The sequence below is a fragment of the Massilia haematophila genome (genome assembly GCF_042647645.1).
GTDB classification, from domain to species: domain Bacteria; phylum Pseudomonadota; class Gammaproteobacteria; order Burkholderiales; family Burkholderiaceae_D; genus Telluria; species Telluria haematophila.
Map to the genome: position 1 here is coordinate 1,523,209 of NZ_JBHRVV010000001.1, position 55,382 is coordinate 1,578,590.

General features: G+C 67.8%; 53 protein-coding genes (2 of these 53 only partly in view). 28 read left to right on the forward strand and 25 right to left on the reverse strand.

Features of this window, described 5'->3' with window-relative positions; genetic code table 11:
- Positions 1-500 carry the 5' portion of an IclR family transcriptional regulator domain-containing protein gene (locus ACFOPH_RS06845; protein ID WP_312553157.1) on the reverse strand. It extends 274 nt beyond the left edge of the window, so only the first 500 of its 774 coding nucleotides appear in the window; the start codon lies at positions 498-500; the stop codon falls past the left edge of the window.
- 141 nt (positions 501-641) lie between these two features.
- Between ACFOPH_RS06845 and pcaH the strand changes: the two genes are divergently transcribed.
- The 5 genes from pcaH to ACFOPH_RS06870 all read left to right on the forward strand — a co-directional run bounded on the left by pcaH (position 642) and on the right by ACFOPH_RS06870 (position 5,087).
- Positions 642-1,334, forward strand: a complete 693-nt coding sequence (gene pcaH / locus ACFOPH_RS06850; RefSeq protein WP_312553159.1) for a protocatechuate 3,4-dioxygenase subunit beta — start codon at positions 642-644, stop codon at positions 1,332-1,334.
- Between the two features lie 10 nt (positions 1,335-1,344).
- Positions 1,345-1,866, forward strand: a complete 522-nt coding sequence (locus ACFOPH_RS06855; protein WP_379734350.1) for a protocatechuate 3,4-dioxygenase — start codon at positions 1,345-1,347, stop codon at positions 1,864-1,866.
- Between the two features lie 133 nt (positions 1,867-1,999).
- Positions 2,000-3,403 (forward strand): 3-carboxy-cis,cis-muconate cycloisomerase, encoded by a 1,404-nt coding sequence (gene pcaB / locus ACFOPH_RS06860; protein ID WP_312553163.1) that lies wholly within the window; start codon positions 2,000-2,002, stop codon positions 3,401-3,403.
- The gene (pcaCD, locus tag ACFOPH_RS06865; protein ID WP_379734352.1) at positions 3,400-4,662 is read left to right on the forward strand and encodes a bifunctional 4-carboxymuconolactone decarboxylase/3-oxoadipate enol-lactonase PcaCD; all 1,263 of its coding nucleotides are present in this window, start codon (positions 3,400-3,402) and stop codon (positions 4,660-4,662) included. The genes pcaB and pcaCD overlap by 4 nt, the downstream gene beginning before the upstream one ends.
- A gap of 47 nt (positions 4,663-4,709) precedes the next feature.
- Entirely contained in the window at positions 4,710-5,087 is a 378-nt protein-coding gene (locus ACFOPH_RS06870) for a cupin domain-containing protein (protein WP_312553167.1), read from the forward strand.
- Between the two features lie 101 nt (positions 5,088-5,188).
- Here the strand turns inward: ACFOPH_RS06870 and ACFOPH_RS06875 are convergent, their stop codons facing one another.
- The gene (locus ACFOPH_RS06875) at positions 5,189-6,157 is read right to left on the reverse strand and encodes a PDR/VanB family oxidoreductase (protein ID WP_379734354.1); all 969 of its coding nucleotides are present in this window, start codon (positions 6,155-6,157) and stop codon (positions 5,189-5,191) included.
- A complete protein-coding gene (locus tag ACFOPH_RS06880) occupies positions 6,154-7,197 on the reverse strand; it encodes an aromatic ring-hydroxylating dioxygenase subunit alpha (RefSeq protein WP_312549559.1) in 1,044 nt (347 codons plus the stop codon). The genes ACFOPH_RS06875 and ACFOPH_RS06880 overlap by 4 nt, the downstream gene beginning before the upstream one ends.
- Before the next feature lie 206 nt (positions 7,198-7,403).
- Here ACFOPH_RS06880 and ACFOPH_RS06885 point away from each other — a divergent pair, with 206 nt between their 5' ends.
- Positions 7,404-7,856: a MarR family winged helix-turn-helix transcriptional regulator gene (locus ACFOPH_RS06885; protein WP_312549561.1), complete on the forward strand. Its 453-nt coding sequence runs from the start codon at positions 7,404-7,406 to the stop codon at positions 7,854-7,856.
- A gap of 232 nt (positions 7,857-8,088) precedes the next feature.
- Here ACFOPH_RS06885 and ACFOPH_RS06890 read toward each other — a convergent pair whose 3' ends face one another.
- From ACFOPH_RS06890 to ACFOPH_RS06925, 8 genes are all read right to left on the reverse strand, one after another.
- A complete protein-coding gene (locus ACFOPH_RS06890; RefSeq protein WP_379737874.1) occupies positions 8,089-9,264 on the reverse strand; it encodes an ABC transporter substrate-binding protein in 1,176 nt (391 codons plus the stop codon).
- Between the two features lie 164 nt (positions 9,265-9,428).
- Positions 9,429-10,130, reverse strand: coding sequence for an ABC transporter ATP-binding protein (locus ACFOPH_RS06895; protein WP_312549565.1), 702 nt, complete (start codon positions 10,128-10,130; stop codon positions 9,429-9,431).
- A complete protein-coding gene (locus ACFOPH_RS06900; protein WP_312549566.1) occupies positions 10,123-10,875 on the reverse strand; it encodes an ABC transporter ATP-binding protein in 753 nt (250 codons plus the stop codon). Before ACFOPH_RS06900 ends, ACFOPH_RS06895 begins: the two co-directional genes overlap by 8 nt.
- On the reverse strand, positions 10,872-11,852 hold the full coding sequence (locus tag ACFOPH_RS06905) for a branched-chain amino acid ABC transporter permease (protein WP_379737876.1): 981 nt from the start codon (positions 11,850-11,852) through the stop codon (positions 10,872-10,874). Before ACFOPH_RS06905 ends, ACFOPH_RS06900 begins: the two co-directional genes overlap by 4 nt.
- A gap of 80 nt (positions 11,853-11,932) precedes the next feature.
- Positions 11,933-12,799: a branched-chain amino acid ABC transporter permease gene (locus tag ACFOPH_RS06910; RefSeq protein WP_312549567.1), complete on the reverse strand. Its 867-nt coding sequence runs from the start codon at positions 12,797-12,799 to the stop codon at positions 11,933-11,935.
- Positions 12,800-12,879: 80 nt separating this feature from the next.
- On the reverse strand, positions 12,880-14,082 hold the full coding sequence (gene pcaF, locus ACFOPH_RS06915; protein WP_312549569.1) for a 3-oxoadipyl-CoA thiolase: 1,203 nt from the start codon (positions 14,080-14,082) through the stop codon (positions 12,880-12,882).
- Entirely contained in the window at positions 14,079-14,744 is a 666-nt protein-coding gene (locus ACFOPH_RS06920) for a CoA transferase subunit B (protein ID WP_312549571.1), read from the reverse strand. Before ACFOPH_RS06920 ends, pcaF begins: the two co-directional genes overlap by 4 nt.
- Entirely contained in the window at positions 14,741-15,406 is a 666-nt protein-coding gene (locus ACFOPH_RS06925) for a 3-oxoacid CoA-transferase subunit A (RefSeq protein ID WP_379734358.1), read from the reverse strand. The genes ACFOPH_RS06920 and ACFOPH_RS06925 overlap by 4 nt, the downstream gene beginning before the upstream one ends.
- A gap of 171 nt (positions 15,407-15,577) precedes the next feature.
- Here ACFOPH_RS06925 and ACFOPH_RS06930 point away from each other — a divergent pair, with 171 nt between their 5' ends.
- The gene (locus ACFOPH_RS06930; RefSeq protein WP_312549573.1) at positions 15,578-16,441 is read left to right on the forward strand and encodes an IclR family transcriptional regulator domain-containing protein; all 864 of its coding nucleotides are present in this window, start codon (positions 15,578-15,580) and stop codon (positions 16,439-16,441) included.
- Between the two features lie 110 nt (positions 16,442-16,551).
- Here ACFOPH_RS06930 and ACFOPH_RS06935 read toward each other — a convergent pair whose 3' ends face one another.
- Positions 16,552-17,652 (reverse strand): porin, encoded by a 1,101-nt coding sequence (locus ACFOPH_RS06935; RefSeq protein ID WP_312549574.1) that lies wholly within the window; start codon positions 17,650-17,652, stop codon positions 16,552-16,554.
- A gap of 207 nt (positions 17,653-17,859) precedes the next feature.
- Between ACFOPH_RS06935 and ACFOPH_RS06940 the strand changes: the two genes are divergently transcribed.
- Positions 17,860-19,029: an ABC transporter substrate-binding protein gene (locus ACFOPH_RS06940; protein WP_379734361.1), complete on the forward strand. Its 1,170-nt coding sequence runs from the start codon at positions 17,860-17,862 to the stop codon at positions 19,027-19,029.
- Between the two features lie 134 nt (positions 19,030-19,163).
- On the opposite strand, the gene ACFOPH_RS06945 is transcribed toward ACFOPH_RS06940, so the two are convergent.
- Positions 19,164-20,258, reverse strand: coding sequence for a DUF1176 domain-containing protein (locus ACFOPH_RS06945; RefSeq protein ID WP_312549577.1), 1,095 nt, complete (start codon positions 20,256-20,258; stop codon positions 19,164-19,166).
- A 203-nt stretch (positions 20,259-20,461) separates the two neighbouring features.
- Here ACFOPH_RS06945 and ACFOPH_RS06950 point away from each other — a divergent pair, with 203 nt between their 5' ends.
- Both ACFOPH_RS06950 and ACFOPH_RS06955 read left to right on the forward strand, forming a co-directional pair.
- Positions 20,462-21,463: an aldo/keto reductase gene (locus ACFOPH_RS06950; RefSeq protein ID WP_379734363.1), complete on the forward strand. Its 1,002-nt coding sequence runs from the start codon at positions 20,462-20,464 to the stop codon at positions 21,461-21,463.
- A 116-nt stretch (positions 21,464-21,579) separates the two neighbouring features.
- Positions 21,580-23,259, forward strand: a complete 1,680-nt coding sequence (locus ACFOPH_RS06955) for an AMP-binding protein (protein ID WP_379734364.1) — start codon at positions 21,580-21,582, stop codon at positions 23,257-23,259.
- A 16-nt stretch (positions 23,260-23,275) separates the two neighbouring features.
- On the opposite strand, the gene ACFOPH_RS06960 is transcribed toward ACFOPH_RS06955, so the two are convergent.
- Positions 23,276-23,617: a hypothetical protein gene (locus ACFOPH_RS06960; RefSeq protein WP_379734366.1), complete on the reverse strand. Its 342-nt coding sequence runs from the start codon at positions 23,615-23,617 to the stop codon at positions 23,276-23,278.
- 227 nt (positions 23,618-23,844) lie between these two features.
- On the opposite strand from ACFOPH_RS06960, the gene ACFOPH_RS06965 reads away from it, so the two are divergent.
- Both ACFOPH_RS06965 and ACFOPH_RS06970 read left to right on the forward strand, forming a co-directional pair.
- Positions 23,845-24,354, forward strand: coding sequence for a hypothetical protein (locus tag ACFOPH_RS06965; RefSeq protein ID WP_312549581.1), 510 nt, complete (start codon positions 23,845-23,847; stop codon positions 24,352-24,354).
- Positions 24,355-24,574: 220 nt separating this feature from the next.
- The gene (locus tag ACFOPH_RS06970) at positions 24,575-24,988 is read left to right on the forward strand and encodes a hypothetical protein (RefSeq protein ID WP_379734368.1); all 414 of its coding nucleotides are present in this window, start codon (positions 24,575-24,577) and stop codon (positions 24,986-24,988) included.
- 32 nt (positions 24,989-25,020) lie between these two features.
- Here ACFOPH_RS06970 and ACFOPH_RS06975 read toward each other — a convergent pair whose 3' ends face one another.
- Positions 25,021-25,488: a MarR family winged helix-turn-helix transcriptional regulator gene (locus ACFOPH_RS06975; protein WP_312549583.1), complete on the reverse strand. Its 468-nt coding sequence runs from the start codon at positions 25,486-25,488 to the stop codon at positions 25,021-25,023.
- A 90-nt stretch (positions 25,489-25,578) separates the two neighbouring features.
- Between ACFOPH_RS06975 and ACFOPH_RS06980 the strand changes: the two genes are divergently transcribed.
- The 4 genes from ACFOPH_RS06980 to ACFOPH_RS06995 all read left to right on the forward strand — a co-directional run bounded on the left by ACFOPH_RS06980 (position 25,579) and on the right by ACFOPH_RS06995 (position 31,173).
- Positions 25,579-26,412, forward strand: a complete 834-nt coding sequence (locus ACFOPH_RS06980; RefSeq protein WP_379734370.1) for a p-hydroxycinnamoyl CoA hydratase/lyase — start codon at positions 25,579-25,581, stop codon at positions 26,410-26,412.
- Positions 26,413-26,629: 217 nt separating this feature from the next.
- Entirely contained in the window at positions 26,630-28,075 is a 1,446-nt protein-coding gene (locus tag ACFOPH_RS06985) for an aldehyde dehydrogenase (protein WP_379734372.1), read from the forward strand.
- Positions 28,076-28,087: 12 nt separating this feature from the next.
- Complete coding sequence (locus ACFOPH_RS06990; protein WP_379734374.1) at positions 28,088-29,971, forward strand: feruloyl-CoA synthase; 1,884 nt, start codon at positions 28,088-28,090, stop codon at positions 29,969-29,971.
- A gap of 29 nt (positions 29,972-30,000) precedes the next feature.
- Positions 30,001-31,173 carry an ABC transporter substrate-binding protein gene (locus tag ACFOPH_RS06995; protein ID WP_312549587.1) on the forward strand — a complete coding sequence of 391 codons (1,173 nt, stop codon included), beginning with the start codon at positions 30,001-30,003 and terminating at the stop codon, positions 31,171-31,173.
- A gap of 367 nt (positions 31,174-31,540) precedes the next feature.
- Here ACFOPH_RS06995 and ACFOPH_RS07000 read toward each other — a convergent pair whose 3' ends face one another.
- The 3 genes from ACFOPH_RS07000 to ACFOPH_RS07010 form a co-directional block, all read right to left on the reverse strand.
- Positions 31,541-33,616 carry a putative bifunctional diguanylate cyclase/phosphodiesterase gene (locus ACFOPH_RS07000; protein ID WP_312549588.1) on the reverse strand — a complete coding sequence of 692 codons (2,076 nt, stop codon included), beginning with the start codon at positions 33,614-33,616 and terminating at the stop codon, positions 31,541-31,543.
- Between the two features lie 145 nt (positions 33,617-33,761).
- Positions 33,762-34,889, reverse strand: a complete 1,128-nt coding sequence (locus ACFOPH_RS07005; RefSeq protein ID WP_379734377.1) for a branched-chain amino acid ABC transporter substrate-binding protein — start codon at positions 34,887-34,889, stop codon at positions 33,762-33,764.
- A gap of 94 nt (positions 34,890-34,983) precedes the next feature.
- A complete protein-coding gene (locus tag ACFOPH_RS07010) occupies positions 34,984-35,499 on the reverse strand; it encodes a GNAT family N-acetyltransferase (protein ID WP_379734379.1) in 516 nt (171 codons plus the stop codon).
- 227 nt (positions 35,500-35,726) lie between these two features.
- On the opposite strand from ACFOPH_RS07010, the gene ACFOPH_RS07015 reads away from it, so the two are divergent.
- The 5 genes from ACFOPH_RS07015 (at position 35,727) to ACFOPH_RS07035 (ending at position 39,988) form a co-directional block, all read left to right on the forward strand.
- Positions 35,727-36,092: a hypothetical protein gene (locus ACFOPH_RS07015; protein WP_312551023.1), complete on the forward strand. Its 366-nt coding sequence runs from the start codon at positions 35,727-35,729 to the stop codon at positions 36,090-36,092.
- A gap of 475 nt (positions 36,093-36,567) precedes the next feature.
- Entirely contained in the window at positions 36,568-38,253 is a 1,686-nt protein-coding gene (leuA, locus tag ACFOPH_RS07020) for a 2-isopropylmalate synthase (protein ID WP_312551021.1), read from the forward strand.
- Between the two features lie 177 nt (positions 38,254-38,430).
- Positions 38,431-38,865 carry a hypothetical protein gene (locus ACFOPH_RS07025; protein ID WP_379734381.1) on the forward strand — a complete coding sequence of 145 codons (435 nt, stop codon included), beginning with the start codon at positions 38,431-38,433 and terminating at the stop codon, positions 38,863-38,865.
- 104 nt (positions 38,866-38,969) lie between these two features.
- Positions 38,970-39,596 (forward strand): TetR/AcrR family transcriptional regulator, encoded by a 627-nt coding sequence (locus ACFOPH_RS07030; RefSeq protein WP_379734383.1) that lies wholly within the window; start codon positions 38,970-38,972, stop codon positions 39,594-39,596.
- A gap of 14 nt (positions 39,597-39,610) precedes the next feature.
- Positions 39,611-39,988, forward strand: coding sequence for a c-type cytochrome (locus ACFOPH_RS07035; protein WP_312551015.1), 378 nt, complete (start codon positions 39,611-39,613; stop codon positions 39,986-39,988).
- A 36-nt stretch (positions 39,989-40,024) separates the two neighbouring features.
- On the opposite strand, the gene ACFOPH_RS07040 is transcribed toward ACFOPH_RS07035, so the two are convergent.
- Together ACFOPH_RS07040 and ACFOPH_RS07045 are read right to left on the reverse strand one after the other, a co-directional pair.
- Complete coding sequence (locus tag ACFOPH_RS07040) at positions 40,025-40,609, reverse strand: GNAT family N-acetyltransferase (protein WP_379734385.1); 585 nt, start codon at positions 40,607-40,609, stop codon at positions 40,025-40,027.
- 207 nt (positions 40,610-40,816) lie between these two features.
- Entirely contained in the window at positions 40,817-41,242 is a 426-nt protein-coding gene (locus ACFOPH_RS07045; RefSeq protein ID WP_312551011.1) for a MarR family winged helix-turn-helix transcriptional regulator, read from the reverse strand.
- A gap of 111 nt (positions 41,243-41,353) precedes the next feature.
- Here ACFOPH_RS07045 and ACFOPH_RS07050 point away from each other — a divergent pair, with 111 nt between their 5' ends.
- Positions 41,354-42,085: a siderophore-interacting protein gene (locus ACFOPH_RS07050; RefSeq protein WP_312551009.1), complete on the forward strand. Its 732-nt coding sequence runs from the start codon at positions 41,354-41,356 to the stop codon at positions 42,083-42,085.
- Positions 42,086-42,171: 86 nt separating this feature from the next.
- On the opposite strand, the gene ACFOPH_RS07055 is transcribed toward ACFOPH_RS07050, so the two are convergent.
- The gene (locus ACFOPH_RS07055) at positions 42,172-42,648 is read right to left on the reverse strand and encodes an acyl-CoA thioesterase (RefSeq protein ID WP_312551007.1); all 477 of its coding nucleotides are present in this window, start codon (positions 42,646-42,648) and stop codon (positions 42,172-42,174) included.
- A 188-nt stretch (positions 42,649-42,836) separates the two neighbouring features.
- Between ACFOPH_RS07055 and ACFOPH_RS07060 the strand changes: the two genes are divergently transcribed.
- Entirely contained in the window at positions 42,837-43,934 is a 1,098-nt protein-coding gene (locus tag ACFOPH_RS07060) for a branched-chain amino acid aminotransferase (RefSeq protein ID WP_379734388.1), read from the forward strand.
- 103 nt (positions 43,935-44,037) lie between these two features.
- A complete protein-coding gene (locus ACFOPH_RS07065) occupies positions 44,038-44,949 on the forward strand; it encodes a LysR substrate-binding domain-containing protein (protein WP_379734390.1) in 912 nt (303 codons plus the stop codon).
- Positions 44,950-45,093: 144 nt separating this feature from the next.
- On the opposite strand, the gene ACFOPH_RS07070 is transcribed toward ACFOPH_RS07065, so the two are convergent.
- Positions 45,094-45,795, reverse strand: coding sequence for a pirin family protein (locus tag ACFOPH_RS07070; protein ID WP_312551005.1), 702 nt, complete (start codon positions 45,793-45,795; stop codon positions 45,094-45,096).
- A 186-nt stretch (positions 45,796-45,981) separates the two neighbouring features.
- The gene (locus ACFOPH_RS07075) at positions 45,982-46,563 is read right to left on the reverse strand and encodes a flavin reductase family protein (RefSeq protein WP_379734392.1); all 582 of its coding nucleotides are present in this window, start codon (positions 46,561-46,563) and stop codon (positions 45,982-45,984) included.
- Positions 46,564-46,669: 106 nt separating this feature from the next.
- Between ACFOPH_RS07075 and ACFOPH_RS07080 the strand changes: the two genes are divergently transcribed.
- Entirely contained in the window at positions 46,670-47,914 is a 1,245-nt protein-coding gene (locus ACFOPH_RS07080) for an MFS transporter (RefSeq protein WP_379734394.1), read from the forward strand.
- A gap of 12 nt (positions 47,915-47,926) precedes the next feature.
- Here ACFOPH_RS07080 and ACFOPH_RS07085 read toward each other — a convergent pair whose 3' ends face one another.
- Positions 47,927-48,727 carry a ferritin-like domain-containing protein gene (locus ACFOPH_RS07085; RefSeq protein ID WP_379734396.1) on the reverse strand — a complete coding sequence of 267 codons (801 nt, stop codon included), beginning with the start codon at positions 48,725-48,727 and terminating at the stop codon, positions 47,927-47,929.
- Between the two features lie 156 nt (positions 48,728-48,883).
- On the opposite strand from ACFOPH_RS07085, the gene ACFOPH_RS07090 reads away from it, so the two are divergent.
- Together ACFOPH_RS07090 and ACFOPH_RS07095 are read left to right on the forward strand one after the other, a co-directional pair.
- On the forward strand, positions 48,884-49,894 hold the full coding sequence (locus ACFOPH_RS07090; RefSeq protein ID WP_379734398.1) for a sulfate ABC transporter substrate-binding protein: 1,011 nt from the start codon (positions 48,884-48,886) through the stop codon (positions 49,892-49,894).
- 88 nt (positions 49,895-49,982) lie between these two features.
- On the forward strand, positions 49,983-50,636 hold the full coding sequence (locus ACFOPH_RS07095) for an FMN-binding negative transcriptional regulator (protein WP_379734400.1): 654 nt from the start codon (positions 49,983-49,985) through the stop codon (positions 50,634-50,636).
- Positions 50,637-50,823: 187 nt separating this feature from the next.
- On the opposite strand, the gene ACFOPH_RS07100 is transcribed toward ACFOPH_RS07095, so the two are convergent.
- Positions 50,824-51,786 carry a diguanylate cyclase domain-containing protein gene (locus ACFOPH_RS07100; protein WP_379734402.1) on the reverse strand — a complete coding sequence of 321 codons (963 nt, stop codon included), beginning with the start codon at positions 51,784-51,786 and terminating at the stop codon, positions 50,824-50,826.
- Positions 51,787-51,907: 121 nt separating this feature from the next.
- On the opposite strand from ACFOPH_RS07100, the gene ACFOPH_RS07105 reads away from it, so the two are divergent.
- On the forward strand, positions 51,908-55,382 hold the 5' portion of the coding sequence (locus ACFOPH_RS07105; protein ID WP_379734404.1) for an Lhr family helicase. The gene runs 890 nt beyond the window's last position; only the first 3,475 of its 4,365 coding nucleotides appear in the window; the start codon lies at positions 51,908-51,910; its stop codon lies beyond the right edge, outside the window.

A 55,382-nucleotide genomic window follows, 5' to 3' on the forward strand; every position in this document is an offset into this window, starting at 1 on the left:
GCGCGCTCGAGGAAGCGGGCGATGCTTTCCTGCGGCAGGCTGGCCAGCAGCATGCGCCCGTTGGCCGTGCAATAGGCCGGCACCCGGGTGCCCGGCTGCAGCGTCGCCGAGACCAGCTGGCCGGCGCTGACCGCGGCCACGCAGACCAGCTGGTCGTCGTCGAGCACGCCGACCGAGGCCGCCTCGCCCAGCGAATAGGCCAGCCGGTACAAGAGCGGCTGGGCGATGCGCGGCAGGCGCGCCGAATGCAGGTAGGACTGGCCGAGGCGCAGGACGGCCGGCGTCAGCGAGAACAGCTTGTTCTCGTGGCGCATGTAGCCGAGGTGGGTCAGCGTGATCAGGTAGCGGCGCGCGGCGGCGCGGGTCAGGCCGGTTGCTTCGGCCACCTCGGCGATCGTCAGGCGCGAGCGCTCCTGGTCGAAGGCTTCGATCACCTTCAGACCTTTTTCGAGTCCGGCGACGAGGTCGCGCTCTAAAGGCAAGTCGGTTTCCACGCTCATCAGCAAATATTCAAGGAGTTGTGCGAGTATCGCACAAAGCGTGCGCATTGCGGACGCCGCGCGACCTCGGCCGCTTGTGAGTGCGTGGCACATTGCCTACCATTTTCCGGCACCGACAAGTCCAACCGAAGGAGACACGCCGTGAAATTCGAGAGCATCGAGCCGGGCACCTGGCCGGAACTGATCTACCCCGCCTACAAATCCACCGTCAAACGCGGCCCGCTGCAGCCGAACCTGCGCATCGAGGCGCCGGTGCCGGTGACGCGGAACGTCGTCACCGAGCCGCGCATCCTGCTGCCGCACGACGCCGACCTGACCGCGGTCGGCGCCAGCGAGCCGCTGGGCGAGAAGATCGTCGTCACCGGGCGCGTCGTCGACGAGGACGGCAAGCCGGTGCGCAATTCGCTGGTCGAGGTCTGGCAGGCCAACTCGGCCGGCCGCTACTGGCACAGCAAGGACCAGCACGCCGCGCCGCTCGACCCGAACTTCTACGGCCTGGGCAAGATGCTGACCGACGACGAGGGCCGCTACCGCTTCGTCACCATCAAGCCCGGCCCCTACCCCTGGGGCAACCACGACAAGGCCTGGCGTCCGGCCCACATCCACTTCTCGCTGTTCGGCAACGTCCATGCCCAGCGCCTGGTGACCCAGATGTACTTCCCGAACGACCCGCTGTTCGACTACGACCCGATCTTCCAGAGCGTGCCCGACGAGGCGGCGCGCCAGCGCCTGATCTCGCGCTTCAGCCTGGAGCACACGGTCGGCAGCGAAATGCTGGGCTACGAATTCGATATCGTCCTGCGCGGACGCAACGCCACGCCGATGGGCCTGTAAGGAGAACAGCATGACGAACATCACCACCTCGCAAACCATCGGCCCGTTCTCGCACGAAGCCTGGAAATGGGCGTCCGACGCCTCGCTGCCCGGCAACCTGAAGATCGACGGCCCGAGCGTCCTGGTCAGCGGCGTCATCCATGACGGCGATGGCAATCCGATCAACGACGCCCAGATCGAAGCCTGGACGCCGGAATGCGCCGCGCTCGAACCCGACCACCTGGTGCCGGGCTTTCGCCGCGCGCCCAGCGGCGCCGACGGCGAATTCAGTTTCCGCCTGCCGCTGCCCCAGCCGGCCACCCGCGGCGAGCCGGTCGCCTACGTGACCGTGTTTGCGCGCGGCCTGGTCAAGCACCAGTTCACCGCCGTCTTCCTCGAGGACGACAGCGGCCTGGCACAGTCGGCGATCCTGAACCAGGTGCCGGAAGCACGCCGCGCGACCCTGCTGGCGCGCAAGAACGGCGACGGACAGTATCATTGGGACATCTGGATGCAGACCGAGAAAGAGACCGTCTTCTTCGACTACGCCTAAGTGCGCATAACAATTCCCCCTATGGCTGCGTTGCACCGTCTCGCCGTACTAGCGTACTGTCTTCGCCGGTGCGCCTTGCCCTAGGGGTTTTGTTACACGCCCCACGTATTATTCAAGCCCCACAGGAGCCGCAGTGAGCGTTTCGATTTTCGACAGTTTCCTGACCACCTCCGACATGATCGCCGCTTTCGACGACGCGGCGGTCGTCCAGGCCATGTTCCGCTTCGAAGCAAGCCTGGCGCGGGCCCAGGCCGCCGAGGGGCTGGTCCCGCAAGAAGCGGCGAGCGCGATCGCCGGCGTGTGCAAGGCCGAGCTGTACGACATCCCGGCCCTGATCCTGGCCGGCCGCCGCGCCGGCAGCCTGGCGATCCCCCTGGTCAAGGAGCTCACGCGCACGGTCGCCCTCTACGACGAAGCGGCGGCGCGCCACGTGCACCGGGGCAGCACCAGCCAGGACGTGATCGACAGCGCGCTGGTGCTGGTCACGCGCGACGCCCTGCGCCTGCTCGACGACGGGCTGCACGCGCTGTGCGGCCGGCTGCTGCGGCTGGCCGAGGGCCACCTGTCCACCCCGGTGCTGGCGCGCACGCTGATGCAGCCGGCCCAGGTGACGAGCTTCGGCTTCAAGGCCGCCGGCTGGCTGGCGCCGCTGGTGCGCGCCCGCGCCCGCATCCGCGAGGCGGCCGCACGCGCCTTGCAACTGCAACTGGGCGGCGCGGTCGGCACCCTGTCGGCCATGGGCGAGCGCGGGACCCTGGTCGCCGAACGCATGGCGCAAGACCTTGGCCTGAAGCTGGCCGACAGCGCCTGGCACACCCAGCGCGACGAGTGGGTCCGCCTCGGCATGGAGGTCGCGGTCCTGGCCGGCAGCCTGGGCAAGCTGGCGACCGACCTGAGCCTGATGGCCCAGGGCGAAGTCGCCGAACTGGCCGAGCCTTCCGGCGGTGGCCGGGGCGGCTCTTCGGCCATGCCGCACAAGCGCAACCCGGTGTCGTCGATGATCGCGCTGGCTGCCGCCCGTCGCACGCCCCAGCACGCCGCCGCCCTGCTGGCCTGCATGAACCAGGAACACGAGCGCGGTCTCGGCAACTGGCAGGCCGAGCTGGCCGAATGGCCGAACCTGTTCCTCTCTGCCCACGGCGCCCTGCACGCCCTGGACGAGGCCTTTGCCGGCCTGCAGGTCGACGGGGGGCGCATGCGGAGCAACATCGAATCCCTGCATGGCCTGGTGTTCGCCGAAGCCGCCTCGAGCTACCTGGCCGGCGCCATCGGCCGTCCGGCAGCGCACGCGCTGCTGGAAGACCTGTCGCGGCAGGCCAATGGCGAGCGCGGATTGGAAGACCTGCTGCGCGCCGCCGTGCGGGCCGATCCCGCACTGTCCGCCCAGGTCGACCTCGACGGCCTGGCGCGGGTGTTCGACCCGGTCGCCGCCGCCGAGCCGGCCCGCCGCCTGGCCGAACGCCAGCTGCAGTCCCTGCGCGCCGACATGGCCGCTTTCGAGGCCACCCACCCATTTCACGAGCAGATCACAGCATGAGTTTCGACCCCCTAGACCATGATTTCGAACGCGGCCTGCAGAACCGTCGCAATGTCCTCGGCAACGCCTGGGTCGACCGTTCCCTCGACAAGGCCACCGGCTTCAACGCCGACTTCCAGAACTTCATCACGCGCTACGCCTGGAACGAGATCTGGGGCCGGCCTGGCCTGGACCACAAGACCCGCCGCGCCATCGTCCTCTCGATCACCATCGCCCTCGGGCGCTGGGAAGAATTCGAGCTGCACGTGCGCGCCGCCCTGCTGGGCGACGAGGGCAGCCGCCTCACGCCCGACGAGATCAAGGAAATCCTGATGCAGTCGGCGATCTACGCCGGCGTGCCGGCCGCGAACACGGCATTCGCGCATGCCCAGGCGATCCTGCGCGAGGTGGGCCCGCAGATCGGCTACGAACTGGAACCGGCTGCGCCGGCCGCCGCCGTCCACGCCGGCAACGGCCGCGCGGGCCGCACCGCCTCGGCGCCGATCCTGCACTACAGCGTGCGCGAACCGAGGAGCGGCAAGGCGCCGCGCCATACCGTGGTGCTCAGCCACGCCCTCGGCTGCGACCTGACCATGTGGGATGACCTGGCGAACGCGCTGGCCCTGGAACACCGCGTGATCGCCTACGACCACCGCGGTCACGGCAGCTCGGATGCACCGGACGCGCCCTATGCGATGGCTGACCTGGCCGACGACGCGGCGCGCCTGCTGCGCGAACTCGATACCGGGCCGGTGGTCTGGGTCAGCCTGTCGATGGGCGGCATGGTGGGCCAGGAACTGGCGCTGCGCCATCCGTCGCTGGTGCGGGCCCTGGTGCTGGCGAATACCACCAGCGGCTACCCGGAAGCGGCGCGCGCCGTCTGGGAGCAACGCATCGCCACCGTGCGCGAACAGGGCATCGAGGCCATCGCCGACGCCGTCATGGGCCGCTACTTCCACGACGCCTTCCGCGCCGGGAAAGCCGGGACCGTGGCGCGCTACCGCCGCCGCCTGACCAGCACCGACCCGATTGGCTACGTCGGCTGCTGCAACGCCGTCGGCCAGGTCGACACTACGGCCCGCCTGGCCCAGATCGCGGCGCCGGCCCTGGTGATCGCGGGCGAACTGGACCAGGGAACGCCGGTGGCGATGGCCCAGGCGCTGGCCGACGGCATCCCCGACGCCAGGCTGGTGGTCCTGCCCGAGGCCTCGCACCTGAGCGCGGTCGAGCAGCCGGCGGCATTCCGGCAGGCGGTGGCCGGGTTCATCGACGGGCTGTGATCGTGATGATAGGATGCGGGACGACCCGCGTAGCGACAGGAGCGCACATGTCCCTTCATCCCGAGCACACCTACGTCCACCTTGCCCCGGACGGCACCGCGCAGGAACTCGACGGCGCCGGCTTCTGGCGCCTGCCGCCCGAGGAATTCGCGCGTTATGGCAAGGGCTGGGTGATCAGCGAGTACGCCTATACCAGCGACTGGCCGAATTGGGAGATGCACCCGGAGGGCGACGAGTTCGTCTACCTGCTCTCTGGGGCCGTCGAACTGCTGTGTGAACAGGGCGGCGAGATCGTCACGACCACGCTGGAAGGCGCCGGCGCCGTGCTGGTGCCGCGGGGCGTCTGGCATACGGCGAAGGTGCGCCAGCCCAGCCGCGTGCTGCATGTCACGCGCGGCGCCGGGACGCAGACGCGACCGGCGTAGGGTGGGCGCGGCCGGCGTAGGCACGCCGTGCGCACGCGGGGATACGCGCCGCGTGCCGTGCTCTCACCCGTAGGGTGGGCACAGGGTGCCCACCCTACGTCCTACAGGTCCAGCACCAGCACCGGCGTCTTCGAGCGCGAGCAGCACGGCGTGAACTGGTCGTTCGCCGCCTGCTCCTCCTCGGTCAAATACATGTCGCGGTGGTCGGGCACGCCTTCGAGCACGCGGGTCAGGCAGGTGCCGCAGACGCCCTCCTCGCAGGAATAGGGAACCACGATCCCCTGCTCTTCCAGCACCTTGATCACGGTTTTCCCGGCCGGGATGGTGACCACCTTGCCGCTCGACGCCAGCTTGACGTCGAAAGCCCCGTCGCCCGAGGTGTCGACCGCCGCGGCGCTGAAGTACTCGACGTGCAGCTGCGCCGCCGGCCAACCTTGGGCCTTGGCGCTGTCCAGCACGTAGTCGATGAAGCCCTGCGGACCGCAGACGTAGACGTGGGTGCCGGCATCCGGCTGCGCCAGCAGCGCCGGCAGGTCGAGCTTCTGCGCGGCGTCGCCGCTGTCGTAGTGGAACTGGACCCGCGCCGCGAAGCCGCAGCCGGCCAGGCGCTCCTTGAACGCCGCCTTTTCCGGCGAACGCGCGCAGTAGTGCATCTCGAAGGCGGCGCCTCGTGCCGCCAGGGCTTCCGCCATGGCCAGGATCGGCGTGACGCCGATGCCGCCGGCCAGCAGCACCGTGCGCTGCGCGTCGACCAGCGGGAAGTGGTTTTTCGGCTCGCTGATCCGCAGGACCGAGCCGGTGTCGACGTGGTCGTGCATGGCTTGCGAGCCGCCGCGCGAGTCGGCGTCGCGCAGCACGCCGATCAGGTAGCGGTGGGTCTCGCCCGGCGCATTGCAGAGCGAGTACTGGCGCACCAGGTTGTCCTGCAGGTGGACGTCGACGTGGGCCCCGGCTTCGAAAGGCGGCAGGGCCTGGCCGTCGGTGCGCACCAGCTCATAGCTGCAGATGCCGTCGGCCTCGCAGGTCCGGCTCGCGACCCTGACTTCGATCGCGCCTTGAACGGTATTCATGCTGCCTCCACCTTCTGCTGCTCGCGCGCGATCCACCCGTCGATGATGCGGCGCGACTGCACGCCGCCGGCATCGATGTTCAGCATCAGCAGTTTGCGCTCCGGATGGCGCAGGATGTTCTGCTGCTGCAGTTCCAGCATCTCGCGGTCCTCGCTGAAGATCTTGCCCTGGCCTTCGCGGATGGTCTTCGTCAGCTCGGCGTCCTCGGGCTTGAAATGGCGCGCCATGCCCCAGAAGTACCAGTGCGAGGTCTCGGTCTCGGGCGTGATGAAGTCGACCACGATCGACGAGGCCTTGTGTTCGGAGGCGGCGTGGTAGCCGCCCTTGCCGGCGTGCGCGACGCCGACCTCGATCATCACGTGGCTGGGCGCATTGAAGCGGCAGATCTGCCAGCGGTCGACGGGGACGTCGTCGGCCAGGCCGTTGCCGCGCAGGGCCGCCTGCCAGAACGGCGGCGGCATGATGTTCTCCATGAAGCGGCTGGTCACGACCTGCTCGCCTTCGAGCTTGGTCGTGACCGGCGCCTCGTCGATCTCCTTCTGGCCGATGCTCGAGGCGTGGACGTAGGTCTCGTGGGTCAGGTCCATCAGGTTGTCGACCATCAGGCGGTAGTCGCAGTTGATGTGGTACAGGCCGCCGCCGTAGGCCCACTCCGGATTGTCGGCCCACTCGAGGTGGTGGATGGTCGCCGGGTCGGCCAAGGCCTTGTCGCCCGGCCAGACCCAGATGAAGCCGTAGCGTTCCTCGACGGCATAGCTGCGGATGCAGGGGAAGCCGCGCACGCGCTGGCCGGGCATCGCGATGGCCTTGCCTTCGCAGCCCATTTCCAGGCCGTGATAGCCGCAGACCAGGTTGCCGTCGCGGACAAAACCCAGCGAAAGCGGCGCGCCGCGGTGCGGGCAGAAATCCTCGACCGCGGCAACCTTGCCGCCCTGGCCGCGGTAGAACACGATCTTCTCGCCGCAGACCTGGCGGCCCAGCGGCTTGCCGTCGATTTCGTCGGGGGTGCAGGCGACGTACCACGCGTTTTTAGGGAACATCCTTGTCTCCATTAATGTTGTGCTAGTACTCAGCTGGATATTCAGCTGGCTACTCAGCTGGATATTCAGTACACTGAATGTTTAAAAAAGTATCACGCGTTTGCCGGACAAAGTAAACTGTGTTTTCACACTTTTTTGATGGTGCGGCGCACCACGTTTCGAACAGCACTATGCCGACAGAACAAGCACACGACAGCGAAGCCAGGATGCGCAATTTGTACGAACACCCGGGCCACCTGCTGCGGCGCGCGCAGCAGATCTCGGTGTCCCTGTTCTACGACGAGATGGGCGACGAACTGACGCCCGTGCAGTACGCGATCCTGAGCCGGCTGGCCGAGCATCCGGGAATCGACCAGGTGTCGCTGGCGGGGCTGGCGGCGATCGATACCTCGACCGGGGCCACAGTCTGTGCGCGGCTCGAGGAAAAAGGCCTGCTGGAGCGCAAGGTGCTGCCGCATAACCGGCGCCAGCGGGCGCTGAACATCACGCCCGCGGGTACGCGCCTGCTGGGCGAACTGGTGCCGGGGGCGCAGCGCCTGCGCGACCGGCTGCTGGCGCCGCTAAGCGAGGCGGAGCAGGCGCAGTTCATGGACTTGCTGGCCAAGCTGGTCAGGGAGAACAACGAGCGGAGCCGGGCGCCGCTGGCGTTGAAGGCATGATTTCGTAGGGTGGGCACTTGTGCCCACGCGGTGTCGCCTTGCGATCGACGGTGCAGTCACCGATGACCGATCCGCATCCCTTTCGGGGCTGTTGCCTGTTCTGTTCGTGGTGTGTTGAATCCGCGTGGGCACGAGTGCCCACCCTACGGATCACGCCGCGGACTTCCGCAGGAAAAACCCGACGAACCAACCTGGCTGCCGGAGACGACACCGCCTCCGGCAGCCCTGCCTTTTACTCCACGCCCGGGTCCTTGAACTTCTCGACCTTGTCGAACTCGACGTTGTAGATCCCGCCGTCGACCTGCTCGGCCTTGCGGATGTACACGGTCTGCACGATGTCGCGCGTGGCGGGGTCGATCGAGACCGGGCCGCGCACGCTGTTCCAGGCCATGCCCTTCATCGCTTCGACCAGTTTCGGCCCGGTGCTGTCGCCGTTGGTCTTTTTCAGCGCGGCGTACAGCATCTGCATGCCGTCGTAGGCGCCGACCGCGTGGAAGTTCGGGCGCATGCCCTTGTTGGCCTTGGTGAAGGCAGCGACAAACGCCTTGTTCTCGGGCGACGGGTGGGCCGCCGAGTAGTGGTGGCTGCTGACCACGCCCAGGGCGGCGTTGCCGATGCTCGGCATCAGGTCGTCGTCGAGCACGTCGCCGGTGGCGATCAGCCTGACGCCGGCGGCGGCCAGGCCGCGGTCGGTGAACTGCTTGAGCACGGCGGCGCCCTCGCCCGACGGTACGAAGACGAACACGGCATCCGGCTTGGCGTCCTTTACGCGCGCCAGGAAGGGTGCGTAATCGGGGTTGCGCAGCGGCGCGCGCAGGGTGGCGAGGATCTTGCCGCCGGCCTTGGTGAAGTCCTTGACGAACACCTTTTCGGCGTCGATGCCGGGGCCGTAGTCGGAGACGAAGGTCACCACCGACTTGATGTTGTTCTTCGCCGCCCACTGCGCCATCGGCGCCGTCACCTGGGCCAGGGTGAAGCCGCTCCTCACGATGTAGGGCGAGCGCTGCGGGATCACCGAGGTGGCCGCGTTCATGACGATCATCGGCACCTTGGCCTGGGTCGCCACCGGCGCCGCGGCAAAGGCCAGCGGGGTCAGGCCGAAGCCGGCCAGCACCTGCACCTTGTCGCGCGCGACCAGTTCCTGCGCGATGCGCTTGGTGACGTCGGGCGAGACGCCGCCGTCGTCCTTCAGGATGATCTGCACCTGGCGGCCGGCGACCGTGCTGCCGTTCTGCTGCATGAACAGCTTGACGGCGGCGTCGACCTGGCGGCCGGTCGAGGCGAAGGGGCCGGACATCGGGACGATCAGGCCGACCTTCAGGGGCTCGGCGGCGTGGACGCTGCCGGCGGCCAGGCCGGCGGACAGCGCGGCGGCGCCGAGCAGGATGGTGCGGCGGGTAGTGTTCAGTTTTGACACGTTGTCTCCTTGGTTTTTATGGATGTATCGGATTCGTAGGGTGGGCGCCCCGTGCCCACGCGTGACGCATGAACATTGTTGACGGTGTAAACGAACCCAAACCACGCCAACAATGATCGACGTTCACGCGTGGGCACCGGGGCGCCCACCCTACGTTACGCAACGGCCACGAGCCGGTCGAGCTTCTCGCCATCGGCCAGCAGGCTGGCCGAATCCGAGTCGTGCACGATGCGCCCGCGGTCCAGCACGATCGCGCGCGCGGTCAGCGACAGCGCCAGGCGCGCGTGCTGCTCGACCACGATCACCGACATGCCCGACTCAAGCACCAGGCGGCGGATCACGCGCACCAGTTCCTGCACGATGATCGGCGCCAGGCCCTCCATCGGCTCGTCCAGCAGCAGGATGCGCGGGTTGGTCATCAGGGCGCGGGCGATGGCCAACATTTGTTGCTCGCCACCCGACAATTGATTGCCCATGTTCGCGCGGCGCTCGTGCAGGCGCGGGAAGATCTCGTAGATCTTGGCCAGGTTCCAGGGACCGGGCCGCTCCACCACCGTCAGGTGTTCCTCGACGGTGAGCGAAGGGAACATGTGGCGCTCCTGCGGCACCCAGCCCAGGCCCGCGCGCGAGCGCTTCCAGGTCGGCACGCGCGCGATGTCGCCGCCGGCCCAGCGGATCGACCCCTTGTGCAGCCGCGTCAGGCCCATCAGCGTCACCAGCAGGCTGGTCTTGCCGACGCCGTTGCGGCCCAGGAGGGCCAGGCTGTCGCCCTCGTTCATCGTGAACGACACGTCTTCGAGCACGATCGACTCGCCGTAGCCGGCCGTCACCTTGTCCAACGCCAGCAGTTCAGGCATGTTCGGCCTCCCCCAGGTAAACTTCCTTCACGCGCGGATCGGCCGCGATTTCCTCGGGCGTCCCTTCGGTCAGCACCTTGCCGCCCACCAGCACCGTAATGCGGTCGGCGAAGCGGAACACCAGGCCCATGTCGTGCTCGATGAAGAGCACGGTCACGTCGCGCGGCAGGCCGGCGATGACCTCGAACAGCTCGCGGGACTCAAGCGAGGGAATGCCGGCGGCCGGCTCGTCCAGCAGCAGGATCTTCGGTTTCGTCGCCAGCGCCAGCGCGATCTCGACCAGGCGCTGCTTGCCGTAGGCCATGCTGCGCGTGATGCTGTTCGCCTCGTTCGTCAGCTTCAGCGTGGCCAGCAGGGCCATCGCCTCCTCGACCACGTCGGCGTGTTTCGCCACCGTCTTCCACCACACCTTCTGCAGGCCGCGGCGCTCGCAGATCGCCAGCATCACCGACTCGAGCACGGTCATGCCCGCGAACAGGGTGTTGATCTGGAAGGTGCGGGTCATGCCGCGCTTGACGCGCTCGTGCTGCGCCAGTTTCGTGATGTCCTCGCCGCCCAGGAACACCTTGCCGCTGCTGGGCGGGAAGCCGCCCGTCAGCAGGTTGATGAAGGTGGTCTTGCCGGCGCCGTTCGGGCCGATCAGCGCATGGCGCGCGCCCGGCTCGAAGGTCAGCGAGATGTCGGTGTTCGCCTTGAAGCCGCCCCACTGCTTGGACAGGCCCTCGGTACGCAGGGTATCGGTCATGCTGCCTCCTTGCGCTTGAAAATCCGCGCATAGATCTTTTCCAGGCCGCCGAGGATGCCGCCGCGTGCGAACAGCACGATCAGCACCAGCAGCAGGCCGATGTAGAACTGCCAGTAGGTCGGATCGAAGCCCGAGATCTTGTCCTGGGCCACCATGAACACGGCCGCGCCGATCAGCGCGCCGTACAGGCGGCCGGTACCGCCCAGCACCAGCATGATCAGCAGTTCCGCCGAACGCGGAAAGCCCAGCACGTCCAGGCCCACGAACTGGGTGGTCTGGGCCAGCAGCGCACCGGCCACGCCGGCGATCGCGGCGCCCAGGGTGAACACGGCCACCAGGCGGCGGTCGACGTTGGCGCCGATCGCCGGCATGCGCCGTCCGCCCTCGCGGATGCCGCGCAGCGACAACCCGAACGGCGAGTTCACTACGCGGCGCATCGCCACGAACAGGAGGAACAGCACGGCGAAGCTGTACCAGAAGGCGGTCTTGCCGTACAGGTCGAACTCGAAGGTGCCGAACAGCGGCGCCATCGCCATGCCCGACAGGCCGTCGACGCCGCCGGTGATGAAGGCGGCCTTGTTGGCGGCTTCGAACAGCATCAGGCCAATGCCGAGGGTGACCATCAGGCGCGCCAGGTCCTGGCCGCGCACCACCAGGAAGCTGACCAGGAAGCCCGCCACCGCCGCCACCGCCGCGGCCGCGAACAGGCCGGACACCGGCTCGCCCCAGCCATGCACCGACAGCAGGCCGGCGGTGTAGGCGCCCAGGCCGAAGAAGGCCGCGTGGCCGAGCGAGACGATGCCGGCGTAGCCCAGGATCAGGTCGAGCGACATTGCGAACAGGCCGATGATCATGATCTGGCTGACCAGCACCAGGTAGTCCGGGAAAAGGAAGTAGGACGCGACCGGCAGCAGCCAGAACGCGATCTCGAACGCCTTCCAGCGGTCGTTCGGCAGGCGCAGCGCGGCGTGGTCCATGGCCGGCCTGGCGCTATCGCCTGGGGCCTGCGGCGCCCCGGCGCCAGCCTTGGCCTTGATGGCGGATGTGGTATAGGCGTTCATGCTTTCCTCCGTACGAGGCCGAACGGGAACAGGATCAGGAGCACGACCATCAGCGTATAGATGACGAAGGCGCCCACTTCCGGCACATAGTATTTGCCGGCGACGTCGAACACGCCGAGGATCAGGGCCGCGATCAGCGGACCCTTGATGGAACCGGCGCCGCCCACGGCCACCACCAGCAGGAAGTAGACCATGTACTTGATCGGGAAGCTCGGATCGAGGCCCAGCACGTCGATGCCCAGGCCGCCGCCGAGGCCCGCCAGGCCCGAGCCCAGCGCGAAGGTCAGCGAGAACACGCGGCTGACGTTGATGCCCAGGCCTTCGGCCGCGGTCTGGTTGTCGACCGAGGCGCGGATCTGGGCGCCGAAGCGGGTGCGTTCGATCAGCAGGTAGAGGCCGAGCGTCACCAGGACCACGACCGCGATCAGGAACAGGCGGTAGGCGCCGAGGTCGAGGCCCAGCACGTGCACCTGGCCGCGCAGCCAGTCCGGCAGGTGCACCGGCTGCTGGGTCGGCCCGAACAGGAAGGTGGCGCCGGCGACCGCCATGAAGGTCAGGCCGATCGAGAACAGCACCTGGTCCAGGTGGGTGGCTTTATACAGCTGGCGGTACAGGCTGCGCTCGAGCACCAGGCCGACCACGGCCGCCGCGATAAAGGCGAGCGGCAGCGTGGCGAGGAAAGGCAGCCCGAGCCTGGACAGCAGGCTGACGCAGACGTAGCCGCCGACCATGGCGAAGGCGCCGTGGGCCAGGTTCACGAAGTTCATCATGCCCATCGTGACCGACAGGCCGACGCTGATGAGGAATAAAAGGGCACCGTAGGCGATGCCGTCGAACAGCACACCGATGAAGTTACCGATCATGGCAACCACCGGCGCGCGAATGCGAGGTCAATCATGTTTGTCTCCTGCTTCTCTTCTTGTAGTCGTATGGTCGGCGGGTTTCAGACCCGCTCGATGACCATCGCGATGCCCTGCCCCACCCCGATGCACATGGTGCACAGCGCGTAGCGCCCGCCCGTGCGGTGCAGCTGGTACATGGCGGTGGTGACCAGGCGCGCGCCGCTCATGCCCAGCGGGTGGCCGAGGGCGATGCCGCCGCCGTAGGGGTTCACCCGCGGATCGTCGTCGGCCACGCCGAGTTCGCGCAGCACCGCCAGGGCTTGCGATGCGAAGGCTTCGTTGAGCTCGATGATGTCCATCTGGTCGATGCTCATGCCGAGTTGCGCGAGCAGCTTCTTCGACGCCGGCGCCGGACCGATGCCCATCACGCGCGGCGGCACGCCGGCGGTCGCCATGCCGACAATGCGGGCTTTCGGGGTCAGGCCGTATTGTTTTGCCGCTTCGCCGCTGGCGATCAGCAGCGCGCAGGCGCCGTCGTTCACGCCCGAGGCGTTGCCGGCGGTGACGCTGCCCTGCGGATGCACGACGCCCTTCAGCTTGGCGAGGGCCTCGATGCTGGTCTCGCGCGGATGCTCGTCGCGCTCGAAGCGGATGTGATCGCCTTTCTTCTGCGGAATCAGCACCGGAACGATCTCGTCCGCGAACAGCCCTTCCGCCTGGGCGCGCGCCACTTTCTGCTGGCTGGCCAGCGCGAAGCGGTCCTGGTCCTCGCGCGAGACCTGGTAGTCGACCGCCACGTTCTCGGCCGTCTCCGGCATCGAGTCGGTGCCGTACAGGTGCTTCATCTGCTTGTTCGGGAAGCGCCAGCCGATGGTGGTGTCGTAGATCTCGGCCTGGCGCGAGAACGCGGTCTCGGCCTTGCCCATCACAAAGGGCGCGCGCGTCATCGACTCGACGCCGCCGGCGATCATCAGCTGCGTTTCGCCGGCCTTGATGGCGCGCGCGGCGATGCCGATCGCATCCATGCCCGAGCCGCACAGGCGGTTCACGGTGGTGCCCGGCACGTCGGCCGGCAGGCCGGCCAGCAGCGAGGCCATGTGGGCCACGTTGCGGTTGTCCTCGCCGGCCTGGTTGGCGCAGCCGAAGATCACGTCGTCGACCTGGGTCCAGTCCACGCCGGGGTTGCGCTGCATGAGTTCGCGCAGCGGGATGGCGCCGAGGTCGTCGGCACGCACGTCTTTCAGGGCGCCGCCGTAGCGGCCGATCGGGGTGCGGATGGCATCCACAATGTATGCGTCGGTCATGCTCTTTCTCCTTCTTCCAATGCCAGCAGGGGCGCGCTCGTCACCGCCTGCAATTCGTCGAACGTCAGCCCCGGCGCCATTTCCAGCACGCGCAGGCCCTCGGGCGTGATGTCGATCACGGCCAGGTCGGTATAGATTCGATTTACGCAAGCGACGCCGGTCAGCGGATAGCTGCACGCGCGCACGATCTTGCTCTCGCCCGTCTTGGTCTGGTGGTCCATCATCACGAACACCTGCTTGGCGCCGATGGCGAGATCCATGGCGCCGCCCACCGCCGGAATCGCGTCCGGGGCGCCGGTGTGCCAGTTGGCGAGGTCGCCTTTTTCGGAGACCTGGAATGCGCCCAGCACGCAGATGTCGAGGTGGCCGCCGCGCATCATGGCAAACGAGTCGCCGTGATGGAAATAGCTGCCGCCGGTGAGCAGGGTCACCGGCTGCTTGCCGGCGTTGATCAGGTCCTCGTCTTCCTCGCCAGGGCTTGGTGCCGGGCCCATGCCGAGCAGGCCGTTCTCGCTGTGCAGGAAGACTTCGCGGTCGCTCGGCAGGTAGTTGGCGACCTTGGTCGGCAGGCCGATGCCGAGGTTCACGTAGGCGCCTTCATGGATGTCCTGGGCCACGCGCGCGGCGATCTGGTCGCGGGTGAAGCGGTGTTCGATGGTCATACGGCCTCCTTCACGACGCGCTGGACGAAGATGCCCGGGGTGACGATCGCCTCGGGGTCGAGTTCGCCCAGGGGCACGATCTCGGATACCTGGGCGATGGTGACCTTGGCGGCCATTGCCATGATCGGGCCGAAGTTGCGCGCGGTCTTGCGGTACACGAGGTTGCCCCAGCGGTCGCCCTTGTGCGCCTTGATGAGCGCGAAGTCGGCGTGGATCGGGGACTCGAGCACGTAGTGGCGGCCGTCGATCACGCGGGTTTCCTTGCCTTCGGCCAGCAGGGTTCCGTAGCCGGTCGGGGTGAAGAAGCCGCCGATGCCGGCGCCGGCGGCGCGGATGCGCTCGGCCAGGTTGCCCTGCGGGGTCAGTTCGAGTTCGATCTCGCCGGCGCGGTACAGCGCGTCGAAGTGGTGCGAGTCGGCCTGGCGCGGGAAGGAGCAGATGATCTTGCGTACGCGCTTGGCGGCCAGCAGCGCAGCCAGCCCGGTGTCGCCGTTGCCGGCGTTGTTGTTGACGATCGTGAGCTCGCGCGCGCCTTGCGCGATGAGGGCATCGATCAGTGCCGAGGGCATGCCCGCGTTGCCGAAGCCCCCGATCATGACGGTCGCGCCGTCGTGCACGTCGGCGACGGCACGCTCCAGCGATTCATAGGTTTTGTCGATCATGTCTTCGCCTTGTCGTGCGCCGATCATGCCGACGCACTTGAAATGATGTCTGCGATGTTCGATAATCGCACTGATGTTTGATTACCGCCCAAAGCAGTGTAGTAGCACCCTGGCCGAAAGGTCAAGAAAAAAGACCAATCGAAGCGCCCTTCGCTGCATTACAATCCCGCCATGACAAATACCGCCACGACCAACCGCGCCACCAACGACGCCGACGGCGTCGATTCCCCGGAGACGGTGGAAGAGCGCGAGCTCACCATCGCCGAGCAGATCGACGCCCTCACCGACCCGAGCTTCATGACCTCGCTCGCGCGCGGCCTGGCCGTGGTGCGCGCCTTCAGCGATTCGCGCAAGCCGCAAACCATCGCCCAGATCAGCCAGAAGACCGGCATCCCGCGCGCGGCCGTGCGGCGCTGCCTGTACACGCTGCAGCAGCTCGGTTACGTCGAGGCCGAGCACAACAACTTCTCGCTGCGCCCGAAGGTGCTCACGCTCGGCTACTCCTACCTGTCGTCGACGCCGCTGACGGTGTCGAGCCAGCCCTACCTGAACAACATCAGCCGCGAGCTGGGCGAATCGAGTTCGCTCGCCGTGCTCGACGACGGCGAAGTGCTGTACGTGGCGCGCGCCGCCGCCACCCGCGTGATGTCGGTGGCCCTCAACACCGGCAGCCGCCTGCCGGCCTACTGCACCTCGCTGGGCCGGGTGATGCTGGCCCACCTTTCCCCGGACGAGCTGAACGCCTATTTCGCGAAAACCAAGCTGCGCCCGATGACCGACAGGACCGTGACCTCGCAGAAGCGCCTGCGCGAGATCCTGCTGGCGGTGCGCCAGGACGGCTACGCCATCAACGACGAGGAACTGGAACTGGGCCTGCGCTCGATCTCGGTGCCGGTGCGCGGCGCCTCGGGCCAGGTGCTGGCGGCGCTGAACGTCGGCGCCCAGGCCGGCCGCGTCAGCGTCGAGCGGATGAAGCAGGAATTCCTGCCCGTGCTGCTGCGCGGGGCCCAGGAGCTGTCGGTGCTCCTGCCTTAGAAATCAAGAGCGTCGCACAAACCTTCCAGGCCAAGGCGCCCGGTCGAAGACAGTACGCGAGTACGCCGAGACCGGGCAACGCCGCCATGGGAGGTTTTTGCGGCGCTCCGTCAGAAGTGGTGGCGCAGGCCCAGCATGACACCATTCTGCGCCTTGCCCACACCCACCGTGCCGCCCGCATCCAGCGCCACCGCCGATGCGCCGTCGTTGTCCATGCGGCCAACCGCCGTGTAGACCACGGTGCGCTTGGACAGCGCGTAGTTCAGGCGCGCGACCAGCATCGTCACGTCCGAATCGGAATTCTTCGTGTTGCGCGCCGCGGCCTGGAGATCGAACACGAAGTTGTTGATCGGGTGGCTCACGCCCAGGTACCACAGCAGCGACTCGGTCGTGCCGGTGGCGGCGTTCGTTTCGCGGTCGATGACGCCGCCGCCGATCTTGGTCGGGCCGATCATCAGGTAGCCGTTGACGGTGGTGCGGATGTCGGTGTTGTCGCTGCTGGTCAGGCCGCCGGCGGCGCCGGTGTTGCCGTACAGGCGGTCGTAGGACGCGTTCAGGCCCCAGGCCTTGGTCTCGTAGCCGAGCAGGCCGGTGTACTGGCGGCAGGCCTTCGAGTTGCCCGCGACTTCGCCGCCGCAGTTGGTGGCGGCGGGGCCGCCCGCGGCGGACCCGTCACGGCCGAAGCTCCAGGTCGCGCCCACCACGAAGCCGCCGAAGTTGCCCATGTAGCCGATCGCGTTGTCGCTGCGCGCGTTCGGCAGATAGGGGTCGATGCTGCCGATGGCGAACAGGTTCGGGCCCAGCACGTCGGTCTTCAGGCCCGAGATGTAGGTCATGTTGTTCTGGCGGCCGAGGGTGAGCTGGCCCCACTCGCCTTTCAGGCCCACCTGGGCCGCGCGGCCGAACAGGCGGCCGCCCTGCTGCTGGGTGCCGGTGTCCATCGCCAGCCCGTTCTCCAGCACGAAGAAGGCCTGCAGCCCGCCGCCGAGGTCCTCGGTGCCCTTGAAGCCGATCCGCGAGGGAAAGGAGCTGGTCAGCGAGGGGACCTTGGTGTTCGAGTCGCCCGCGTTGTTCACGTTGGTCAGGTGGGCGATGCCGCTGTCGACGATACCGTAGACCTGGACCGAGGTTTGGGCGTGGGCGGAAGTGACGCTCGTGGCCGCGGCGAGGCCGCAGGCCAGCGCGGCTGCGCTGGACAGGATGCTCTTCATGTTGTCTCCTTGGGTTTATTATGGTGCGTTCGATTACCGAACAAGAAGTTGTTAATCGAACGCAAATCCGATACTATTGTTGTCACGGAACCTTGTCAACACTATGCTTGAGCCTGTGTTGGCCCGGTTGCGACAAAAACCGGCCGCCCGGTCGGGCCACGCCGACCGACAAGGCTCGACAACGAGATCCATCGACAGGAGACAGACATGCAAGTCAAGACCATCGCCGCGCTCGCGGTCGCCGCGGCCTTCGCCGCCCCGCTGGCCCAGGCCCAGGACACCATCAAGGTCGGCGTGATCGCCGCCTTCTCCGGCCCCTTCGCCGACTACGGCAAGCAGATGCAGGGCGGGATCAAGGCCTGGATGGCCCAGCACGGCGACAAGGTCGCCGGCAAGAAGATCGAGCTGATCTACAAGGACACCACCGGCCCTTCGCCCGAGATCGCCAAGCGCCTGGCCCAGGAACTGGTGGTGCGCGAGAAGGTCGACTTCCTGGCCGGCTTCGGCCTGACGCCGGAAGCGCTGGCCGTGGCCCCGATCGCCCAGCAGGCGAAGAAGCCGATGATCATCATGAACGCGGCGACCTCGGTGATCACCACCAAGTCCGACTACATCGCGCGCTTCTCGATGACGCTGCCGCAGATCTCGGCCCCGATGGGCGACTGGGCGCTGAAGAACAAGATCAGGAACGTCGCGACCGTGGTCGCCGACTACGGCCCCGGCATCGATGCCGAGAAAGCCTTCAGCGACCGCCTGGTGAAAAACGGCGGCAAGATCGTCGAGTCGATCCGCGTCCCGCTGCGCAATCCGGAATTCGCGCCCTTCATCCAGCGCATCAAGGACGCCAAGCCGGACGCCGTGTTCGTCTTCGTCCCGGCCGGCGAACAGAGCATCGCCTTCATGAAGGGTTACCGCGAGCGCGGCCTGGCCGCTGCCGGCGTGAAGGTGATCGCCACCGGCGACCTGACCGACGACCACGTGCTGCCGGCGATGGGCGACAACACCCAGGGCGTAATCACCACCTTCCACTACTCGGCGGCCCACAAGTCGCCCGAGAACGACGCCTTCCTGAAGAGCTTTGCCGCCGCCAACCCGCAAGGCGGACGCCCGAACTTCATGGCGGTCGCCGCCTACGACGGCATGAACGCCATCTACCAGGTCAGCAACAAGCTGGGCGGCAAGATCGACGGCGACAAGGCGATGGCGGTCCTGAAGGGCATGAAGATCAACAGCCCGCGCGGCCCGATCAGCATCGATCCTGCGACCCGCGACGTGGTCCAGACCGTCTACGTGCGCAAGGTGGAGATGGTGGGTGGCCAGCCCTACAATATCGAGTTCGACCAGTTCCCGAACATGAAGGATCCGGGCAAGCAGTAAATTCTGCGCGCCGGGCCGATCGCGGTGCCGGCGCGATCCGGCATGACGGGAACATGTCGACCATGCAGCGCCAGTGCAGCGTGGCATGGTAGCGTGGTTTCACACGGTTTCCATCCCTGCCTTGCCTGGCTGCCTCAAGGACGCGCGGCGCCCTGCTTGCGCACAGTCGTCACCACCGTAGGCAAAGACCACGCGCCACCGGGTGCGATGCCATTGCATTCGCCGGTATTACCCTCGCTGGTGTGCACGAAGCGCCGGCCATCCCAGGTCCAGTTTTCGAAGGCCCAGCAGTCGCCCATGCCGCGCCCTTTCTGGGAACCGTCGATGACCCCATCCGCGTAGCCGGAGCCCGAGCTGGTGACGAGCTCGGGCGCATAAGGCGGGTTCGCGTTGATCACCCAATAGGCGTCGCCCTGGTTGTAGGCGCCGCGCCAGCAGAGCGTGGACGCCAGCAGCTTGCCGCCGCTCAGGCGCCATACGGTGATCTCGTTCTCGGCCTCGCCGGGCTCGGTGAGCGCCTGGCACTCTTCTTTGGCCTGCGCTTTCAAGGCCGCGCGCAGGAGCGCGAGACGGGCCTTCGGCAGCTCGATGATTTTGTGGTCCGGCACGACAGCGATTACCACCGGCGCGGGCAAGGCCGGCAGCACGCTCTGCTCGTCCTTTGTCCCCTTGCGCACCAGTGCCCCAGGCGTGCCGAGGCGGCCCTGGAATGCATCCATCTTCAGCAGCACCGCGGCGGCGCCCTTGTCCGACAGGCGCCAGGTGAGCTTGCCGTCCGACCATTCGATCCTGCTGTCCCTGGTCAGGGCGGCCAGCAGGGCCTGGGTTTGCTGGGGCGCCAGGTCGACCGTCCACTTGCCCTGGGCGATCGTTACCTTGCCATGCGCCTGGCCGTTGATCCGCATCGTCAGGTTCAGCCTCGGCGGGAAGCGGTCGGTCTCCTGCTCTTCGCCCGGGTTCCCGATCTGCAGCTCGCCCTTCACGGGCGTGTGCGGGCCGGCCTGGCGGGTCAGCAGGACCGACACCGGCATCGCGGGATGGTCGTCGCTGCCGCTTTCGGCGTGGTAGCCGGCGGCGCGGCAGGTGCGGGTGTTGTCGCAGGCGAGTTCCCAGTTGCCGTGCTCGAAGCGCAGGCCGGGTGCTTCGGCACCCGAGGCGGCGGCACAGGCCAGGGTCAGTGCCAGGGCCGGCATGGCCAGCGATGCCGGACGGGTGAAAGGTCTGTTCATGGGCGGGATGCGAAAGTCGTGATGGTCAGCGGCCCAGTGTAGGCAACTCTTGCAAATATGGCAAGCCAGCCACGTCCTCAGCATGCGCAAGTCTTCGCGGGCAACGGAACGCGACCATCGCCACCGGCGATGTAGCATAGGCCGACAGGCAGACCTTGCCTCGATCTTTCTTCTTGCAGTGCAACGAAACGAAAGGACCAAAGGTGAACCAGCGCTATCGACCGATCACGCGCCTGGGCCTGGGCGGCACCGGGCTGGGCGACATGTACCACACGACGAGCGACGAGGCGGCCCATGCCACCGTCGACGCCGCGTGGCAGGCAGGCATCCGCTACTTCGACACCGCCCCGCACTATGGCGCCGGCCTGTCCGAGCACCGCTTCGGCATGGCGCTGCGGCGCCGGCCGCGCGAGGAATACACGCTGTCGACCAAGGTCGGGCGCATCCTCGTGCCCCACCACCCAGGCGAAATCGCGAGTCCCTTCGTCGGCGCCCTGCCCTTCCGGCGCGTGCTCGACTACACCGCGGACGGCGTGCGCCGCGCCGTCGAGGACAGCCTGCAGCGCCTGGCGCTGGGACATGTGGACATCGTCTACGTGCACGACCTCTCGCGCGATGCACTGCCGGAAGCCGAGTTCGAGCACCACTTCCGCATCGCGGCCGGCCGCGGCGGCGCCTTCGAGGGCCTGGTCAAGCTGCGCGAGGAAGGCCTGATCAAGGGCTGGGGCATGGGCGTGAACACGATCGAACCCTGCATGCGCGCGCTGCAGGCGTCCGATCCCGACGTCTTCCTGCTGGCCGGGCGCTACACGCTGATGGAGACCACGCCGCTCGAGGAATTCTTCCCGCTGTGCGCCGAGCGCGGCGCCAGCGTGGTGATCGGCGGCCCTTTCAACTCGGGCTTCCTGGCCGGCGGCGACCACTACGACTACCAGCCTGCGAAACCGGAGCAGCACGCGCAGCGCGAGCGCCTGCGCCGGGTGGCGGCGCGCCACAACGTCGACCTGGCCGCCGCGGCGCTGCAGTTCGGCCTGGGGCATCCGGTGGTGTCGGCCACGATTCCCGGCGCCAGCAGCCCGGAACACCTGCGCCGCAACGCCACCCTGCTGCACATCGAGATCCCGGCCGTGTTCTGGGAAGAACTGCTGGCCGAGGGCCTGCTGCCTGCCGGTGCGCCGATTCCTCCAAGAAAAACGGTAGTATAGGCACACATAAGCACACCTAGGCACAAGGAGCCGCTGCAAGACGGCCCGCCTCCCGGACCGGGCCACGCCTGGCCCGGGCACCGCTTCGTCCTCGACAAAAACGACATGGAGACAACATGCAATCCAAGCTCAGCTACGTGCACGGCGCGCACGACCTGCCCCTGATCGGCGACACCATCGGCGTATTCCTGAAGAACATCGCGGCGCGCCACGGCGACAACGACGCCCTGGTCGTGCCGCACCAGGACGTGCGCTGGACCTACCGCGAGTTCGACGAGCGCGTGACGCGCCTCGCCGCCGGCCTCCTGCGACTCGGCCTGCGGCCCGGCGACCGGGTCGGCATCTGGTCGCAGAACTGCGCCGAATGGGTGCTGGTACAGTTCGCCACCGCGCGCGCCGGCCTGATCATGGTCAACATCAACCCGGCCTACCGCCGCGCCGAACTCGAATACGTGCTGGGCAAGGTCGGCTGCGCGGCGCTGATCCTCTCGCCAGTGTTCAAGACCAGCGACTACATCGCCATGGTGCAGGACGTGGTGCCCGAGATCCTTGACGCCAAGCCGTCGATGCTGCGTTCCACGAAGCTGCCGGAACTGCGCCACGTGATCCGCCTCGGCAGCGACAAGACGCCGGGCATGCTCAACTTCGAGGAGCTGATGATGGAGGCGGCGCCGGCGCAGCTGGAGCAACTGGCGACACTGGAATCCGAGCTGCAGTTCGACGAGGCCGTCAACATCCAGTTCACCTCGGGCACCACCGGTTCGCCCAAGGGCGCCACGCTGACCCACCACAATATCCTGAACAACGGCTTCTTCATCGGCGAGGCGATGAAGTTGACCCATGCCGACCGCCTCTGCATCCCGGTCCCGCTCTACCACTGCTTCGGCATGGTGCTGGGGAACCTGGCCTGTGTGACCCATGGCGCGACCATGGTGTTCCCGGGCGAAGGCTTCGAGCCGAAGTCGGTGCTGGAGACCGTCCAGCGCGAACGCTGCACCGGCCTGCACGGCGTGCCGACCATGTTCATCGCCCTGCTAGACCATCCGGACTTCGCCGACTACGACCTGTCGACCCTGCGCACCGGCATCATGGCCGGCTCGCCCTGCCCGGCCGAGGTGATGAGCCGCGTGATCAGCCGCATGCACATGTCCGAGATCACCATCGCCTACGGCATGACCGAGACCTCGCCGGTCAGCTTCCAGAGTTCGACCGACGATCCGGTCGAGCTGCGCGTCTCGACCATCGGCCGCGTGCACCCGCACCTGGAAGTGAAAATTGTCGACGCCATGGGCCGCATCGTGCCGCGCGGCGTGAAGGGCGAACTGCTCACGCGCGGCTACTCGGTGATGCTGGGCTACTGGGGCGACGAGGAAAAGACGCGCGAGGCGATCGACCCGGCGCGCTGGATGCACACCGGCGACCTGGCCGTGATCGACGAGAACGGCTTCGCGGCGATCGTCGGCCGCGCCAAGGACATGGTGATCCGCGGCGGCGAGAACATCTACCCGCGCGAGGTCGAGGAATTCCTGTACCGGCATCCGAAGGTGCTGGACGTGCAGTGCGTCGGCATCCCGGACCCCAGGTTCGGCGAGGAGCTGTGTGCCTGCATCATCCTGCGCCCCGGGATGGAGGCCGATGCCGACGAGATCCGCGACTTCTGCAAGGGCCAGATCGCGCACTACAAGATCCCGCGCCACATCCGGTTCGTGAGCAGCTTCCCGATGACGGTCACCGGCAAGATCCAGAAGTACCTGCTGCGCGAGCAGATGACGACCGACCTGGGGCTGGCTGGCTAGGCATGCAGCCGCGGCCTCAACCTGCGCCGCTGTCGGGTAGCGCAGCGTACCAGTCGGCGTAGGGCGTGTTGGCGGCCATCTTGCGGTTGTAGTCGGGCGCGCCGTCGGTCCACCACACGGGGCCGCGCTCGCCCAGCGCGTGCTTGGCCGCGTCGACGGCGGCACGCGCGTCCCGCTCGGCATCCTTGTCGCCCGCTTTCAGGGCCAGGCCGACCTGGCGCCGGGCGCGCATCAGCTGGTCGACCAGTTGCTGGCGCAGCTTAGGGTCGAGATCGGGATTACTGAGCCGCCAGAGGCGGCCCCTGACGACGAAGTAGCGGCCGTCGGGCGTGCTGGGATGGTGCCGGGGCGAAGTCATGCGTCGACTGTAGCGCAAGGCGCGCCGGGCCGGCGCGAGCTTGTTCGCTTTAAAAGACACATTCGGCATTCATTTTTCACAAGCTGGTGATCATTAGTGAAATTCTGCAACCCCGCGCATGATAGGCTGGGCGCTTTTCATTCAAAGCTGAGCAGGCATTGCCTCGACCGCGACGGCGCGGCATTGCTGCGGCGTGCTGACAGCACGTCGATATCACCAAAAACATCATGAAAACAAAAACACTGATCGCGACCGCCATCGGCGTCGCCGCCCTCGCCAGCGCCACGGCAGTTGCCATGAACTATGACAAGTGGTTCGTCTTCCCGGCTTATCATGACGCCGTCGCGTCGGTCTTCAAGGATCCGGACAGCACCATGTTCCGTAACGAGAAAATGCCGAGCCCCACGGTGCTTTGCGGAGAAGTCAATTCCAAGAACGGCTATGGCGCATATGGCGGCTACAAGCGCTTCATGGCAACCAATCAACATGCGGTATATCTCGAAAACGAAGGCCGCGTGCGCGCACCGGACCGCAACGCGCAGGCGCCCGTCGCGGATACGGAAGAGATCGACTTGTTCATTGCTTCAGTCGAAGCAAAGACTGAACGCCTGAAAAGCATCAATGCGATGCATGAGGCTGGAAAACGTCCCACACAGCGACCGTTAAGCGATTCCGAAGCGATGGAAATCGCCCGTGCACGCCGGTTCGAGCAACAATGGACCGAGCAGTGCGGCTAAGTGCTCGACCGTCGGTCTGGTTCGCCTGTCTTCGGTGAAAGCGATTGCATGGCCGGCAGCCGGCCGGTGCACTCTCCTCTGGGCGGCCCGATATTTCGGCGCGTTCTGATTCCCGCCATTTCCAGACTGTTTCGTGATGCGGGCGCCTGCCCGCCTTGCGGCTGGCCGCCGGCATCCTAGACTGATGGCTGGCGGCTTTCCGCTGCGCGAAGGAGGAATCATGCGTCTCCTCTCACTCATCATTCCAGCGAGCATGCTCTGGTCCGCCGCAGCCAATGCCCAGACGCTGCCGTACCCGCGCGACACCCCGTCGCTTTCGGCCGGGTCGGTCGAGCCCCCCGGCCTGCGCTGGATCAGGCCCGACGAGGCCCGGCAGATCGGCGGCGGCTACGATATGTCGAACGGCTGGACGATGGAAGTCGCAACCTTTCCCCGCTACATCGATGTGCGCATCGACGACCAGCCGCCGATTCGGCTCGTTTCGGTAAGGCGCTACGAATTCGTCTCCGTTGGCGGCAGCATCCGGATGGCCTTCAACCTCGGCAGCTGGGGGAACGAAATGGAGCTGCGCTACGTCCCCGGGCCGCCCACGGCAGGCCTGGTGGTGCTGACGGCGCGCACGACGCAGGACTGAACCGGAGGCGCGAACGATGCCGGCAGCCGGGGCTAGACGCCCTGCACGCTCAGCGCCCTGACCGCTCCGCGCAGCTGCGCCTGCAGCGTCGCCCTTTGCGCGTCGTCCAGGTCCGGGAACATCTGGCGCTCGGTCGCCGCAACGTGGACGTCGCATTCGGCGAGCACCGTCTCGCCCGCCTCGGTCAGGCCGATCTGGATGATGCGCCCGTGCGTCGGGTCCGGCGTGCGCGCGATCCAGCCCTTGCCTTCCATCTGCTTGACCATCTCGTTGGCCGATTGCGGCGAGGTCATGGTGCGCATCGCCAGCTGGGCGTTCGACAGCGAACCGTGGGCGCGAAATACCGACAGTGCCGTGTACTGCGGCACGGAGAGGCCGCAGGGCGCCAGGGCATCGCGCAGGCGCTGCTTCAGGACGTGGTCGAGGCGGCCGACCAGGTAGGCCAGGCCGGTGGGCGCGGACGCCTGCGCCGGCGCCGATTCTTTTTTTGTTGTGTTCATAAAAGCTGCTTGTAAAGCGGTACAGGTGAGGATAGTATAAGGCATATATCAGGCCACCTGATAATATTCCAACAAACGAGGAGACATTGTATGTCCAAATACGAAGCGCGCTGGCAAACCGTCAAGGTGGACGTGGCGAACGGTATCGGCTGGATCACCCTGAACCGCCCGGAGAAGCGCAATGCGATGAGCCCGACGCTGAACCGCGAAATGATCGATGTACTGGAAACCCTGGAACTCGACGACGAAGCCCAGGTCATCGTCCTGACCGGCGCCGGCGAAGCCTGGACCGCGGGGATGGACTTGAAAGAATATTTCCGCGAGACCGACGGCAAGCCCGAGATCACCCAGGAACGCATCCGCCGCGACTGCTCGCAGTGGCAATGGAAGCTGCTGCGCATGTACAGCAAGGCGACCATCGCGATGGTCAACGGCTGGTGCTTCGGCGGCGCGTTCTCGCCACTGGTCGCCTGCGACCTGGCGATCGCGGCCGACGACGCCGTGTTCGGCCTGTCGGAAGTGAACTGGGGCATCCCGCCGGGCAACCTGGTCAGCAAGGCCGTGGCCGACACCATGGGTCACCGCAACGCCCTGCACTACATCATGACCGGCGACACCTTCACCGGCAAGGAAGCGGCCGCCATGGGCCTGGTCAACAAGAGCGTGCCGAAGGAGCAACTGCGCGACGCCGTCATCGAACTGGCGAACAAGCTGCTGGAAAAGAATCCGGTGGTGCTGCGCTATGCCAAGATCGGTTTCAAGCGCGCCCGCGAACTGACCTGGGAGCAAGGCGAAGACTACCTCTACGCCAAGACCGACCAGTCGAACTACCGCGACCCCGAAAAGGGCCGCAAGGAAGGCCTGAAGCAGTTCCTGGACGATAAAACCATCAAGCCGGGCCTGCAGACTTATAAACGCGCCTAATAAATAAAGCCCCGGATTTAGAAAAAAACAATAATAATGGCGGCGGCCCATGCATTGCATGCGGCCGCCTTCTGGAGCGCCTAAGAATAGCTTCAGGGCAAGGGTACGGCCATCCGGCGCAGCGTCGAAGACAGTACGCGTGTACGGCGAGACGATGCAACGCAGCCATGGAGCTGTTCTTAGGCGCTCTTAATACAGATAACAGAGGAGACCTCTGATGTTCCAGACCGATCTGCTGATCAACGGGGAAGTCCGCCCCGCATCGAATGGCGCCACCTTCGAGCGCCGCAATCCCGCCACCGGCGACGTCGCCACCCGCGCTCCCGCCGCCACCCTGGACGACGTCGACGCCGCCGTCGCCGCGGCCCAGGCCGCCTTCCCCACCTGGTCGGCGATGCTGCCGGGCGCCCGGCGCGCCCTGTTACTGAAAGCCGCCGACAAGATGGAAGCCCTGCGCGCCCAGTTCGTCGAAGCGGCCGTCGCGGAAGCCGGCGGCGCGCCGGTGTGGTACCAGTTCAACGTGACCCTGGCCGCCAACATGCTGCGCGAAGCGGCGGCGATGACGACCCAGATCGCCGGCGAAGTCATTCCGTCCGACGTGCCCGGTTCGCTCGCCATGGGCGTGCGCCAGCCCTGCGGCGTAGTGGTCGGCATCGCGCCCTGGAATGCGCCGGTGATCCTGGGCACGCGCGCGGTCGCGATGCCGCTCGCCTGCGGCAACACCGTGATCCTGAAAGCCTCGGAGCTGTGCCCGGCGCTGCACCGCCTGATCGGCCAGGTCTTCGTGGAAGCCGGCTTCCCGGCCGGCGTGGTGAACGTGATCACCAACGCCCCGGACGACGCCCCAGCGGTGGTCGAGCGCCTGATCGCCGCGCCTGCCGTGCGCCGGGTGAACTTCACCGGCTCGACCAAGGTCGGCCGCATCATCGCCCAGACCGCCGCCAAATACCTGAAACCGGTGCTGCTGGAACTGGGCGGCAAGAACCCGGTCGTGGTGCTGGACGACGCCGACCTCGACGCCGCCGTCGACGCGGCGGCCTTCTCGGCCTTTTTCAACCAGGGCCAGATCTGCATGTCGGCCGACCGCATCCTGGTCGCTAGCCAAGTGGCCGATGAGTTCACCCGCAAGCTGGCCGCGAAGACCGCCACCCTGAAGGCCGCACGCAGCGACGCGCCGCTGGCCGGCATGGTCGACCCGGCGGCGGCCAGCCGCGTGGACGCCATGCTGCAGGACGCACGCAAGCGCGGCGCGACCGTCACGCAGTCGCAGGAAGGCGTGGATGGCAACGTCATGCAGCCGGCCATCGTCGACAAGGTCACGCCCGAGATGCTGGTCTACCAGGAAGAATCCTTCGGCCCGATCGTCTCGATCATCCGCTTCGAGTCCGACGAGGAAGCGATCCGCCTCGCCAACGACAGCGAATACGGCTTGTCCTCGGCAGTGTTCAGCCGCGACATCGGCCGCGCGATGGCGGTCGCCCAGCGCATCGAGTCGGGCATCTGCCACATCAACGGCCCGACCGTGCACGACGAGGCGCAGATGCCCTTCGGCGGCGTGAAAGGCAGCGGCTACGGACGCTTCGGCGGCAAGGCCGCGATTGCCGAGTTCACCGACCTGCGCTGGATCACGGTCCAGACCAGCCCGCGCCACTACCCGATCTGAGCGGAGGCCGCCATGACCCAATCCTCGATTGCGGCAGGCGGCAGCGCGGGTGGAGCGGCGAAGCGGCGATTCGTCGAGCTCGGGCATCCCGAGGTCGCGGCGTACCAGGCGGATGGCGCCTGGCACGTGGACGCCGTCACGCCGCTGGCCCCGGTGCCGAGCCGCTTCACCGACCGCCTGGTGACGGGCGCGCAGCAGCATCCGGAGCGCACCCTGGTCGCCCAGCGCGGCCCGGACGGCGAATGGATCCGCCTGTCGTGGGGCGAGGTGCTGCAGCGTGCGCGGCGCATCGGCCAGGCCCTGCTGGACCGCGGTCTGTCCGAGGAGCGCCCGCTGGCGATCCTGTCCGGGAACGACCTCGAGCACTTCCAGCTCGCGCTCGGCGCGATGTATGCCGGCGTGCCCTATGCGCCGCTGTCGCCGGCCTACTCGTTGGTGGCGACCGACCCGGCCAAGCTGCGCGACCTGGTCGAGCAGCTCACGCCCGGCGCGATCTACGCCTCCGACGGCCATGCCTTTGCGCGCGCCATCGACGCCGTGCTGCCCGAAGGGACGGAACTGATCCTGGGAAGCGGCGACGTGCCCGGCCGCGCGGCGACCCGCTTTGCCGCGTTGACGGCGACCGAACCGGCCACGGTCGACGTGCGCAACGCCCAGGTCGGCCCGTCGACCATCGCCAAGTTCCTGTTCACCTCGGGCTCGACCAAGAAGCCGAAGGCGGTCATCACCACCCACGGCATGCTGTGCAGTAACCAGCAGATGCTGCTCCAGACCTTTCCCTTCCTGGGCATCGATCCGCCGGTGCTGCTCGACTGGCTGCCCTGGAACCACACCTTCGGGGGCAGCCACAACGTCGGCATCGTGCTCTACAACGGCGGCACGCTCTACATCGACGACGGCCGCGCCACGCGCCAGGACTTCGCGCGCACGCTGCGCAACCTGCGCGAGATCGCGCCGACCGTCTACTTCAACATCCCGGCCGGCTTCGAGATGCTGGCCGAAGCGCTCGAGCACGACGACGCCCTGGCAGCGAACTTCTTCTCGCGCGTGAAGCTGTTCTTCTGCGCCGGCGCCGGCCTGTCCCAGGCCTGCTGGGACCACCTCGACAGGGTCGCCCTGCAGCGCTGCGGCGAAACCATCCGCATCATGACCGGCCTGGGCATGACCGAGACCGCGCCATCCTGCACCTTCGGCACCGGACCGATCGTCAAGGCGGGCTACGTCGGCGTGCCGGCGCCGGGCTGCAAGGTCAAGCTGGTGCAGGTCGGCGACAAGCTCGAGGCGCGCTTCCAGGGTCCGCACGTCACGCCGGGCTACTGGCGCGCGCCGCACCTCACAAGCGAAGCCTTCGACGAGGACGGCTATTACTGCACCGGCGACGCCCTGCGCTTCGTCGACCCGGAGCGGCCGACGCTGGGCTTCATGTTCGACGGCCGCATCGCCGAGGACTTCAAGCTCAGCTCGGGGACTTTTGTCAGCGTCGGGCCGCTGCGCGCGCGCGTCATCAGCCAGGGCGCGCCCTATGTGCAGGACGCGGTGGTCACGGGCCTGAACCGCGACACCGTCGGCCTGCTGGTGTTCCCGCGCATGGACCACTGCACCGCGCTATCGGGCCTGCCGGCCGGCACGCCTGCCGCCGAGGTGCTGGGGAGCAGCCCGGTGCGCGATCACTTCCAGCGCCTGCTCGACGGGCTCAACGTCGACGCCACCGGTTCCTCGAAACGGATCGAACGCCTGCTGCTGCTGGCCGAGCCGCCCTCGATCGACCACCGCGAGCAGACCGACAAGGGCTCGATCAACCAGGCCGCGGTGCTGAGCCGGCGCGCGGCCCTGGTCGATGCGATGTACGACGGCACGGAGACACAGACGATTTTCAGCACGGTTCACAGTATCTAAGTACTTACCTATAACAACGAGGAGACGACATGAAACTGAAGACCCTGGCCTGCATCGGCCTCGCATTCCTGCCCTTCGCCAGCAGCGGCGCCTACGCCCAGAACGGCGACACCATCAAGATCGGCGTGATCGCCGCCCTGACCGGCCCCTTTGTCAACATCGGCAAGCCGTTCGAGGACGGCATCAAGACCTATATGAAGCAGCACGGCGACACCGTGGCCGGCAAGAAGATCCAGGTCATCTACCGCGACGATGGCGGCAGCAACGTCGAGCTGTCGAAGCGCGCGGCGCAGGAACTGATCGGCCGCGAAAAGGTGAGCTTCCTGATCGGCTTCTCGCTGACGCCGAGCGCGCTGGCCGTGGCGCCGGTGGCGACCCAGGGCAAGACGCCGATGATCGTGATGAACGCGGTCACCACCGGCATCACGGCGAAGTCGCCCTACATGCTGCGCACCTCGATGACGATGCAGCAGATGACCGAGCCCTTCGGCGCCTGGACCGCGCAGAACAGGATCGGCAACGTGTATTCGCTGGTGAGCGACTACAGCACCGGCCACGATGCCGAAGCAAAGTTCGCCAAGGGCCTGCAGGAAGGCGGCGGCAAGATCGTCGGCTCCTCGCGCGTGCCGCTGGCCAATCCCGACTACTCGCCCTTCGTGCAGCGCGTGAAGGACCAGAAGCCGGACGCCCTGTTCTTCTTCGCGCCGGGCGCGGAAGACGGCGCCGGCCTGCTGAAGGCCTTCAGCGACAAGGGCCTGGACAAGGCCGGCATCAAGTTCCTGGGCGTGGGCGACATGACCAGCGACTCGCCGACCCTGGAAGCCCTGGGCGAGCGCGCGCTGGGCGCGGTGACGGTGCTGAACTACTCTACCGCGCTCGACAACGAGGCGAACAAGAGCTTCCTCAAGGCCTACGCCGAGGCCAACCCGAACCGCCCGGCGCCGACCTTCGTGACGGTGGCCGCCTACGACACCATGGGCATGATCTACGAAACCGTGCGCAAGCTGAACGGCAAGGTCAGCGGTGACGCGGCCGTGAAGACCCTGTCGGGCATGAAGTGGAACAGCCCGCGCGGCCCGATCAGCATCGACCCCAAGACCCGCGACATCGTCCAGAACATGTACATACGCGAGGTCAGGAAGGTGAACGGCAAGCTGGTCAACCAGCCGATCGGCGTGCTGAAGGACGTGATGCCGGACTGAACCTCCCGCAATCGCAGCGGCGACCCGGGTTTTCCGTAGGGTGGGCTCTCAAGCCCACGCCGTCTCACCGCAGACACACCCGCGCCTTCGTTCGTGGCCGTACACCTCGAAAAGACGCTGGTTCGCATCATGCGAATCCGCGTGGGCTCGAGAGCCCACCCTACCAAAGCAGGTCTTCCGTAGGGTGGACTCCCGAGTCCACCCTACAAACACCCGGGTTTTCCGTAGGGTGGGCTCTCGAGCCCACGCCGTCTCACCGCAGGCGCACCCGCGCCTTCCCTCGTGACCACAGGCCTGGACAAGACGCTGGTTTGCATAACGTGCATCCGCGTGGGCTCGAGAGCCCACCCTACCGAAGGCAGCACGGTCAGCGCCGCAGGAACTCCGTCGCCTGCGCCGCCGACATCGGCTGGCTGAACAGGAAACCCTGGAACAGGTCGCAGTTCGCGGCGGCCAGCGCGTCGTGCTGGGCGCGCGTTTCGACGCCCTCGGCCACCACGTGCATGTCGAGCTTGTGCGCCAGCGCCACGATGCCGGCGCACAGGTCGGCGTCCTTCTGGTCGTCGGCGATGTTGCGGACAAACGAGCGGTCCAGCTTGAGGAAGTTCACCGGCAGCTGGCGCAGGTAGGCCATCGACGAGAAGCCGGTGCCGAAGTCGTCGATCGAGAGCGCAACGCCGCCGCCCCTGAGCCGGGTCAGGATGGCGATCGCCAGCTCGGGATCGGACATCATCATCGATTCGGTCAGTTCCATCTCCAGGCTGCCGGGGGCGAGCGCGTGGCGGCGGATGGTCTCGAACACGTAGTCCGGCAGCTCGGCGCTGGTCAGTTGGCTGGTCGACAGGTTGACCGCCACCGGCACTTCGCCCATGCCCTCGCTGCGCCAGCGGGCGACCTGGCGGCAGGCTTCGTCGATCACCCAGCGTCCCAGGCCCAGCAGCAGGCCGAGCTGCTCGGCCAGCGGGATGAAGCGGTCCGGCGCCACCAGGCCGACGCCGGGCCGGTTCCAGCGGATCAGGGCCTCGAAGCCGGCCACCGTGCCGTCGCGCCGCATTTTCGGCTGGTAGTGCAGCGTGAATTCGCTCGACCCCATCGCCGCGCGCAGGTCGCGCTCGAGCGCCACCCGCTCCGCCACGGTCGCGCCCAGCGCGCGCGAATAGAAGCGGTACTGGTCGCGGCCGTGGTCCTTGGCCGAGTACATCGCCGCCTCGGCCCGGCCGAGCAGCTCGTTGGCGTCGTTGCCGTCCACGCCGGACAGGCTGATGCCGGCGCTGAAGGTCAGGTGCAGGGGCTGCTGCAGCACCGGATAGGGTTGCGACAGGAAGGCGCGGACCTGCTCGACCTCGCGCGCGAGTTCCTCGACCGATCCGTCATAGGGCAGCGTGAAGGCGAACTCGTCGCCCGACAGGCGCGCCAGGTTGCCGATCGAGGCGCCGCATTGCTGCAGGCGCAGGGCGACCATCTGGATCAGCTGGTCGCCGACCGCCTGGCCGAAATTATTGTTGATGTACTTGAACTGGTCGAGGTCGAAGATGGCGACCGCCAGCCGCGTGTTCGCCGCGGCGCCGCCACCGGCCGCCAGCAGGTGCTCGTCGAGCGCGGTCTCGAACCTCAGCCGGTTCGCCAGCCCGGTCAGGGAGTCGGTCACGCGCTCGTGTTCGAGCCGGGTGCGCAGGCCGCGCAGCTCGGTGATCTCGGTCGACAGGCCGAGCAGGCAGGCGGGATGCCCCGGCAGCGAGATCGGAATCTTGCGCGTCCAGAACAGGCGATCCCGGCCCTGCGCATCGGTGATCAGCTCCTCGACCGCTTGGGCCAGGCCAGCCAGCACCGCACGGTCGTTCTCGAGCAGCGGCTTGACCACCTCGGGCGGCAGGAAGTCTTTGTCGGTGCGTCCGAGCAAGGTGTCGAGCTCGACACCGAAAATCTCGAGCACGCGGCGGTTCGCATACAGGTAGCGCCCCTCACGGTCCTTCATGAAGATGGCGCTGTCGACGTTGGAGAGGATCGTGTCGAACCACAGGTTGCGCTTGATGAGCGCATCCAGGGTGCGCCGCTCTTCGGTCATGTCGGTCGAGATGCCGCACAGGCCGATCACGCGGCGCTGGGCGTCGAACAGCGGCAGCTTGACGGTGCGGAACACCCGGCGCCCGCGTCCAGGCAGGTAGAGTTCCTCGTCGCGCTCGAGCTTGGCGCCGGTGGCGAATACCTCGCGGTCGGTGACGAGGATCGAGTCGCAGCGGGCCAGGTCGACGAAATCGCCGTCGCGGCGGCCGACGATGGCGCCGGGCGCGGCCTCGAACACGAGCCCGAGCGCGCGGTTGGCGAACAGGTAGCGGCCGTCCACGTCCTTGACGTAGAAGCAGGCGTCGAGGTTGTCGATCAGGGCCCACAGGCTCTGCAAGGGCCCGGGACCGGCCGGCGCGGTTTCCTCCGACTCGTCCATGCAGCCTCCGGTGGCGGATACGGGGCGCGGCCCGCCCCGGCAGGCGCGTGCGTTCCTGCCCGTGCCCGTGAACAGTGTAACGCGGTCCCCGCACGGCGCACGCGCGGCAGGACTGGTACGCTGGCGGACGGCGGCCAGCCGCCCCTTATTTGGTCACGGCCAGCACCGTGCGGCGCCCGCCCTTGAAGGTGTACAGGGTGATGGTGCCGTCGCGGATGTCGCCGCGTGCGTCGAAAGCGATCGGCCCGGTGACGCCGCGGGTCTCGATCTTCGCCAGCACCGGCAGGTACTTCGCCGGCGCCGAAGAGCCGGCCTTGACCATGGCATCGGCCATCGTCATCACCGCGTCGTAGGCATACGGCGCGTTGATCTGGACGTTGATGCCGAAACGCTTCTTGTAGTCGGCGCGGAACTTGTCCATTGCCGGCTTGCCGGACGCGTCGACGCCGCCGGCCTCGGCGCAGAACACCTGGCCGTCCGCCATCGCGCCGCCCGACAGTTTATGGATCTCGTCCGAACAGATGCCGTCGCCGCCCATCATCTTGACGTTCATGCCGAGCTGCTTCATCTGGCGCAGCATGGGGCCGGCGACCGCGCTCATGCCGCCGAAGAAGACCAGGTCGGGCTTCTGGGCGCGAATCTTGGTCAGGATGGCGCTGAAGTCGCTCGCCTTGTCGTGGGTGAACTCCCGCGCGACCACGTTCACGCCCTGCTGGCGCAGGCCCTTGGCGAACTCCATCACCAGGCCCTGGCCGTAGGCGGTGCGGTCGTCGATCACGGCGACGCGGCGCGCGCCCATGTCCTTGACCGCATGGCGGCCCAGTGCCTGGCCCAGCTGGACGTCGTTGGCAACCACGCGGAAAGCGGTGTTGAATCCCTGCTGGGTGTACTTCGGGCTGGTGCTGGACGGCGAAATTTGCGGAACGCCGGCCTGGTGGTAGATCTTCGAGGCCGGAATCGTGGTGCCCGAGGTCTCGTGGCCGACCACGCCGTTGACGCGGCCGTCGACCAGCTTCTGGGCCACGTTGGTCGCCTGCTTCGGGTCGCCGCCGTCGTCCTCGGCCACCAGCTCGAAGCGCACTTTCTTGCCGGCGATCGTCACGCCGCGCGCGTTCAAGGCCTCGATCGCCATGCGGGCGCCGTTCTCGGTGTCCTTGCCGAAATAGGCGACCGGGCCGGTGACGGCGGCCGAATGGCCGATGCGGACGACTTCCTGGGCCGACGCCAGGCCTGCGGCCGCCAGGGCGGCGACGACAACTGCTTGCTTCTTCATTGCTTCCTCATTGTTCGGTATTGCGGTATTGCCGTGCGCCGGGCGCGCGAAAGAAGCAACTATAGCAAGGATGGGTCGTTCGGGTGCGGCGCCCTCATCCGTCGCTGCGGCACATGTAAAGCGCCACCGGCGGATAGCTCGCCAGCGCCAGCCGCGCGGCATCGTCGCCGCAGGCGGCTGCGCGAAAGCCGAGGCGCTCCCAGAAGCGCTGCGAGTCCTGCACCGACACCAGCGCGCAATGGGCCATTCGCTGTTCCCGGGCCAGCGCCTGCAGGCGCTCGGCCAGCCGGCGCGCCAGCCCCTGGCCGGCGGCGGCGGGCGCCACCGACAGGTCGTGGATATACAGCGTGTCGCCCGCCTCCTGCACCGCGAAGGGCGCATCGAGCGGGGTCACTGCGCCCTTGCTGCTGCGGTAGGCGAACACATAGGCGCAGACCACGCCGCCGGACTCGGCGACAAAGGAGGTGGCGCCGGCGGCGCGGATGCGCGAGCGCACCACGTCGGCCGCTTCCTGCATGACGGGCGGATAGCAGGCGGCCTGGACGCGCAGGACGGCGTCGAGGTCGTCTTCGCGGATGGAGCGGAGGGTGATGGGGTCGTGCCGGGACATGCTGATGCGTGTGAACAAAAGCAATATGCTACCGCATGCTCCAGGAAAGCGCCGGGCTCGCCCAGCCGGGCCACACCTTCCCCTGCGCTGTTGTCGTTCCGCATTTGTTTCCGCACGGTTTGACGCGGCCCGGTAGCGATCGCATTGCTTGCGGTATACTGGCGCTTCGTGTCCAACGCATCGGTCGGCACCCGGCTGTCGGGGCCGGTTCTCCGGGAAAGGCGAGCATGACCCAGCAGCAGTCGCAGCACGGGCCCCAGGCCGAGCAGGCCCCGGAACTGCCCTTCCGCACCCTGCTCTACCGTTTCATTTTCTTCGACTGGCTGTTCGCCGACGTCGGCCGGGCGCGCAACGCCATCGAGCGCCATGCCGCCTTCCAGCACAACCGGCGCATGAGCAAGTACCTGCCGGTCTACCTGCGCCGCTGGTCCTTCCTGACCGCCTTCGATTTCGCGCTCGGCTTCCTGCTCGAGCGGGCGCTGCAGGCGACCCTGCTGTCGGCCTGGTTCTTCACCTGGTCGTGCATCACGGCGACCGGCATGGTGGTGATCACGGTTGCCTGGGTATTCCTGAGCCAGCCGCCGCAGTCCTGACCGGCCCGGAAATGCGAGTAATGTGCAGTGCCTCCTCCGCCACCACAATGCGTCCATACGCAACTGTTCAATAAAAACGCCGCTTGACACCGAACTATATTCGGCCTAAAGTCTCCTCAATGTCTATCCAACTGCATCTGCCGACTTCCCTACCTGCCGCTGGCGCTCTATCGCTAGCGTCGCACCTACTACGCGCTTAATTGCCGCCGCCGTATCCGGTCCACGGCCGGATTCCCGAAGTAGTCAGAGGAAAGTTGTACGATGCAAGTCTTCACCCACCCCGTCGTTTCGTTCACCCGCAAGGCAGCCCCGCTGTCGCCGGCCTCCCGCGCCGCCACGCGCCTGCTGCTAAAACTACCGATCGGTTGCCGGGCCTAGCGTCGCGTGGCCCGTCCGGCAGCCTTCGCCACTTCCGCCTTCCAGGCAGTCCAGCGCAGTCGTCCCGATTTTTCGTTTTCAAGCAGGAGCATTCGATATGTTGACCAACCCAGCCGCCAAATACCGTCCCTTCCCCGCCATCGCCCTCGAGAACCGCCAGTGGCCAGGCAAGACCATCACCCGCCCGCCGATCTGGATGAGCACCGACCTGCGCGACGGTAACCAGGCGCTGATCGAGCCGATGAGCCCGGAGAAGAAGCTGCGTTTCTTCCAGATGCTGGTGAAGATCGGCGTGAAGGAGATCGAAGTCGGTTTCCCGTCGGCCTCGCAGACCGACTTCGACTTCGTGCGCATGCTGGTGGAAGACAAGCACATCCCCGACGACGTCAGCATCATCGTCCTGACCCAGGCGCGCGATGAGCTGATTCGCCGCACGGTGGAGTCGGCGGTCGGCGCCAAGCGCGCCATCGTCCACATCTACAACTCGGTGGCGCCGGTGTTCCGCCGCGTGGTATTCGGCATGGAGCGCGAGGAGATCGTCGAGATCGCCGTCAAGGGCACGCGCCTGATCAAGGAGCTGGTGGCCGCCCATCCGGAAACCCGCTGGGGCCTGGAATATTCGCCGGAGTCGTTCTCGACCACCGAACTCGATTTCTCGAAGCAGATCGTCGATGCCGTCAGCGCCGTCTGGCAGCCGACGCTCGACAACCCGATGATCGTCAACCTGCCGTCGACCGTGGAAGCCGCGACGCCGAACGTCTACGCCGACCAGATCGAATGGATGTGCCGCCACCTCGAGCGCCGCGAAGCGCTCGTCATCAGCGTGCACCCGCACAACGACCGCGGCACCGCCGTCGCGGCGGCCGAGCTGGCGGTGATGGCCGGCGCCGACCGCGTCGAGGGCTGCCTGTTCGGCAACGGCGAGCGCACCGGCAACGTCGACCTGGTTACCCTGGCCATGAACCTCTACACCCAGGGCGTGCACCCGGGCCTGGACTTCTCCGACATCGACGCCGTGCGCCAGGTGGTCGAGGAATGCAACCAGCTGCCGGTGCACCCGCGCCATCCGTATGCGGGCGACCTGGTGTTCACTGCCTTCTCGGGCTCGCACCAGGACGCGATCAAGAAGGGCTTCGCCCAGCAGAAGGCGGACGCGATCTGGGAAGTGCCCTACCTGCCGATCGACCCGCAGGACCTGGGCCGCAGCTACGACGCCGTGATCCGCGTCAATAGCCAGTCCGGCAAAGGCGGCATGGCGTATCTCCTGGAGCAGGAATACGGCCTGCAATTGCCGCGCCGCCTGCAGATCGAATTCTCGCGCGTGGTCCAGCAGCTGGCCGACAGCAGCGGGCGCGAGATCGCCGCCAGCGACATCCACGAGCTGTTCCAGCGCGAATACCTGGAGAACGAAGCGCCCTACCGCTACGTCTCGCACCGCATGAGCGAGGACAGCACGGGCGCGCAGCCGGTGCAGGTCGAGGTGACCGCGATGCACGAGCGCGTGCAGGCCGTGAAGCGCGGCGTCGGCAACGGCCCGATCGACGCCTTCGTGAACGCCCTCGGCCTGGACATCCGCCTGATGGACTACCACGAGCACTCGATCGGCTCGGGCGCGAATGCGCGCGCCGCCTGCTACGTCGAGCTGCGCGTCGGGAATGGCGCGACCCTGTTCGGCGCCGGCATCGACAGCAATATCGTGACGGCCTCCTTCCGCGCCGTGCTGTCGGCGGTGAACCGTCATCTCGCTGCGGAAAACGCCAAGGCGCCCGCCATCGCCGCGTAATACCCGGCCCACCCGGCGCCCACAGGCGCCTTCCCACCCGGTCCGGGCGTTCCCGGACCGTTCCCCCGGCGATCGACGATCGCCGGGCAAGCCTTTCCTGAACATCCAGCCCGGCCAGCACTTATAATCGTGCTCGGCCGTGCATTCGGCGCGGCGTGTTCAATGATCGGAAAGCCCATGAAGAAAGCGCTCTACCTGCTCCTGTTCGCGTCCGCCGCCGCCGCCGCCGGCGACGACGCCGTGCTGAAATGCCGTACCCTGACGGACGGCGCACAACGCCTTGCCTGTTACGACGCCATGCCGCTCGGCGCACCTGCAGCGGCCGCCTCCGGCCGCAGCGCCGAGCAGAATTTCGGCATGACCCAGGCCGCCAGGGAGCCGGAGCCGGACCAGATCGAGAGCAACATCGTCGGCGATTTCGATGGCTGGAGCGCGAATACCCGGATCACGCTGGCCAACGGCCAGGTCTGGCGCATCAGCGACGGTAGCGAAGCGGTGCTGCCCCGGTTGCACAATCCAAAGGTGCGCATCACGCGCGGCCTGCTGGGCGGCGCCCTGTACTTCAAGGTGGACGGCCAGAACAGCACGGCGCGGGTGCGCCGGGTGCAATAACAGGGCATCATAGCGGCATAACGGTGACATAACAGCAGCATAACCGCGGCACTGCGTGCGGCCGCGCTCCGCGCAGCGCCGGCCTGGTCGAAAGCGAGTCTGCCATGAAGAAGAGCGAAGCGAGACGCCAGGCCATCCTGGATGCGGCGACCGGCGTGTTCCATGCAGCCGGCTTCGACCGCGCCTCGATGTCGGACATCTGCAACCGCGTCGGCTTTTCGAAGGCGACGGTCTACGGCTATTTCAAGTCGAAGGAAGAGCTGCTGCTGGCCATCGCCACCGAGGCGGCCGAAACGGAATTCGCCGCGGCGCAAGTGGCCATGGGGTCGCTGGCGCAACCGGCCGCCGACCTCGCCGCCGCGCTCGACGGTTTCGGCCGGCGCTACCTCGCTTTCACCTGTTCGCCCGAAGCACTGGCGATGCGGCGCCTGATCCTGGCCGAGGCGGGACGCCTGGGGCTCGGCAACCAGTGCTACGATCTCGGTCCGGCGCGCATCACCGCCGCCCTGGCCGCCCTGCTGCACGAGGCCATGGACGCCGGCCAGCTGCGCGAAGCCGGCAGCATGCTGGCTGCGCGCCACCTGAAAGCCCTGCTCGACGCCGAATGGGGCGAGCGCCTGCTGTTCCAGACGGCCGAGGCGCCGACGCCCGAGCAAATCGACGGCGCCGCCCAGCGCGCGGTGGCGACCTTCATGGCGGCCTACCGCCCGGGCCGGCCGCTCCCTGCCTGAACCCTGCTTTGACGATGAAGACACTGTATTTGACGATCCTGCTGGCCCTGCCCCTGGGAGCCGGCGCGGCGGACCTGAACAATGGACAGCGCCTGTTCGGCACGCGCTGCGCGTCCTGCCATAGCGTCGGCCCGTCCGCGCGCTCCGGCTTCGGCCCCCAGCTCAACGCCCTGTTCGGCCGCCGCGCCGGCAGCCTGCCCGGCTATGGCTACTCGGCGGCGATGAGGCGCTCGAACATCGTCTGGTCCGACAAGACGCTCGCCGCCTTCCTCGACGACCCGGGCGACCTGGTCCCCGGCACCAAGATGCGCTTCTGGGGCATGAGCAACGACAAGCAGGTCGCCGACCTGCTGGCCTACCTGCGCAGCCAGCAGCAGGTCCAGACGCGCTGAGGCCGCCGCCGACCCGCGCCTGCTGACCGTGGACGGCTACCTGCGCGAGGTCGACGCGCGCTGATCGCGGCCGTCGCCACCCAGGTCCACGCGCCGCAACCGGTACAGGACGTGGCGCGACAGCCGGTGCCCGGGCGGCAGCGCCGGATGGGCAAAGTCGCCGTCCGGGTCGCGGCGCATCCCGAGGCGCTCCATGACCCGGCGCGAGCGCAGGTTGTCCGGCACGGTGAACGAGACGATCTCGTCGAGTCCAAGGGCGCCGAAGCCGTGCGCTATGCTGGCGCGCGCGCCCTCGCCGGCATAGCCCTGCCCCCAGTAGGCGCGGCCCAGGAACCAGCCCAGCTCGAAACAGGGCGCGAACGGTTGGTCGAAGTCCTGGTATTTAAGGCCGACGAAACCGGCCAGGACGCCGCTCGCGCGCAGCACCGAGGCGAAGTAACAGGTGCCGTCGCGTTCGTAGAGCCGGTTCTGGGCGGCGAAGAAGGCGCTCGCCTTGTCGCGGGTCCAGGGACCGGGCAGGAAGGCATGGACCTCCGGGTCGGCGCTCAAGGCGACGAAGGGGTCGATGTCGTCGTCGCGCCAGGTGCGCAATGTGAGGCGCTCGGTGTGCAGGACGTCCATGGTCGCTTTTCCACTCACGGATGGAGGATGTCATGCATTGTATGCCCTCGGACTTCGTGGCGCCGTGCGGTTGGCTTCCGTATCATTCCGCGTGGACACAGGTGTCCACCCTACGAAAACCGGGTTTCGTAGGGTGGGCACTTGTGCCCACGCGGTCTCACCATCAGCGCACCGGCGAGCGCGCCGCGAGTCACGTCAAAAAACGGATCAACCCTCATCCGCCTCGCGCGCCAGATTGCTCCGCACCCGCTGCAGCAGCACATGCAACTGCGCCCGCTGCGCCTCGTCCAGCCCCGTCAGCCCCACCTCCGACAGCGCCGTCCCGATCCGGTGCAGCTGCCCATGCAGCGCCCGGCCCGCTTCGCTCAGGTAGAGCCGCGTGCTGCGCCGGTCCGCCTCGTCCGCGCTGGCATCGAGCAGGCCCCGGTCGCGCAGGCCGCGGATCAGCCGCGTCAGCTGGGCCTTGTCGCGTCCCGAATGGGCCACGAGGTCGCTCAGCGTCGCTCCCGGCTCGCGCGCGAAGAAGCGCAGCACCTTGCTCTCCATGTGGGTCAGCTCGTGCTCGCCGCCGGCAAAGGCGCGGAACTGCTGCGAACGGTAGAGGTGCATGATCGCGTGGATGGCGTCGAACACGTCGCCCACGGCGCCGGACGCAGTATCCAACCCGGCCTCGGGCGGATTTTGGTTGACTTTATCAACTTGTGTTCGCATAATAGGAGACATTATCAACTAATTGGGTGAAACATGGAACAGCAAAACAGCCGCCAGGTCCAACGCGTGCGCCATGAGCTGCGCCTGCGCGAAGTCACCGTCGCCGGCGTGGCCCCGGTCGGCGCGCACATGGTTGCCATCACCTTCCAGGGCGAGGCGCTGCACGACTTCGTCTCGCTGTCCTTCGACGACCACGTGAAGTTCATGTTCGACGGCGCAGACGGCGTCCAGGTGCGGCGCGACTATACGCCGCGCCGCTTCAGCGCCGCGGCGCGCGCGCTGACGCTCGAATTCGCCCTGCACGGCGACGGCGCCGCCTCGAACTGGGCGCGCCAGGCACGGGTCGGGCAAAAGGTCATCGTCGGCGGGCCGCGTGGCTCGATGATCGTGCCGATGGCCTTCGACTGGTACCTGCTGGCCGGCGACAGCACCGCCCTGCCTGCGATGCGGCGCCGCCTCGAGGAACTGCCGGCCGGCAGCCGCGTCATCGTGGTCGCCGCCGCCGATGCCGGCGACCGCCTGCCTTTCGCTGGCGCGGCGCAGCCTGAAGTGCACTGGGTCGAGGATGACGACGCCCTGGTCGAGCGCGTGCGCACGCTGGCCCTGCCCGAGGGCGCCGGCTTTGCCTGGGGCGCCGGCGAAGCGGCGGCGATGCGCCGCCTGCGCGCCGTGCTGGCCGAGGAAAAAGGCATCGCCAAGGATGCGATGCGCGTCTCGGCCTACTGGAAACAGGGCGTGGCGGACCACCACGAGAATCTGGAGTAAATGCGCCTGGACTGAATGCGCCTGGACCAAATGCGTCTGGCGTAAATGCATGCGTCTGGAATTATCCGCCCCGAAGCCGGAAACCCTCAGCGCTTCCTCGGATGCAGCGCCTGGCGCGCGCGCTTCCTTTCCTCGGCCTTGGCGAAGCGGCGCTTCTGGTCGTCGGTCTCCGGCACCAGCGGCGGCACCTGCTGCGGCTTGCGTTGCTCGTCCACCGCCACCATCGTGAAGTAGCAGCTGTTCGCATGGCGCACCGTGCGTTGCTGGATGTTCTCGGTGACGACGCGGATGCCGACCTCCATCGAACTCGTCCCCGTATAGTTCACCGACGCCAGGAAGGTCACCAGTTCGCCGACGTGGATCGGCTCGAGGAACATCACCTGGTCCACCGATAGCGTCACCACGTAGGAGCCGGAATAGCGGCTGGCGCAGGCATAGGCCACGCTGTCGAGGAACTTCAGGATGGTGCCGCCGTGGACGTTGCCCGAGAAGTTGGCCATGTCGGGCGTCATCAGCACCGTCATGCTCAGCTCGTGGATGGGTCTGCCGTGTTGGTCGTTCATGATTCTGTAGCGCGGGAAGGGAAAGCCTATTCTAGCGCCAAACCGGTTTACTTTCCGAAGCGCAAGAGATCGGACGAAGGCCCGGCTGGCCGCGAAAACGACGAAGTGCACAACAAACCGGCCGAATTGACCGATAATGTCGGTTTTGCGGGCGTCGCCACGCCCATTCCGCCGTTTCTGGAGACTGTATGAACAAAGAAGGCCAATCGACGCTGTCGATCGAAAAATCCTTGATCCCCCTGCCACCCGCGGAGCGCTCGGCGCTGCTGCAGAACCCGGGCTTCGGCCGCGCGTTCAGCGACCACATGGTCACGATCCGCTATACCGAAGGCCGCGGCTGGCATGACGGCAAGGTCGAGGCGCGCGCCAACCTGCCGCTCGATCCGTCGACCATGGTACTGCACTATGCGCAGGAAATCTTCGAGGGCCTGAAGGCCTACCGCCTGCCGCAGGGCGGCGCCGCGCTGTTCCGTCCCGACGCCAACGCGCGCCGCTTCCGTAACTCGGCGGTGCGCCTGGCCATGGCGCCGCTGCCGGACGAACTGTTCCTGGAATCGGTGCACGCCCTGGTATCGGAAGACCGCGACTGGATCCCGGAAGCCGAAGGCTCGGCCCTCTACCTGCGTCCGTTCATGGTCGCCACCGAAGCGGCGCTGGGCGTCAAGCCGGCCAGCGAATACCTGTACTGCGTGATCGCCTCGCCGGTCGGCTCCTACTTCAAGGGCGGCGCGGCGGGCGTGACCCTGTGGGTGTCCGAGAACTACATCCGCGCCGCGCCCGGCGGCACCGGTGAAGCCAAGTGCGGCGGCAACTACGCCGCCAGCCTGGCCGCGCAGGCCGAGGCGATCCGCCAGGGCTGCGACCAGGTCGTGTTCCTGGACGCCGTCGAGCGCAAGTATGTGGAAGAACTGGGCGGCATGAACGTGTTCTTCGTGTTCGAGGACGGTTCGATCCAGACCCCGCCGCTGGGCGGCACCATCCTGCCGGGCATCACCCGCGACTCGCTGATCGTGCTGGCGCGCGACCTCGGCATCACGGTGCGCGAAGAGCCGTACTCGATCGACCAGTGGCGCGCGGACGCGGCCAGCGGCCGCCTGACCGAAGCCTTCGCCTGCGGCACCGCCGCCGTCGTCACCCCGATCGGCAAGGTCAAGGGCAGCAGCTTCGAAGCCACCATCGGCGACGGCGGCGCCGGCCCCGTGACCACGAAGCTGAAGGCCGCCCTGCTCGACATCCAGAACGGCCGCGCGGAAGACCGCCACGGCTGGCTGCAGCGCGTGTTCTGATCGGCACGGCGCGGCCTCGCCGCGCCTATACCGCGGAGCGCCGGCACACGCCGGCGCCCCGCCCCCCCTTGCTCCCATTCCCGACAGCGTCTCTCGCGCGCCCATGCTGAAACTCAGTCTCGACGCCCTGCTCACGGTCGACACCATCGCGCGCCGCGGCTCGTTCGCGGCCGCCGCCAAGGAACTGTTCCGGGTGCCGTCGACGATTTCCTATACCGTCGCCAGGCTCGAGGACGACCTCGGCGTACAGCTGTTCGAACGCTTCGGCCCGCGCGTCACCCTGACCGAGGCCGGCGAGGAGCTGCTGAAGGAAGGCCGCTACCTGCTCAAGGCAGCGGGCGACCTCGAGCGGCGCGTGCGGCGCGTCGCCTCGGGCTGGGAGACCGAATTCACGATCGCGATCGACTCGATGCTGGCGCCCTGTGGCCTGATCCCGGACATCGAGGCCTTCTGCCAGGTGGCGGACCAGACCCGCCTGCGCCTGCTGAAGGAGGAACTCTCGGGCACCTGGGAAGCCCTGCTCGACCGGCGCGCCGACCTGCTGGTGGGCGCCGCCGGCGCGGGTCCTTCCGGCGGCGGCTACACCGCGCTGCCGGTGGCCACCGTCTCCTTCGTGTTCGTGGTGGCGCCCGGCCATCCGCTGGCTGCGGTCGACCGTCCGCTGTCGAAAGCCGACCTGGCGGCGCACCGCGCGGTGTCGGTGTCCGACTCGGCGCGCCAGCTGCAGGCGCGCACCGTCGGCCTGCTGTTCGGCCAGGACACGCTGGCCGTGCCCGACATGCAGACCAAGTACGCCTACCAGCGCGCCGGGCTCGGATTCGGCTTCCTGCCCGCGCCCTGGGTGCGCGAGGATGTCGCCCAGGGGCGGTTCGTGGTGAAACAGGTCGAGGAACCGAAGCCGGACGAGACGCTGCAGCTGGCCTGGCGCACCGGCGAGGAAGGCGCGGCGCTGGCGTGGTGGAAGGAGAGGCTGCGCGGGTCGGATACGGTGGCCAGGATGCTGCTGCGCGATTGACGCCGCATCAAGCGGGACGTAGGGTGGGCACTCCGTGACCACGCGTGAAGCCTGCGTCGTGTTGGCTTTCATGAAGGGCCGCGTGTACTCATCGTTTACGCGTGGGCACGGAGTGCCCACCCTACCCGCATCCGCCCCAGCGAATCAGTGCGGCAAATCGAACAGCAGCACTTCCGCGTTGTCGGCGCCGTTCAGCACGATCGCGGCCTCGTCGTCGACGCGCACGGCGTCCCCGGCCTTGAGCGCGATGCCGTTCACGTTCAGCCGGCCGCGCGCCACGTGCAGGTAGCCGATGCGCTGGTCGCCGAGCGGGAAGCTGACCTCGTCGGCGCCGTCCAGGATGCCGGCGTACAGCGCGGCGTCCTGGCGGATCGAGACCGAACCTTCGCGGCCGTCGTTCGAGGCGACCAGGCGCAGGCGGCCCAGCTTCGATGCGCGGTCGAAGTGCTTTTCCTCGTAACCGGCCGGGGCGCCAGCCTGGTTCGGCTGGATCCAGATCTGCAGGAAGTGGACCGGCTCGCTCGCCGAGTGGTTGTACTCGCTATGGACCACGCCCTTGCCCGCGCTCATGCGCTGCACGTCGCCGTAGCGCAGCACCGAGCCGTTGCCCATGCTGTCCTTGTGCTCGAGGGCGCCGTCCAGCACGTAGGAAATGATCTCCATGTCGCGGTGGCCGTGCGGATCGAAGCCGCCGCCGCCGGCGACGCGGTCCTCGTTGATCACGCGCAGCGGGCCCACGCCCATGTGCGCCGGATCATGGTAGTGGCCGAAGGAGAAGGTGTGCTTCGAGTCCAGCCAGCCAAAGTTGGCAACGCCGCGTTCTTCGCTTTTACGTACTTTCAACATGATGCACTCCTTTTTGATGGGCCGTTCGAACCGTTCGAACATCTGCGCCAAGCGGGACTCTTACTCCGTTGTGCGCTGGGGCCGCGTTGTCGATAAAGTACATTATGCAGGTTCGCGGCGGGCGTAAAAAGCGAGTAGTTTGCCGGCCTATCATCGAAGAATTCGAACATCCTGCGAGCGCCAGGTTTAGGGCTCGCTCCGGGCCTGCATCGGCTCGCCGATCGCATAGAAATGGCCGCCGGCGACGTGATGAATGCTGCGCCATTCCGTGCCGGCGGTCTCGAAGTGCCAGTGGCCGTCCTTGAACACGCGTTCGTCGGCCCAGGCGGCCGTGACTTCGCCGATGAAGAGGTCGTAGGCTTGCTGGTTGTGCGGCTCCGGCACCAGGCGGCAGGCCAGCCAGGCCGAGCAGCCGGCGACGAAGGGCATGCCGGTCTCGCCGAGCCGGACCAGCTCGACGCCGGCCACCTCCAGCTTGCCCGGTTCGCTGGCGCGCCCGCGCGTGCCCACTTCATGGGTCAGCTGCAGCAGCCGCACGGTCGGCACCTGGATCACGAACTGGCCGCTGGCTTCGACCAGGCCGCGCGTATGCGTGCTCTTGTCGAGCACCACGGTCAGCTTCGGCGGCGCGAAGTCGAGGGCGCAGGCCCAGGCCGCCGCCATGACGTTGTCGACGCCCGCGTGGCGGGCCGAGACCAGGACCGTCGGCCCATGGGTCAGCAGGCGGTAGGCCTTTTCCAGGGGGACGGGTCGAATGTGTTCGTTCATGCTTCACTCCAGATGGGATCGCACGGCGCCGGGCACGGGGCGCCGCCTGATCGGATAAGATGCATTGTATGACAGGCCGATCCGGCGCCTGTCCACGGGAGAATCCATGAAGCACGCGTCGGCGCCCGCGCCGGATAGCGCAGTTGCCGACATCGCGCCAGGCATGGTGCGCCTGCTGGCCTTTGCCGCCGGCGTCATCGTCGCCAACCTGTATTACGCCCAGCCGCTGGTCGGGCCGATCGCGGCCGCCACCGGCTTGTCGGCGGGTGCCGCCGGCCTGGTCGTCACCCTCACCCAGATCGGCTACGCGCTCGGCCTGTTCTTCATCGTCCCGCTCGGCGACCTGGTCGAGAACCGGCGCCTGGTGTTCGTGCTGTTGCTGGGCACCGCGCTGGCCCTGGCGGCCGCCGCCTTCAGCGAGCAGGCCTGGCTGTTCCTCGCCAGCTCGCTCGGCATCGGCCTCGGTTCGGTGGCGGCCCAGGTGCTGGTGCCTTTCGCGGCCCACCTGTCGCGCGACGAAACGCGCGGCTACAACGTCGGCAGGGTCGTCAGCGGCCTGCTGCTGGGGATCATGCTGGCGCGCCCGGTAGCCAGCCTGGTAGCCGACCACGCCGGCTGGCACAGCATGTTCGGCGCCGCCGCCCTGGTCGTGCTGGCGCTGGCCTTCCTCCTGCGCCGCCGCCTGCCGCTGCGCCAGCCTGGTTCGCCGCTCTCTTACTGGTCGCTGATCGGCTCCCTGCGCACGCTGTTCGCCACCACGCCGGTGCTGCGCCGGCGCGCCGCCTACCAGGCCGCCATGTTCGGCTGCTTCAGCCTGTTCTGGACCGTGACGCCGCTGGTGCTGGCCGGCCCCGCCTTCGGCCTGTCGCAGACCGGCATCGCGGTCTTCGCCCTGGTCGGCATGGCCGGCGCCGTGGCCTCGCCGATCGCCGGCAAGCTGGCCGACCGCGGCCACACCCTGCCGGCCACCGCCTGCGCCCTGCTGCTGGCAGTGGCCGGTTTCGCCCTGCCGCTGCTGGCACCGCTGCTGGCATTTGAGTCGCGCGACCTGGCGCTGGCCTTGCTGGTGGTCGCCGCGATCGTGGTCGACATGGCCGTCGCCGCCAACATGGTCCTCGGCCAGCGCGCGATCTTCGCCCTCGGCGCGGAAGTGCGCGGCCGCCTGAACGGCATCTATTTTTCGCTGTTTTTCGTTGGCGGCGCGGCCGGTTCGGCGGCCGGCGGCTGGGTGTACGCGCAGTACGGCTGGCATGCGGTCCTGCTGCTGGGCATGGCCCTGCCGGGCGCCGCCCTGCTCTACTGGCTCAGCGAATACCTGGCCAGCACGCGGACCGTAGGCGAGCCGAGCTGAGGGGCTTGGGCCTCAGGCCAGGCGCGCCAGTTCCGCTTCGCTGAAGCCGGCGCGGCGGCGCGCCTCGATATTGAACGGGCCTTTCAATACCGGCGCCTTGTAGCGCACGGTCAGCGCGTCGTAGGTGGAGACCGGTTCGAGCCCGCGCTCGGCACACAGGTGCAGGTACCAGCGGTTGCCGATCTCGACGTGGCCTTCCTCGTCGCGCAGCAGGATGTCGAGGATCTCCGCCGCCGCCCCGTCGCCGGCCTGGGCTAGTTTCGCGCGCAGCGGCGGGATCGCGTCCAGGCCGCGCGCTTCCAGCGTGCGCGGCACCAGGGCCATGCGTGCCAGCACGTCGTCGCTGGTCTTGCCGACCATCTCCCACAGGCTGTCGTGGCCCGGAAAATCGCCATAGACGTAGCCGAGGCCGGCCAGGTGGCCCGACAGCAGTTCGAAGTGATAGGCCTCTTCGCGCGCCACGCGCAGCCAGTCGGTGTAGTACGCAAGCGGCATGCCGGGGAAGCGCCACAGGGCGTCCAGCGCCAGGTTGACCGCGTTGAATTCGATGTGGGCCAGCGCATGGATCAGCATGGCGCGCCCTTCGGTGGTCGCCATCGAGCGGCGTCCGACCAGGCGCGGCGGCACCAGCTCGGGCCTTTCGGGGCGGCCGGGAATGGCGCCGGCGGGTTGCAGCACCGCGGCATTGTCGACCCGGGCCTGGCCCTGGCTATGCAGCTCGGCAAGTTCCGCGACCATGCGGGTTTTCGCCGCCGGATCGGTTTCGAGCAGGGATGCCAATGCGCCGGCGCGCAGCTCGGTCGGAAGTGCCATGGTGTATGTCGTCGTCATCAAAGCGCGCAGTGTAGCAAACCGGGGCGTTGGCCGGCCATATGCGGAAAACAGATACGCATCTAGCAAAAGCTTCGTTCCCATCGGCCGGGCGAGTCTTTAAGGTATGCCTTACCTGATGACTTTTCCGGAACAATCATGATCAAGAATAAGCTGTTCGCCCTCGTCGCCGCCACCGTTGCCGCCGCCGCCCTCCTGCAACCGGCCTTTGCCGCCGACATCAACCTGCTCAACGTCTCCTACGACCCGACGCGCGAGCTCTACCAGGACGTGAACGCGGCCTTTGCCAAATCGTGGAAGGCGCAAACCGGCGACAACGTCAGGATCAAACAATCGCACGGCGGCTCGGGCAAGCAGGCGCGCTCGGTGATCGACGGCCTGGAGGCCGACGTCGTCACCCTGGCCCTGGGCTACGACATCGACGCCCTGGTCGACAAGGGCCTGCTGCGCCACGGCTGGCAGGCGCGCCTGCCGCACAACAGCGCGCCGTATACCTCGACCATCGTGCTGCTGGTACGCAAGGGCAACCCGAAAGCCATCAAGGACTGGAACGACCTGGTGAAACCCGGCGTCTCGGTGATCACGCCGAATCCGAAGACCTCGGGCGGCGCGCGCTGGAACCACCTCGCGGCCTGGGGCTATGCGCTGCGCCAGCCGGGCGGCAACGAGAACACCGCCAAGGAATTCCTGCGCAAGCTGTACAAGAACGTGCCGGTGCTCGATTCCGGCGCGCGCGGCGCCACCACCACCTTCGTCGAACGCGGCATCGGCGACGTGCTGATCGCCTGGGAGAACGAAGCCTACCTGGCGGTGAAGGAACTCGGCCCGGACAAGTTCGACATCATCACGCCCTCGGTCAGCATCCTGGCCGAGCCGCCGGTGGCCGTGGTCGACCGTTTCGCCGACAAGCACCAGACCCGCAAGGTGGCCGAGGCCTACCTGAACTACCTCTACACCGACGAGGCCCAGGCCATCATCGCCAACAACTACTACCGTCCGGCCACGCCGAAGGCGGCCAGGCAGTTCGCGGACCGCTTCCCGCAGGTGAAGCTGTTCACCATCGGCGACGTCGCCGGCAACTGGGCCAACGCCCAGAAGACCCACTTCGCCGACGGCGGCGTGTTCGACCAGATCTACCTGACGAAGTAACCGCTCCGCCGTTCTATGGGGCAAGGGGCGGGCGCCGGGGCGGGAAACACGCGATAATCGTGGTTCCCGCAACCAGGAGGATCGTGCGATGTACATCCCTGCCCACTTCGACGAACCGCGCCGCGAGGCCCTGCATGCGCTGATCCGGGACCATCCCTTCGGCACCCTGGTGACGCATGGGGCGCAGGGACTCGACGCCAACCACCTTCCCTTCGCGCTGGTCGACCAGCCGGACGGTCCCGTCCTGCTCCACGCCCACGTGGCGCGCGCCAATCCGCTCTGGCGCGAGGCCGGCGACGGCGACGAAGTGCTCGTCATCTTCCGGGCCGGCGACGCCTATGTGTCGCCCAACTGGTGTCCGTCCAAGCACGAAAACCACAAACAGGTGCCGACCTGGAACTACATGGTGGTCCATGCCCACGGCCGCATCCGCGTGCGCGACGACGAGCGCTTCGTGCGCGCCGTGGTCGGGCGCCTGACCAAAACCCACGAAGCGGCCCAGCCGACACCCTGGAAGATGGCGGACAGCCCGCGCGAATTCATCGACACCCTGCTGCAGGCGGTGGTGGGCATCGAGATCGAGATCACGCGCCTGGTGGGCAAGTCGAAACTCAGCCAGAACAAGGCGTTGCCTGACCTGCGCGGGGCGGCCGAGGGGGTGAAGGCGAGCGGAGGCGAGGCGGTTGGCAACGCCATGCTGGCCCGCGCCCAGGCCAACGGCAGCGACCGCCAGGCCGGCTAGGGTGTATCTGGCTGAACGCCGAGGAGAGGGAACACAATGGTTGCCACGACGAGTAGGGTGGGCGCCCCGTGCCCACGCGTGAACGTCATGTCATGTTGGCGTAACGTCATGCGCTAGCTGAACGCGCGAACGGCCTCCATCTACCCTGCTGGCAGAGCCAAAACGGCTTGAATGCAGTCAGATAGACCTAGCCCTCGTCGCCGGCCGCCACCACCCGATTGCGCCCGCCGCGCTTGGCCGCGTACAGCGCCCGGTCGGCGGCGGCGATCAGCGCCGCGGCATCGTTCAGGTGCGTGCGCTCGAAGCTGGCCACGCCGATGCTGAGGGTGACGATGGGCCGCACCGCCTGCGGCGCGTGCTCCAGCGCCAGACCGGCGACATGCTCGCGGATCGCGTTCGCATGCCCGCGCGCCTGCTCCAGCGTGGTGTCGGGCAGGATTGCCGCGAACTCCTCGCCGCCATAGCGCGCGGCGACGTCGGCCGGGCGCTTGAGCATGGCGGCCAGGGCCTGGGCCACCATCGACAGGCAGGCGTCGCCGCCCTGGTGGCCGAAATGGTCGTTGTAGGCCTTGAAGGAATCGATGTCCATCAGCAGCAGCGACAGGGCCCCGCCGCTGCGCTGGGCGCGGCGCAGCTCGCGCTCGAGCGCCACGTCGAAATGGCGGCGGTTGGCGATGCCGGTCAGGCCATCGACGTAGGAGCGGGCGCGCAGCGACTCGGCATGCTCGAGCAGCTGGCGCTCGCGTCCGAGCGCGCCGCTGACGTCGCGGATCTCGATCAGGCAGAAGGCCTGGCCGTTCTCGGCGAAAGGCGTGACCAGCACGGCCTGCTCGATCCGTTCGCCGTCGAAGCTGCCCGCCGCGCGCAGCGGAAACGGCGTGCGGTCCTGGGCCTGGGGCACCCGGGTGGTGATGTTGTCGAATAGGGCCGCCAACACCGCCGCCTCCAGGCGCGAGCCGCGCAGCCCGGCGAAGACCTCGAACAGCCCCTGTCCCTTCACCCGCGCCGCGGAACGGCCCGAACGCGCGCTCATCCAGCGGTTCCAGAGCACGATGTTCTGCCGGGCGTCGACGACGACCAGGCCGCAGTCGGCAAGATTGACGGCCTGGTGGGCAAAGTCGGCTGGGGTGTCGGGCGTGGTGGTCAGCACAGTGACAGTTCGATTGGGAAACTATCGATGATACTGGAAAACGCGATGCTTGCCGACCACTGCCATGGCGGCGATTGCGCGATAATCTTGCCATCGGCCCGGTCAACCCCATCTGTCACGCATGAACGATCTCGCCCTTCCCGCCAGCCTGCGCCACGACTTCCATCCGGCGGTCGCCGCCTGGTTCGCCGCCAGCTTCTCCGGCGCCACCGAGGCCCAGCTGCGCGCCTGGCCGTTGATCCAGTCCGGCCGCGCCCCCCTGGTCGCCGCGCCGACCGGCTCGGGCAAGACCCTGACCGCTTTCCTGGCCGCGATCGACGCCCTGGTGCGCACCAGCACCGACGGCCCGCTACCGGACGAGACCCGGGTGCTCTACGTCTCGCCGCTGAAGGCCCTGTCGAACGACATCCGGGTCAACCTCGAAGGACCGCTGGCGGGTATCGACCGCCAGCTCGCCGCGATGAACCTCCCGGCGCACGGCATCCGCAGCGCCGTGCGCACCGGCGACACCACCACCGCCGAACGCAACGCCATGCGCCGCCGGCCGCCGCACATCCTGGTCTCCACCCCGGAGTCGCTGTATGTGCTGCTCGGCTCGGACAGCGGGCGCGCCATGCTCGCTACCGTGCGCACCGTGATCGTGGACGAGATTCACGCGGTGGCCGGCAGCAAGCGCGGCAGCCACCTGACATTGAGCCTGGAGCGGCTGGATGCGCTATGCGCACAGCATGGCAACCCGGCCCCGGTGCGGATTGGCCTGTCGGCCACCCAGAAACCGATTTCCAGCGTCGCCGACTTCCTCGTCGGCGCCGGTGCATCCTGCGCCGTGGTCGACGTCGGCCACGTGCGCGCCCGCGACCTGGCGCTGGAACTGCCGCCGGTGCCGCTGGAGGCGGTGATGCCGAACGACGTCTGGGAGCGCGTCTACGACCGCATGGCCGAACTGGTGGTGCTGCACCGGACCACCCTCATCTTCGTCAACACCCGGCGCATGGCCGAACGCCTGGCACGCCACCTGGGCGAGCGCCTCGGCGCCGGCCACGTGGCCGCCCACCACGGCAGCCTGGCCAAGGAATACCGGCTCGACGCCGAACAGCGCCTCAAGCGCGGCGAACTGCAGGCGCTGATCGCCACCGCCTCGTTGGAACTGGGGATCGACATCGGCGACGTCGACCTGGTCTGCCAGGTCGGCTCGCCCCGCAACATCGCGGCCTTCCTGCAGCGCGTCGGCCGCTCCGGCCACTTCGTCGGCGGCACGCCGAAGGGCCGCCTGTTCCCGACCTCGCGCGACGACCTGGTCGAATGCGCCGCCCTGCTCGACTGCGTGCGGCGCGGCGAACTCGATGCCCTGCGCATCCCGCGCGCGCCGCTCGACGTGCTGGCCCAGCAGATCGTGGCCGAAGTGGCCTGCCGCGAGTGGGCCGAGGACGACCTGTTCGACCTGGTGCGGCGCGCCCGGCCCTACGCCGGGCTCGAACGGGAAAGCTTCGACGCCCTGCTGCGCATGCTGGCCGAGGGCTACACCACGCGCGCGGGCGTGCGCGGCGCCTACATCCACCGCGACGCGGCGACGCGCTCGCTGCGCGGCCGGCGCGGCGGCAAGCTGGCGGCCGTGACCTCGGGCGGCACCATCCCCGAGAATGCCGACTACACCGTGCTGCTCGAACCGCAGGGGCTGTCGGTGGGCAGCGTCAACGAGGACTTCGCGGTCGAGAGCCTGGCCGGCGACGTGTTCCAGCTGGGGAACACATCCTACCGCATCATGAAGGTCGAATCGGGCAAGGTCCGGGTCGAGGACGCCCACGGCGCCGCGCCCAATATCCCGTTCTGGCATGGCGAGGCGCCGGGACGCAGCGACGAATTGTCCACCGGCGTGGCGCGCCTGCGCGCCGAGGTCGAGTGCCAGTTGGCCGGGGCGAACGACGGTGCACCGCTGGACCGGGCGCTGGACTGGCTGGCCGAGCATCTCGGCCTGAAGGAAGACGCCGCGTCGCAGATCGTCGACTACCTGGCCCGCGCGCGCAGCGCGCTGGGCGCCCTACCGACCCAGGATACGCTGGTGATGGAACGCTTCTTCGACGAATCCGGCGGCATGCAGCTGGTACTGCACAGCCCCTTCGGCAGCCGCATCAACCGCGCCTGGGGCCTGGCGCTGCGCAAGCGCTTCTGCCGCAGCTTCAACTTCGAGCTGCAGGCCGCCGCCACCGAGGACGCGATCATCCTGTCGCTGTCGACCAGCCACAGTTTTCCGCTGGACGAGGTCTGGCGCTACCTGCGCGCGAACACGGCCGAATCCATCCTGGTGCAGGCCCTGCTCGACGCCCCGGTGTTCAACGTGCGCTGGCGCTGGAACGCGACCACGGCGCTAGCCCTGCCGCGCTTTGCCGGCGGGCGCAAGGTCGCGCCCCAGCTGCAGCGCATGAAGAGCGACGACTTGCTGGCCTCGGTGTTTCCCGACCAGGCGGCCTGCCTGGAAAACATCGTCGGCGAACGCGAGCTGCCCAGCCACCCGCTGGTCGACCAGACCCTGGACGACTGCCTGCACGACGCCATGGACAGCGAGGGCTGGCTGGCGCTGCTGCGGCGCATGGAGGCGGGCGAAGTGCGCCTGCTGGCGCGCGACCTGCCGGCGCCGTCGCCGCTGGCGGCCGAGATCCTGAATGCGCGGCCCTACGCCTTCCTCGACGACGCGCCGCTCGAAGAGCGCCGCACCCAGGCGGTGCTGAACCGGCGCTGGAGCGATCCCGCCTCGCCCGACGACCTTGGCGCGCTGGATGCCGATGCGATCGCTGCCGTGGCCGAGGAGGCCTGGCCGCGCGCCCGCAGCGCCGACGAAGTGCAGGAAGCGCTGGTCGCGCTGGGCTGCGTCACCGAAGGCGAGGCGCAAGGCCAGGAGGGCTGGCCGGACTGGCTGGCGCACCTGGCGGCCGGCGGGCGCGCGACGCGCATGCGCATTCAGGGCGGCGCGGATCTCTGGGTCGCGCTCGAACGCCTCGACTGCCTGCGGGCGGTCTATCCCGATGCCGCCATCGCGCCGCCGCTGGAGGCGCCCGACAGCCACCGCGGCAACGAGGGCGAGCCCTGGACGGTCGACAGCGCCCTGGTGGAACTGGTGCGCGCCCGGCTGTCGGGCAGCGGGCCGCGTCCGCTCGCCGCCATCGCAGCCGGCCTGTCCCTGCCGGCCGGCGCCGTCGCCATCGCCCTGGCCGCGCTGGAAAGCGAAGGTTATGTCATGCGGGGGCGCTTCACGCCGGGCGCGCCTGACGAGGAGTGGTGCGAACGCCACCTGCTGGCGCGCATCCACCGCTACACCATCAAGCGCCTGCGGCGCGAGATCGAGCCGGTCGAATTGCAGGACTTCATGCGCTTCCTGTTCGACTGGCAGCACCTGACGCCCGACACCCAGTGGCAGGGCCAGGAAGCGCTGCCCCAGCTGCTGGCCCTGCTCGAAGGCTACCCGGCGCCGGCCGGTTCCTGGGAACCGGACCTGCTGGCGCTGCGCATGCCGGACTATTCCATCCTCTGGCTGGACGACCTGTGCCGCGCCGGCAAGCTGGTCTGGACCCGGATCGATGCGCCCCGCTCGGTGGCCGGCG

Excerpts from the sequence above, each read along its gene's own strand:
- ACFOPH_RS07030 (WP_379734383.1), top strand. The coding sequence starts at position 38,970 with ATGAAGAAGAGCGAAGCGAGACGCCAGGCCATCCTGGATGCGGCGACC.
- ACFOPH_RS06945 (WP_312549577.1), bottom strand. The coding sequence starts at position 20,258 with ATGAACAGACCTTTCACCCGTCCGGCATCGCTGGCCATGCCGGCCCTG.
- ACFOPH_RS06925 (WP_379734358.1), bottom strand. The coding sequence starts at position 15,406 with ATGATCGACAAAACCTATGAATCGCTGGAGCGTGCCGTCGCCGACGTG.
- ACFOPH_RS06970 (WP_379734368.1), top strand. The coding sequence starts at position 24,575 with ATGCGTCTCCTCTCACTCATCATTCCAGCGAGCATGCTCTGGTCCGCC.
- ACFOPH_RS06900 (WP_312549566.1), bottom strand. The coding sequence starts at position 10,875 with ATGACCGATACCCTGCGTACCGAGGGCCTGTCCAAGCAGTGGGGCGGC.
- ACFOPH_RS06935 (WP_312549574.1), bottom strand. The coding sequence starts at position 17,652 with ATGAAGAGCATCCTGTCCAGCGCAGCCGCGCTGGCCTGCGGCCTCGCC.
- ACFOPH_RS06990 (WP_379734374.1), top strand. The coding sequence starts at position 28,088 with ATGACCCAATCCTCGATTGCGGCAGGCGGCAGCGCGGGTGGAGCGGCG.
- pcaF (WP_312549569.1), bottom strand. The coding sequence starts at position 14,082 with ATGACCGACGCATACATTGTGGATGCCATCCGCACCCCGATCGGCCGC.
- ACFOPH_RS06905 (WP_379737876.1), bottom strand. The coding sequence starts at position 11,852 with ATGGACCACGCCGCGCTGCGCCTGCCGAACGACCGCTGGAAGGCGTTC.
- ACFOPH_RS06910 (WP_312549567.1), bottom strand. The coding sequence starts at position 12,799 with ATGATCGGTAACTTCATCGGTGTGCTGTTCGACGGCATCGCCTACGGT.
- ACFOPH_RS07055 (WP_312551007.1), bottom strand. The coding sequence starts at position 42,648 with ATGAACGACCAACACGGCAGACCCATCCACGAGCTGAGCATGACGGTG.
- ACFOPH_RS07080 (WP_379734394.1), top strand. The coding sequence starts at position 46,670 with ATGAAGCACGCGTCGGCGCCCGCGCCGGATAGCGCAGTTGCCGACATC.
- ACFOPH_RS07095 (WP_379734400.1), top strand. The coding sequence starts at position 49,983 with ATGTACATCCCTGCCCACTTCGACGAACCGCGCCGCGAGGCCCTGCAT.
- ACFOPH_RS06985 (WP_379734372.1), top strand. The coding sequence starts at position 26,630 with ATGTTCCAGACCGATCTGCTGATCAACGGGGAAGTCCGCCCCGCATCG.
- ACFOPH_RS06880 (WP_312549559.1), bottom strand. The coding sequence starts at position 7,197 with ATGTTCCCTAAAAACGCGTGGTACGTCGCCTGCACCCCCGACGAAATC.
- ACFOPH_RS06885 (WP_312549561.1), top strand. The coding sequence starts at position 7,404 with ATGCGCAATTTGTACGAACACCCGGGCCACCTGCTGCGGCGCGCGCAG.
- ACFOPH_RS06955 (WP_379734364.1), top strand. The coding sequence starts at position 21,580 with ATGCAATCCAAGCTCAGCTACGTGCACGGCGCGCACGACCTGCCCCTG.
- ACFOPH_RS07010 (WP_379734379.1), bottom strand. The coding sequence starts at position 35,499 with ATGTCCCGGCACGACCCCATCACCCTCCGCTCCATCCGCGAAGACGAC.
- pcaCD (WP_379734352.1), top strand. The coding sequence starts at position 3,400 with ATGAGTTTCGACCCCCTAGACCATGATTTCGAACGCGGCCTGCAGAAC.
- ACFOPH_RS07050 (WP_312551009.1), top strand. The coding sequence starts at position 41,354 with ATGGAACAGCAAAACAGCCGCCAGGTCCAACGCGTGCGCCATGAGCTG.
- ACFOPH_RS06980 (WP_379734370.1), top strand. The coding sequence starts at position 25,579 with ATGTCCAAATACGAAGCGCGCTGGCAAACCGTCAAGGTGGACGTGGCG.
- ACFOPH_RS06940 (WP_379734361.1), top strand. The coding sequence starts at position 17,860 with ATGCAAGTCAAGACCATCGCCGCGCTCGCGGTCGCCGCGGCCTTCGCC.
- ACFOPH_RS07070 (WP_312551005.1), bottom strand. The coding sequence starts at position 45,795 with ATGTTGAAAGTACGTAAAAGCGAAGAACGCGGCGTTGCCAACTTTGGC.
- ACFOPH_RS07040 (WP_379734385.1), bottom strand. The coding sequence starts at position 40,609 with ATGGACGTCCTGCACACCGAGCGCCTCACATTGCGCACCTGGCGCGAC.
- ACFOPH_RS07065 (WP_379734390.1), top strand. The coding sequence starts at position 44,038 with ATGCTGAAACTCAGTCTCGACGCCCTGCTCACGGTCGACACCATCGCG.
- ACFOPH_RS06960 (WP_379734366.1), bottom strand. The coding sequence starts at position 23,617 with ATGACTTCGCCCCGGCACCATCCCAGCACGCCCGACGGCCGCTACTTC.
- ACFOPH_RS06995 (WP_312549587.1), top strand. The coding sequence starts at position 30,001 with ATGAAACTGAAGACCCTGGCCTGCATCGGCCTCGCATTCCTGCCCTTC.
- ACFOPH_RS07000 (WP_312549588.1), bottom strand. The coding sequence starts at position 33,616 with ATGGACGAGTCGGAGGAAACCGCGCCGGCCGGTCCCGGGCCCTTGCAG.
- leuA (WP_312551021.1), top strand. The coding sequence starts at position 36,568 with ATGTTGACCAACCCAGCCGCCAAATACCGTCCCTTCCCCGCCATCGCC.
- ACFOPH_RS07090 (WP_379734398.1), top strand. The coding sequence starts at position 48,884 with ATGATCAAGAATAAGCTGTTCGCCCTCGTCGCCGCCACCGTTGCCGCC.
- ACFOPH_RS07075 (WP_379734392.1), bottom strand. The coding sequence starts at position 46,563 with ATGAACGAACACATTCGACCCGTCCCCCTGGAAAAGGCCTACCGCCTG.
- ACFOPH_RS07085 (WP_379734396.1), bottom strand. The coding sequence starts at position 48,727 with ATGGCACTTCCGACCGAGCTGCGCGCCGGCGCATTGGCATCCCTGCTC.
- ACFOPH_RS07005 (WP_379734377.1), bottom strand. The coding sequence starts at position 34,889 with ATGAAGAAGCAAGCAGTTGTCGTCGCCGCCCTGGCGGCCGCAGGCCTG.
- ACFOPH_RS06975 (WP_312549583.1), bottom strand. The coding sequence starts at position 25,488 with ATGAACACAACAAAAAAAGAATCGGCGCCGGCGCAGGCGTCCGCGCCC.
- ACFOPH_RS06930 (WP_312549573.1), top strand. The coding sequence starts at position 15,578 with ATGACAAATACCGCCACGACCAACCGCGCCACCAACGACGCCGACGGC.
- ACFOPH_RS06895 (WP_312549565.1), bottom strand. The coding sequence starts at position 10,130 with ATGCCTGAACTGCTGGCGTTGGACAAGGTGACGGCCGGCTACGGCGAG.
- ACFOPH_RS07060 (WP_379734388.1), top strand. The coding sequence starts at position 42,837 with ATGAACAAAGAAGGCCAATCGACGCTGTCGATCGAAAAATCCTTGATC.
- ACFOPH_RS06875 (WP_379734354.1), bottom strand. The coding sequence starts at position 6,157 with ATGAATACCGTTCAAGGCGCGATCGAAGTCAGGGTCGCGAGCCGGACC.
- ACFOPH_RS06855 (WP_379734350.1), top strand. The coding sequence starts at position 1,345 with ATGACGAACATCACCACCTCGCAAACCATCGGCCCGTTCTCGCACGAA.
- ACFOPH_RS06965 (WP_312549581.1), top strand. The coding sequence starts at position 23,845 with ATGAAAACAAAAACACTGATCGCGACCGCCATCGGCGTCGCCGCCCTC.
- ACFOPH_RS07035 (WP_312551015.1), top strand. The coding sequence starts at position 39,611 with ATGAAGACACTGTATTTGACGATCCTGCTGGCCCTGCCCCTGGGAGCC.
- ACFOPH_RS07025 (WP_379734381.1), top strand. The coding sequence starts at position 38,431 with ATGAAGAAAGCGCTCTACCTGCTCCTGTTCGCGTCCGCCGCCGCCGCC.
- ACFOPH_RS06870 (WP_312553167.1), top strand. The coding sequence starts at position 4,710 with ATGTCCCTTCATCCCGAGCACACCTACGTCCACCTTGCCCCGGACGGC.
- ACFOPH_RS07015 (WP_312551023.1), top strand. The coding sequence starts at position 35,727 with ATGACCCAGCAGCAGTCGCAGCACGGGCCCCAGGCCGAGCAGGCCCCG.
- ACFOPH_RS06920 (WP_312549571.1), bottom strand. The coding sequence starts at position 14,744 with ATGACCATCGAACACCGCTTCACCCGCGACCAGATCGCCGCGCGCGTG.